The organism is Mycobacterium sp. ITM-2016-00318 (assembly GCF_002968285.2).
Lineage (GTDB): Bacteria > Actinomycetota > Actinomycetes > Mycobacteriales > Mycobacteriaceae > Mycobacterium.
Map to the genome: position 1 here is coordinate 2,788,790 of NZ_CP134400.1, position 56,342 is coordinate 2,845,131.

Genomic DNA, 56,342 nt, shown 5'->3' on the forward strand with positions numbered 1-56,342 from the left:
CCGAAGCCGCGGCAGCCGCAAGGCTGGGTAGGGGAGCGTCCTGCATCCGGTGAAGCCACCGAGTGATCGAGTGGTGGAGGGTGTGGGAGTGAGAATGCAGGCATGAGTAGCGATAAGGCAAGTGAGAACCTTGCCCGCCGAAAGACCAAGGGTTCCTGGGCCAGGCCAGTCCGCCCAGGGTGAGTCGGGACCTAAGGCGAGGCCGACAGGCGTAGTCGATGGACAACGGGTTGATATTCCCGTACCCGTGTGTGCGCGTCCCTGACGAATCAGAGGTACTAACCACCCAAAAGGTAGGCCACCAAACCCTTTCGAGGGGGCGGGACCTACCGGCTGCGTGGAACCTTCTCTGGTAGTAGTCAAGCGATGGGGTGACGCAGGAAGGTAGCCGTACCAGTCAGTGGTAATACTGGGGTAAACCTGTAGGGAGAACGATAGGCAAATCCGTCGTTCACTAATCCTGAGAGGTGATGCATAGCCGAGTGAGGCGAATTCGGTGATCCTATGCTGCCAAGAAAAGCCTCTAGTGAGTACACACACGGCCCGTACCCCAAACCGACACAGGTGGTCAGGTAGAGAATACCGAGGCGTACGAGTGAACTATGGTTAAGGAACTCGGCAAAATGCCCCCGTAACTTCGGGAGAAGGGGGACCCACACACCGTCAACCGGCTTGCCCGGGGCAGCGGGAGTGGGTGGCACAAACCAGTGAGAAGCGACTGTTTACTAAAAACACAGGTCCGTGCGAAGTCGCAAGACGATGTATACGGACTGACGCCTGCCCGGTGCTGGAAGGTTAAGAGGACCCGTTAACCCCCTCGGGGTGAAGCGGAGAATTTAAGCCCCAGTAAACGGCGGTGGTAACTATAACCATCCTAAGGTAGCGAAATTCCTTGTCGGGTAAGTTCCGACCTGCACGAATGGCGTAACGACTTCTCAGCTGTCTCAACCATAGACTCGGCGAAATTGCACTACGAGTAAAGATGCTCGTTACGCGCGGCAGGACGAAAAGACCCCGGGACCTTCACTACAACTTGGTATTGGTGCTCGATACGGTTTGTGTAGGATAGGTGGGAGACTATGAAGCCATCACGCCAGTGATGGTGGAGTCGCTGTTGAAATACCACTCTGACCGTATTGGGCCTCTAACCTCGAACCGTCTATCCGGTTCAGGAACAGTGCCTGGTGGGTAGTTTAACTGGGGCGGTTGCCTCCTAAAATGTAACGGAGGCGCCCAAAGGTTCCCTCAACCTGGACGGCAATCAGGTGTTGAGTGTAAGTGCACAAGGGAGCTTGACTGCGAGACTGACACGTCAAGCAGGGACGAAAGTCGGGACTAGTGATCCGGCACCCCCGAGTGGAAGGGGTGTCGCTCAACGGATAAAAGGTACCCCGGGGATAACAGGCTGATCTTCCCCAAGAGTCCATATCGACGGGATGGTTTGGCACCTCGATGTCGGCTCGTCGCATCCTGGGGCTGGAGCAGGTCCCAAGGGTTGGGCTGTTCGCCCATTAAAGCGGCACGCGAGCTGGGTTTAGAACGTCGTGAGACAGTTCGGTCTCTATCCGCCGCGCGCGTCAGAAGCTTGAGGAAACCTGTCCCTAGTACGAGAGGACCGGGACGGACGAACCTCTGGTCTACCAGTTGTCCCACCAGGGGCACCGCTGGATCGCCACGTTCGGACAGGATAACCGCTGAAAGCATCTAAGCGGGAAACCCCCTCCAAGACCAGGCTTCTCACCCATCAAGTGGGATAAGGCCCCCCGCAGACCACGGGATCAATAGACCAGACCTGCACACCCAGCAATGGACAAAGGGAACTGGCACTAACCGGCCGAAAACTTACACACAACCAAAAACCCGCAACCACACACCACACCAGCTCAAACAACCCCACCCCACCACCAAACACAACTTCACCCACAAGTGAACAAAGTTACGGCGGAAATAGCGACAGGGAAACGCCCGGACCCATCCCGAACCCGGAAGCTAAGCCTGCCAGCGCCGATGATACTACCCAACCCGGGTGGAAAAGTAGGACACCGCCGAACACACCTTGAAGACCTCTGCCCCCCAATTCTGTTGGGGGGCAGAGGCATTTCTACTACTCGATGATGGGCGCCTCAGCCCACCTTGGTCAGTGATCCCATGCCACCACCTCCGCTCACGCCCCGTGGGAGAGTGCGGTCGGACGTTGTCACACAAGGCATCCCGTCGGATGCTGCCACCGTCTGTGTTCGAGGTGTTGACTGATCCGTGTTCCGAGGCGGTGTGCATTCAGAGCCCGACCCCAATGGGCCGTATCCTTGCACGAGGTTCCACGGCGAAAGGTTTCAGTGGTCGACAACAGAGCAGGTGGCGAACGTCGTCAACCTCGCGGAGGAAACGGTCCACGCGGTCCGCAGAGACGGGATAGTCGTCAACAGGCGCCACGATCGTCGGGGCCGAACCGTGCCAGGATCACGCAACCGAAGTCGGATGCGTCCGCCGACCAAAGCGGACCTGCGCTGTCACCCGACATCGAGGCACGCCAGCTTGCGCCCGAAGTTCGTCGAGAACTGACGACGTTGGACCGCAACACATCTGATTTCGTCGCCCGCCATCTGGTGGCCGCCGGTGAGCTGCTCGACGAGGACCCCGAGGCCGCACTGGAGCATGCCCGCGCCGCGCGGGAGCGTTCGGGCCGGATCGCCGCGGTCCGCGAAGCCGTCGGCATCGCCGCGTATCGCTGCGGCGACTGGGCGCAGGCGCTCGCCGAACTGCGCGCCGCTCGCCGGCTGGGCAGCAAATCGCCGCTGCTTCCGCTGATCGCCGACTGTGAGCGGGGCCTCGGCCGTCCCGAGCGGGCGGTCGAGTTGGCCCGCAGCCCCGAGGCCGCTGCACTGACCGACGACGACGCCGATGAACTGCGCATCGTTGTGGCCGGCGCCAGGTCGGATCTCGGACAGATCGATCAGGCCCTCGCGATCCTGTCCACCCCGCAACTCGACCCGACGCGCACCGGGCAGACCGCCGCCCGCCTCTTCTATGCCTACGCCGAGACACTGCTCGCTCTCGACCGTCGACAAGAAGCCCTGCAGTGGTTCATCAACGCCGCAGCCGCCGACGTCGAGGGTGTGACCGATGCAGAAGATCGAATCACGGAGCTCACCTGACGTGACAACCCTTGTCCAGGAACATGATTGCCTCCTTCTTGACCTCGACGGCACCGTGTTCCGCGGTCATCAGGCAACGGTGGGCGCTGTCGACACGCTCGCGGCCGTAACGTCTCGCAAGCTGTATGTCACCAACAACGCCTCACGGGCGTCGGAGGAGGTCGCAGCCCATCTGCGTGTGATGGGTTTCACCGCTGATGCCGACGATGTCGTCACCAGCGCGCAGAGCGCGGCCAGCCTCCTTGCGGAGCGTCTGCCCGCCGGCGCCGCGGTGCTCGTCGTCGGCACCGAGTCGCTGGCAGCCGAGGTCACCAACGTCGGACTCAAGCCCGTTCGCCAATGGTCCGACGATCCCGTCGCCGTCGTGCAGGGACATTCGCCCGAGACGGCATGGCCCGACCTTGCCGAGGCGGCACTGGCCATCAGGGGAGGCGCGCTGTGGGTCGCGGCCAACGTCGACAAGACGCTGCCTTCCGAACGCGGCCTACTTCCCGGAAACGGCTCGATGGTTGCCGCGCTGCAGGCCGCGACCGATCGAGAGCCGCAGGTTGCAGGCAAGCCGCGGCCGAGACTGCTCACAGACGCATTGTCGCGCGGCGACTTTCGCTCCCCGCTGGTGGTCGGCGACCGGCTGGACACCGATATCGCCGGTGCTCACGCCGCCGGACTGCCCAGCCTGATGGTCCTCACCGGGGTCAGCACGGCCGCCGAGGCGGTTCGTGCTATTCCAGGCGAGCGGCCCAACTACATCGCCACCGATCTTCGCTCGCTCTATGACCGCGCGGACCTACTCCGAGTCGGGCCGCACAAAGCCTGGCGCGTCGAGATCGGCGAATCCGCGGTGACGGTTCACAACACCGGCACCGAGCCGAGGGATTCGGTGACGGTCGTGCGCGCCACCGCCAACGCGGTATGGAATTCGAACCTCAGTTGGCAGCCGTTCGCAATCGTTGCGGGCGACTACATCGCCCGCAAGGCGCTGGAGCGGTGGTCCCTGCTCACATCGCCTGATCGACTAGCGTGATCCTCGATATGAGTACCGAACCTGACGAGATCCGGGCCAGGATCGCGGCGCTGATGGCCGAACTGCCCGACATCGAGGGGCCCGGATCCGCCGAGGTGGATATCGACGGTGTCGCCGCCCGACTCGAGGAGGCGCACGACCTCCTTGTTCAGGCTCTGGAGTCGGTCGAGAAGGCACCGGCGCCGCTGGAAAACCCGGACGGGTGAGGCCACATGGCGCGGCGCGCTCGTGTTGACGCCGAGCTGGTGCGGCGCGGGTTGGCGCGCTCGCGGCAGCAGGCGGCCGAACTGATCGGCGCCGGCCGGGTCAGCATCAACGGAATGCCCGCCGCCAAGCCGGCGACGGCGGTCTCCCTGGACGCGGCGCTGACGGTCGACGCGGCGGAACGCACCTGGGTCTCCCGAGGAGCTCACAAGCTCATCGGCGCTTTGAACGCCTTCGACATCTCGGTGGCGAATGCGCGCTGTCTGGATGCAGGCGCCTCCACCGGCGGGTTCACCGAGGTACTGCTTGATCGCGGTGCCCGCGAAGTGGTCGCCGTGGACGTCGGGTACGGGCAGCTGGCATGGGCGCTGCGGTCGGACGACCGCGTGACGGTGCTGGAGCGCACCAACGTCCGTGCACTGACACGCGATGCAATCGGCGGTGCCGTCGACAGGGTGGTGGCCGATCTGTCCTTTATCTCGCTGTCGACGGTGCTGCCTGCGCTGGTTGCATGCGCGTCGGGCGCCGCCGATATCGTTCCCATGGTGAAGCCACAGTTCGAGGTCGGCAAGGACCGGGTGGGCGCAGGTGGGGTGGTGTCGGACCCCGAACTGCGCGCAGGTGCCGTGCTCGCGGTCGCACACCGCGCCGCCGAGCTCAACTGGCATACCGTCGGCGTCACGGCCAGTCCACTGCCGGGTCCGTCCGGAAACGTTGAATACTTCCTGCATCTGCGCGCCGAATCCGAGCGCCCGCTCGCCGGCGTCGAGCTGGAGCAGGCTGTCGAACGCGCTGTCGCCGAGGGGCCTCAATGACATCTGACCGCACCATCCTCATGGTGGTCCACACCGGCCGCGACGAAGTCACCGAAACCGCGCGCAGAGTAGAGAAAGTGCTCGGCGAGAACGGCATTGGCCTGCGGGTGCTGTCGGCCGAGGCGGTTGACCGCGCCGCGGTGCACCCGGCTCCCGAGGACGCGCGCGGTATCGGCGTCGACGTCGAAGTCGTCGACGCCGACGAACGTGCCGCCGAGGGCTGCGAACTGGTCATCGTCCTCGGCGGCGACGGAACGTTCCTGCGCGCAGCCGAACTCGCCCGCAACGTCGAAATCCCGGTGCTGGGCGTTAATCTCGGTCGCATCGGATTCCTCGCCGAGGCGGAGGCCGACAACATCGACACGGTCCTCGAGCACGTCGTCAGCCGCGATTTCCGCGTCGAGGAGCGTATGACGCTCGACGTCGTGGTGCGTGTCGAGGGCCGAATCGTCAACCGCGGCTGGGCCCTCAACGAAGCCAGCCTCGAGAAGGGTCCGCGCCTCGGCGTTCTCGGTGCCGTGCTGGAGGTCGACGGCCGTCCGGTGTCCGCCTTCGGGTGCGACGGTGTGCTCGTGGCGACCCCGACCGGCTCCACCGCGTGGGCGTTCTCCGCGGGCGGCCCGATCGTCTGGCCGGATCTCGAAGCCATTCTGGTGGTGCCCAACAACGCCCATGCGCTCTTCGCCCGGCCGATGGTCACCAGCCCTGACGCCGCCATCGCGGTCGAGGTCGAGGCCACCGGCCACGACGCGCTGGTGTTCTGCGACGGCCGACGCGAGATGGTGGTGCCGGCGGGCGGGCGGGTCGAGGTCACTCGCTGCGGCACACCGCTGAAGTGGGTGCGCCTGGACAGCGCGCCGTTCACCGACCGACTGGTGCGCAAATTCCGGCTGCCGGTCACAGGCTGGCGCGGGCAGTAGTGCTCTCCGAGATCCGCATCGAGTCGCTGGGCGCGATCAGCACGGCGACGGCCGAATTCGACCGTGGACTGACCGTCTTGACCGGCGAAACCGGTACCGGCAAGACGATGGTGGTCACCGGGCTGCACCTTCTCGGCGGCGCACGGGCAGATGCGACACGGATCCGGTCCGGTGCGGCGCGCGCCGTGATCGAAGGCAGGTTCAGCACCCGTGAACTCGGTGACGGCGTGGCCGCCCTTGTCGACGAGATACTCGACGCCTCCGGCGCGGACCGCGACGAAGACGGCAGCGTCATCGCCGCGCGATCGGTCAGTCGCGACGGACCCTCGCGAGCCTACCTCGGCGGCCGCAGTGTGCCGGCCAAGTCGCTGAGCACGTTCACCACCGAACTGCTCACCTTGCATGGGCAGAACGACCAGTTGCGCCTCATGCGTGGAGACGAACAGCGCGCGGCGCTGGATCGCTTCGCCGATGTCGGTGCGCTCCTCGGGCGGTACCGCAAGGTGCGCGAGTCGTGGCTTGCGGCTCGACGTGATCTCGCCGAAAGAACCCAGCGCGCAAGGGAGATGGCTCAAGAGGCCGACCGGTTGAAGTTCGGGCTCGGCGAGATCGATGCGGTCGACCCGCGACCGGGCGAAGACGACACACTCGTCGACGACATCAGGCGGCTGTCCGAACTCGACGCGCTCCGCGAGGCCGCCCAGACTGCACGCAACGCGCTGTCCGGGGCGCTCGACGACGCCGCCGACGCCGATCCTGTGTCAGGAGCACACGAAGTCGGACGGGCGAAATCGGCGCTGGACGGCACGGATGACACGACGCTCTTGGCACTGGGGGAGCGGCTGGCGGAGGCGTTGGCTGTGATCGCTGACGTGTCGACCGAGCTCAGCCACTACCTCAGCGAACTGCCCAATGATGCAAGCACATTGGAGACCAAGCTGGCCAGACAGGGCGAGCTGAGGGTGTTGACCCGAAAGTATGCCGCCGACATCGATGGTGTGTTGGCGTGGGCCCGCGAGTCGCGCGATCGTCTTGATCAGCTCGACGTGTCCGAGGAGGCCCTCGCCGTCCTGGAGCGCAGAGTCTCGGAGTTGGAAGCCGAATTGGTCAACGCCGCGGCGGAACTGAGCAAGGCGCGGACCAAGGCGGCGAAGGGCCTCGCCAAGGCGGTCACCGCCGAGTTGTCCGGGCTGGCGATGGCCGACGCCGAATTCACCGTCGCTGTATCGCCATTGACCGTGCGCGGAGACGATTCGGCACCGTTGGCGCTGCCGTCGGGGACGACGGTGCATGCCGGGGCCGACGGCGCCGATGCCGTCAGCTTCGGGTTCTCCGCCCACAAGGGCACCGACGTGCTGCCGTTGAACAAGAGCGCCTCCGGTGGCGAACTGTCCCGGGTCATGCTCGCGCTCGAAGTGGTCCTCGCCGCATCGGTCGAGGGCACGACGATGGTTTTCGACGAAGTCGACGCCGGAGTCGGTGGGCGCGCAGCTGTCCAGATCGGCAGGCGCCTGGCGCGGCTGGCACGCACCCACCAGGTCATCGTCGTCACCCACCTTCCTCAGGTCGCCGCCTACGCCGACATCCATATCGTCGTCGACAGCGCAGGACGTGACAAAGCCAGCGGCGTCCATCGGCTCGATGACGAGGATCGGGTCGCCGAACTCGCCCGCATGCTCGCTGGGCTTGGCGACTCCGACAGCGGCCGGGCACACGCGCGCGAACTGCTGAAAGCCGCGCAGGAGGACCGCGCGGAGGCCTTATAATGTGTGGCTGGTGTGACGAAATATAACTTGTGGGGCTGATGTTACGGCGCGCCTCCACCTCAAGTTGAGGGTTGGCCGACAGAATCGCGGATATGAAGATGTCTGCGCTGCTCTCTCGCACTGCCAGCCCACGGCCGGGCATCACCGGCACCGCCCGCGTGGACCGCGACATCGATCGGCTTCTGCGACGCGTCGGCCCCGGAGACATCGTGGTCATCGACGCGTTGGACCTCGACCGCATCACCGCCGACGCACTGGTCGAGGCCGAGATCGCGGCCGTCATCAACGCGTCTCCGTCGATCTCCGGCCGATATCCGAACCTCGGCCCCGAGGTGCTGGTGAACAACGGCGTCACGCTCATCGACGAAACCGGCCCCGAGGTCTTCAAACGGGTGAAGGACGGAGCCAGGGTCCGGTTGTATGACGGCGGCGTCTATGCCGGTGATCGCAGACTCGCCCACGGCACCGAGCGAACCGATCACGAGATCCACGAACTCATGCACGAGGCGAAGAGCGGTTTGGTCGCCCACCTCGAGGCGTTCGCGGGCAACACCATCGAGTTCATCCGCAGCGAGAGCCCGTTGCTGATCGACGGCATCGGGATCCCGGACATCGACGTCGACCTTCATCGGCGTCACGTCGTGGTCGTGGCCGAGGAACCCAGCGCCGCCTATGACCTCAAGGCGCTCAAACCCTTCATCAAGGAGTACCAACCGGTGCTCATCGGCGTCGGCACCGGTGCGGACGTGTTGCGCAAGGGCGGCTATCGGCCCGCGCTGATCGTCGGAGACCCGGAACGCATCAGCGCCGAAGTGCTGTGCAGCGGCGCGCAGGTGGTGCTTCCTGCCGACGCCGACGGACACGCCGCCGGGCTGGAGCGCATTCAGGACCTCGGCGTCGGAGCGATGACCTTTCCGGCCGCAGGCTCGGCGGCCGATCTCGCGCTGCTGCTGGCCGACCACCACGGCGCCTCGCTGATCGTCACCGCAGGCCATACCGCCAGCATCGAGGAGTTCTTCGACCGCTCGCGCCAGCACAGCAATCCGTCGACGTTCCTGACCCGCCTCAAGGTGGGCGAGAAGTTGGTGGACGCGAAGGCCGTGGCGACCCTGTACCGCAGTCGCGTCTCCGGCGGCGCCATCGCGCTTCTGGTGTTGGCGATGTTGGTCGCCGTCATCGTCGCCCTCTGGGTGTCACGCGCGGACGGCGCGGTGATCGACTGGGTCGTGAACTACTGGAACCAGTTCTCGATGTGGGTACAGAGCTGGGTCACCTAGGGAGCTGCTGCAGTGATTTCTCTACGCGCACATACGATTTCGCTGGCCGCAGTCTTTCTCGCCCTCGCTATCGGCGTTGCGCTGGGCTCCGGATTGTTGTCCAATACGGTGCTGTCCGGGCTGCGTGACGACAAGAAGGACCTGCAGACCCAGATCGAGGGGTTGACGGAGCAGAAGAACGCACTCAACGAGAAGCTGAGCGCAGCAGGCGAATTCGACGGGCAGATGGCGCCGCGTATCCTGCGCGACTCGCTGGCAGCCAAAGCAGTGGTGCTGTTCCGCACGCCGGACGCAGCGGACGATGACGTCGAGTCGTTGACCCGAATGGTGGAACAGGCCGGCGGAACGGTGAGCGGAACCGTTGCGCTGACCGACGAGTTCGTCAACGCCAACTCCGCGGAGAAGCTTCTCTCGGTGGTGAACTCGCCGATCGTGCCCGCCGGGGCACAGCTGAGCACCAAATCCGTGGACCAGGGTTCGCAGGCGGGTGATCTGCTGGGTATCGCGCTGCTGACCAACCGGGATCCCAAGGTGGCCGCGGTCGACGACCAGCAGCGCGACACCGTGCTCACCGCCTTGAGGGACACCGGCTTCATCATCTACGGCACCGACCGCGTCGGCGCGGCCGATGCGGCCCTGATCGTCACCGGCGGCGGACTCGGCGACGATGCGGGCAACAGGGGAGCCACCGTCGCGCGCTTCGCCGCAGGGCTGGCACCCCACGGCTCGGGCACCGTCGTGGCCGGCCGTGACGGCACCGCTTCGGGCACCGCGGCGGTGGCCGTGACCCGATCCGACGCCGCCCTCGCGTCGTCGGTCAGCACCGTCGACGACGTCGACGCCGCTTCCGGGCGGATCACCGCGGTTCTGGCGCTGCAGGACCTGATCAACGGCGGACGGCCCGGCCAGTACGGCATCGGGCAGGGCGCGGCATCGGTGACCATCCCGCAATAGCTCGCAGGGATCGCACGAACCCGGCGCGTCAGCGACGCCTTGCCGGGGTCGGTGTTAATGTGGAGTTCCGTGGGTCGGCAGGCCCCAGATCGTCATTGCCTTGTCCTGCCCGTCGTCACGGAGGTTGCTCTTGCCAGCTTTACGCAAGCACCCGCAAACCGCCACCAAGCATCTCTTCGTCACCGGCGGTGTGGTTTCTTCGCTTGGTAAGGGTCTCACCGCGTCGAGTCTGGGTCAGTTGCTGACCGCTCGTGGCCTGCAGGTCACCATGCAGAAGCTCGACCCGTACCTCAACGTCGATCCGGGCACGATGAACCCGTTCCAGCACGGCGAGGTGTTCGTCACAGAGGACGGTGCAGAGACCGACCTCGATGTCGGGCACTACGAGCGGTTTCTCGACCGCAACCTGCCCGGTTGGGCGAATGTGACGACCGGGCAGGTCTATTCGACGGTGATTGCCAAGGAGCGCCGCGGCGAGTATCTCGGCGACACCGTCCAGGTCATCCCGCACATCACCGACGAGATCAAGAGTCGCGTCCTCGCGATGGCCGAACCCGACGCCGACGGTAACCGGGCCGACGTGGTGATCACCGAGATCGGCGGCACCGTCGGCGACATCGAGTCGCTTCCGTTCCTCGAGGCCGCACGCCAGGTGCGCCACGAAGTCGGCCGTGAGAACTGCTTCTTCCTGCACTGCTCGCTGGTGCCCTTCATGGCGCCGTCCGGTGAGCTGAAAACCAAACCCACCCAGCACTCCGTCGCCGCGCTGCGCAGCATCGGTATCACCCCCGATGCGTTGATCCTGCGCTGTGACCGGGATGTTCCCGAGCCGCTCAAGAACAAGATCGCGCTGATGTGCGACGTCGACATCGACGGCGTGATCTCGACCCCGGATGCGCCGTCGATCTACGACATACCCAAGGTGCTACACCGCGAAGAACTCGACGCGTATGTCGTGCGCCGGCTGAACCTGCCGTTCCGCGACGTCGACTGGACGCAGTGGAACGATCTCCTGCAACGGGTGCACGAACCTCGTGAGACCGTGCGAATCGCGTTGGTCGGCAAGTACATCGACCTATCGGACGCCTACCTCTCAGTCGCCGAGGCGCTGCGTGCGGGTGGCTTCAAGCACCGGGCGAAGGTTGAGATGCGGTGGGTGGCCTCCGATGACTGCGAGACCGACCACGGCGCCGCCGCGGAACTCGACGACGTCCACGCGGTGCTGATTCCCGGCGGCTTCGGAATCAGGGGTATCGAGGGCAAGATCGGCGCGATCCACTACGCACGCAAGCGTGGCCTTCCCGTGCTGGGTCTGTGCCTCGGCCTGCAGTGCATCGTCATCGAGGCGGCCCGTTCGGTCGGTATCAGCGGAGCCAACTCGTCTGAGTTCGACCCGGGCACATCCGACCCCGTCATCTCGACGATGGCCGACCAGCGCGACGCTGTCGCTGGAGACGCCGACCTCGGCGGCACGATGCGCCTCGGCGCCTATCCGGCGGTGCTGGAGTCGGATTCCATTGTGGCGCAGGCGTACGGCGCCACCGAGGTGTCGGAACGGCACCGGCATCGCTACGAAGTCAACAACGCCTACCGAGATCGCATCGCCGAGAGCGGGCTGAAGTTCTCCGGCACGTCGCCCGACGGTCATCTGGTGGAGTTCGTCGAGTACGCACCCGACGTGCACCCGTTTCTGGTGGGCACGCAGGCCCATCCCGAGTTGAAGAGCCGGCCGACCCGACCGCATCCACTGTTCGTGGCGCTGATCGGGGCGGCACTGGACTTCAAGGCCGCCGAGCGGCTACCGGTGGAGATCCCGGAGCAGCGAGCCAACGGCGCCGAGCGCCGGGACGCAGTCGAGCAGATGCGCGGAGACGACGCCCGGGAAAAATCAGAAGTCCGTGGCTGAACACGAGTTCGGGACCGTCGACTCCGAAACCCTTTACGTAGGTAAGATTTTCGCGTTACGCGCCGATGAGGTGCGCATGCCCGGCGGCAACACCGCCCGTCGAGAAGTCGTCGAGCACTACGGTGCCGTCGCCATTCTGGCGATGGACGACGACGGCAACATCGTCACGGTCTATCAGTATCTCCACCCCGTTGGCAGACGGCTCTGGGAGCTGCCCGCCGGGCTGTTGGACATGGGCGGCGAGCCGCCTCACCTCACCGCCGCACGTGAGTTGGCGGAAGAGGCGGGGCTGGCTGCGCGAGGCTGGCGTGTCCTGGTCGACCTGGTCAGCTCACCGGGGTTCAGCGACGAAGGCGTCCGGGTGTACCTCGCCACCGGCCTGACCGACGTCGGCAGGCCAGACGCTCACGACGAGGAAGCAGACCTGATGGTGCGGTGGTTTTCGCTCGACGACGCGGTGGCGATGGCGTTGACCGGCGAGATCGTCAACACGATCGCGGTCAGCGGGATCCTCGCTGCGCACGCCGCTAGAGCTGATGTCGAGTCGCTGCGCCCCGTCGACGCCGAATGGATCGACAGGCCGACCGCGTTCACCGGTCGGAAGGACCAGCCATGACGACTTTTCGGCCGGCGCTCGACGACCAGCTCCAGGGCTATCTCGACCACCTGACGATCGAACGCGGCGTGGCCGCGAACACGCTGAGCTCCTACCGGCGGGATCTTCGGCGCTACGCCGAACACCTGGCACTGCGCGGAATCGACGACCTGACCAAGGTCACCGAGACCGACGTCAGCGACTTCCTCGCCGCGTTGCGCCGGGGCGACCCCGACAGCGGGGCGGCTCCGCTGTCGGCAGTGTCGGCGGCGCGAGCATTGATCGCCGTTCGTGGGCTGCATCGATTCGCGGCGTCAGAAGGTGTCACCGAGCTCGACGTGGCCCGCGCCGTGAAACCGCCGACACCGAGCAGGCGGCTGCCCAAAAGCCTGACCGTCGACGAAGTGCTGGCCCTCCTCGAAGGGGCAGGCGGTGACAGCGAGGCCGACGGTCCGCTGTCACTGCGGAACCGGGCGCTGCTCGAGCTGCTGTACTCCACCGGCGCGCGCATCTCCGAAGCCGTCGGGCTGGACCTGGACGACATCGACACACACGCCCGCTCGGTGCTGCTGCGCGGCAAAGGCGGTAAGCAGCGGCTGGTGCCGATCGGCCGCCCCGCCGTCACCGCGCTGGACGCCTACCTGGTGCGAGGCCGTCCCGAGTTGGCCCGACGCGGCAAGGGAACACCGGCGATCTTCCTCAACGCCCGCGGCGGACGGCTGTCGCGCCAGAGCGCTTGGCAGGTGCTGCAGGACGCCGCTGAACGAGCGGGCATCACCGCCGCGGTTTCACCGCACACGCTGCGGCACTCCTTCGCCACTCATCTGCTCGACGGCGGCGCCGACGTGCGCGTCGTCCAGGAACTCCTCGGCCACGCATCGGTCACCACCACGCAGATCTACACCCTGGTCACGGTGCACGCGCTTCGCGAGGTGTGGGCAGGCGCCCATCCACGGGCGCGATAGCCGTCAGTCGCCGAGATACTCCGACTCGAGCACCAGGTCGCCGATCAAGGTCTGGTACTCGACGTGCGTCTTGTGTTCCACGGTGTCCCACAGCTTGCCCTGCTGCTCACGCATGTAGGCGCGATATTTCGGTGCACCCGGAATGCGGACATTGTCGGCGACGACGATCGAGCCGGTGTGCAGCCAGCCCTGGTCGAGGATGCTCTGCAGGTCGGACAGGTAGACGCTCTTCTCGTGGTCGATGAAGAGCAGATCGACCGTTCCCTTGCCGAACCCGTGCCGGCCTGCGAGTGCGCCGAGGGTCTGCCCGCCGTCACCGATCGTGCCGACCACGCAGGTAATCCGGTCGGCGACCCCGGCGTGCGTCCAGATTCGTCGGGCCACTTCGGCGTTGGCCGCCGACAGTTCGACGGTGTATACCTTGGCGTTCGGCGCGGCCTTCGCGATGCGCAGCGCGCTGTAACCGCAGTATGTGCCGAGTTCGAGCGCGACGTCCGGGTTGGCCCGCCGGGCCGCGGCGTCCAGCAGTTGACCCTTCTCGTCGCCGACATTGACCAGCATCGACTTCTCGACGGCGAACTCGTCGATCGTGTTCAGCACGTCGTCGATGTCTCCGCGGCGCGCATTGGCCTCCACGTAGGCCGCACACGCCGACTCCCGGCCGTCGCCGAACTGACCGGTCTTGACGAACCGGGGGAGCCGCAACGCAAGGGTGAGGAAAGACGGGCGGAGAAACGCCAATCGCCGCTTCACGTTCATGATCATCAGCCTAGGTGTGGGCGAGCCGGATCGTTTCCATCATGCGCGTGACGCCGTCGGCTTGCGCGGGTCTGCCCGGATGAGGGCATTCTCCCCGTTAAACTTGCCCGGATGTTCGCTGGAGTCGAGGTATGAGCGAGGGCGGCGGCGGAGCCGACCCGCCCGCACTGGCCGGTCTGACTGGTCGCACCCCGCGAACGATTCCCGACCCCAAACCCAAGAGCGTGCACGGGCCCGCGAAGGTCATCGCGATGTGCAACCAGAAGGGTGGCGTCGGAAAGACGACCTCGACGATCAACCTGGGCGCCAGCCTGGCCGAATACGGCAGGCGGGTGCTGCTCGTCGACCTCGATCCGCAGGGCGCGCTTTCGGCGGGACTAGGCGTGCCGCATTACGAGCTCGACCACACCGTTCACAGCCTGCTGGTGGAGCCGAGGGTGTCCATCGAGAACGTCCTCATCCACACCCGGGTGAAGAACATGGACCTTGTGCCGAGCAACATCGACCTGTCGGCCGCCGAAATCCAACTGGTCAACGAGGTCGGCCGCGAGCAGTCGCTGGCAAGGGCTCTGCACCCGGTCCTCGACCGCTACGACTACGTGCTGATCGACTGCCAGCCGTCGCTCGGTCTGCTGACCGTGAACGGGTTGGCCTGTTCGGACGGCGTCATCATCCCGACCGAATGCGAGTACTTCTCGCTGCGCGGGCTGGCCCTGCTGACCGACACCGTCGAGAAGGTGCATGACCGGTTGAACCCCAGACTGGGCATCAGTGGCATCCTGATCACCCGGTACGACCCGCGCACCGTCAACGCCCGTGAGGTGATGGCCAGGGTCCTGGAAAGGTTCGGTGATCTGGTGTTCGACACTGTGATCACCCGCACGGTGCGCTTTCCCGAAACCAGCGTCGCAGGCGAACCGATCACCACCTGGGCGCCGAAATCCGGTGGTGCGCAGTCATATCGCTCGTTGGCCCGCGAGGTCATCGACCGGTTCGGTTCGTGAACACCCGGACCCAGCCGGCGGAGTCGCAACAGACGGGCTTTCAGGTTCGGCTGAGCAACTTCGAGGGCCCGTTCGACCTGCTGCTGCAGCTGATCTTCGCCCACCGTCTCGATGTCACCGAGGTGGCGTTGCACCAGGTGACCGATGAATTCATCGCCTACACCAAGGCGATCGGTCCTCAGCTCGAACTCGATGAGACCACTGCGTTTCTGGTGATCGCGGCGACGCTGCTGGATCTCAAGGCCGCGCGCCTGCTGCCTGCAGGCGAGATCCACGACGAAGAGGACCTAGCGCTTCTGGAGGTTCGCGACCTGCTGTTCGCGCGGCTGTTGCAGTACCGGGCGTTCAAGCACGTCGCCGAGATGTTCGCCGAGCTGGAGGCCGCGGCGCTGCGCAGCTATCCCCGTGCGGTATCGCTCGAGCAGCGTTATGAGGATCTGCTGCCCGAGGTGATGCTCGGTGTCGACGCGCAGTTGTTCGCCGAGATCGCGGCCAGCGCGTTCACCCCCCGCCCGGTGCCGACGGTGGCCACCGAACACCTTCACGAGCTGATCGTGTCGGTGCCCGAGCAGGCCGAACGACTGCTCGCCGAACTGCAACGCCGCGGGCCTGGCCATTGGGCGACTTTCTCCGAGCTGGTCGCCGACTGCCGTGAGCCGATCTTGATCGTCGGCCGGTTCCTGGCGCTGCTCGAGCTCTACCGGGCCCGGGCGGTAGCATTTGACCAAACAGAACCGCTTGGTGTGCTACAGATTTCGTGGACGGGAGACGAGCCGTCCAGCGATCAGACCGAAGCCGCTGAGCCGGTGGAAGAGCCCAATCATGAGTGACGAATTTTCCCAGCCGGCCGACGGCGGGCGCGCGCAACCGGTGAACGGTGACGAGGCCATGGGCGTCAACGGCGACATCACCGATCTCGACCTCGACCTCGGCATCGACGTCGCTGAGTCGCCGGAACTCGAGGACGCCGAACTTGGTGCCGTGCTCGAGGCGTTGCTTTTGGTGGTCGACACACCCGTTACCGTCGACGCACTTGCCGCGGCCATCCAGCAGCCGGCCTACCGGGTATCGGCCAAGCTGGCGCTGCTGGCCGAGGAACTCACCGCAAGGCAGAGCGGTATCGATCTGCGCGAGGCGGGCGGCGGCTGGCGCATGTACACCAGGTCGCTCTACGCCCCTTACGTCGAGCGGCTGCTTCTGGACGGTTCGCGTTCCAAGCTGACCCGCGCGGCCCTGGAGACGTTGGCGGTTGTGGCGTATCGCCAGCCCGTCACGCGTGCCAGGGTCAGCGCGGTACGTGGTGTGAACGTCGATGCGGTGATGCGGACGCTGCTGGCCCGCGGGTTGATCACCGAGGCCGGCACCGACAGCGACACCGGCGCCATCACCTTCTCGACGACTGACCTGTTCCTTGAACGGCTCGGGTTGAGTTCGTTGAGCGACCTTCCCGATATCGCGCCGCTGCTGCCCGACGTCGATGTCATCGACGATCTGAGCGAAACGCTCAGCGAGGAACCGCGTTTCGTGAAGCTCGGCGGCACATCGGCCTCGAGCGGTGCGCAGCCGATGTCCTTCGACGTGGACAAAGACTGACATGGCAGACCGGGAAGGCGTGCGACTGCAGAAAGTCTTGTCGCAAGCCGGAATAGCCTCACGCCGCGTGGCCGAGAGGATGATCGTCGACGGCCGCGTCGACGTCGACGGCAAGGTGGTCACTGAATTGGGCACCAGGGTGGACCCCGACGCGTCGGTGATCCGTGTCGACGGGGCGCGGGTGATGCTCGACGACACCCTGGTCCATCTGGCATTGAACAAGCCTCGCGGCATGCACTCGACGATGTCCGACGACCGCGGCAGGCCATGCATCGGCGATCTGGTCGAACACCGGGTGCGTGGTAACAAGAAGCTCTTTCACGTCGGACGACTCGACGCCGACACCGAGGGCCTGATGCTGCTGACCAACGACGGCGAGTTGGCCCACCGGCTGATGCATCCCTCGTTCGAGGTGCCCAAGACCTATCTCGCGACGGTGGTGGGCGCCGTGCCGCGCGGACTCGGGCGCACACTTCGCGACGGTGTCGAACTGGACGACGGGCCCGCGCGCGTCGACGACTTCGCCGTGGTGGACGCGGTGCCGGGCAAGACGCTGGTGCGCGTGACGCTGCATGAAGGACGCAAGCGCATCGTTCGCCGCATGCTCAAGGAGGTCGGCTATCCGGTTCAGGAACTTGTGCGCACTGACATCGGAGCGGTCGCGCTGGGGGACCAGCGGCCCGGCAGTATCCGGGTGCTGACCCGAAGCGAGATCGGGTCCCTTTACAAGGCGGTCGGGCTGTGAGCGAGTCGGTGGTCATCGCGGTCGACGGCCCGGCTGGAACCGGAAAGTCCTCGGTGTCACGGGGTTTGGCGCGCGCATTGCATGCACGATACCTCGACACGGGGGCGATGTACCGGATCGTGACGTTGGCTGTGCTGCGTGCGGGCGTCGAGCTGGGCGACACTCCCGCCGTCGAGTCCGCCGCGGCAGGCGTACCGCTTTCGGTCGGCTACAACCCGGACGAAGACCGCGCTTACCTCGACGCTGAAGATGTTTCGGCCGAAATCCGCGGCGACGCGGTGACCAGGGCAGTGTCCGCCGTTTCGGCGGTACCCGCCGTGCGTGCGCGCCTTGTGGGTCTGCAGCGCGAACTGGCAGCCGGTCCCGACAGCGTCGTGGTCGAAGGGCGCGACATCGGCACTGTCGTACTGCCCGGTGCCGACGTCAAGATCTTCCTGACCGCCTCGGCGGAGGAACGGGCGCGGCGGCGCAACGAGCAGAACGTCGCCAGCGGCCTACGTGACGACTACGACGCCGTGCTGGCCGACGTGAAACGGCGCGATCACTTGGACTCCACCCGCGCGGTCTCTCCGCTGCGTGCAGCCGACGACGCGCTGGTGGTCGACACCAGCGATATGTCGGAGTCCGAGGTCGTCGAGCACCTCGTCGAGCTCGTCCGGCAGCACGCGGGAGCCGCGCGATGACCGAATCGGACGGCACGTGGGCCGACGAAAGCGACTGGGAGATAGGCCATTCTGAAGTTGGGGACGTTGAGGGCGCGGACGACCTTTCCGGTCCGCCGCCGGTGGTTGCCGTGGTCGGGCGGCCGAACGTCGGAAAGTCCACGTTGGTGAACCGAATCCTCGGACGCCGCGAAGCGGTGGTGCAGGACATCCCCGGCGTCACCCGCGACCGGGTCTCCTACGACGCGAACTGGGTCGGCCGCCGGTTCTTCGTCCAGGACACCGGCGGCTGGGAACCCGATGCGAAAGGCCTACAGCAACTAGTCGCAGAGCAGGCTTCGGTGGCGATGCGCACCGCCGACGCGATCATCCTCGTCGTCGACGCCCTCGTGGGCGCCACCGCGGGCGACGAGGCGGCGGCGCGGATCTTGCAGCGCTCCGGCAAGCCGGTTTTCCTCGCGGCGAACAAGGTCGACACTGAGCGCGGCGAGGCCGACGCCGCCGCGCTGTGGTCACTCGGGCTGGGGGAGCCGCATTCGATCAGTGCCATGCACGGCCGCGGGGTGGCCGATCTTCTCGATCAGGTCGTCGAGTCGTTGCCTGCGGTGTCGGAGGTCGGGGCGCGTGGTGGCGGACCGCGACGGGTCGCGCTGGTCGGAAAGCCGAACGTCGGGAAGAGCTCGCTGCTGAACCAGCTGGCCGGAGACGAGCGTGCGGTCGTGCACGACCAGGCCGGGACAACCGTCGACCCGGTCGACTCACTGATTCAATTGGGCGACAGGACATGGCGTTTCGTCGATACCGCAGGGCTGCGACGTAAGGTCGGCCAGGCCAGCGGACACGAGTTCTATGCGTCGGTGCGCACCCGTGGCGCGATTGACGCCGCCGAGGTGGTCATCGTGTTGATCGACGCCTCACAGCCGCTGACGGAGCAGGATCAGCGGGTGCTGTCGATGGTCATCGAAGCGGGCCGGGCGCTGGTGCTCGCGTTCAACAAATGGGACCTCGTCGACGAGGACCGGCGCTACGACCTGAGCCGCGAGATCGATCGCGAACTCGCACAGGTTCAGTGGGCGCCGAGGGTCAACATTTCGGCGAAGACGGGACGGGCGGTGCAGAAGCTGGTTCCCGCCCTGGAGACGGCGCTGGCATCCTGGGACGCCCGGATCCCGACCGGCAGGCTGAACTCGTTCCTCAAGGAGGTGGTTGCGGCCACGCCACCTCCGGTGCGCGGCGGCAAGCAGCCCAGGATCCTGTTCGCCACGCAGGCCACCACGCGGCCGCCGACGTTTGTGTTGTTCACCACAGGTTTCCTGGAAGCCGGCTATCGCCGGTTTCTCGAGCGGCGGCTACGTGAGACATTCGGGTTCGAGGGCAGCCCCGTGCGCATCAACGTACGGGTGCGCGAGAAGCGCGGAGCGAGATCTCGGTGAGCGACTGTCGGCCCTGCGCGCGCTCTCGCTAGGTTGGTCCGGTGCCCGCCATCGACATGATCCTGATCGCGTTGGCGGGCGTCGCGGCAGGAGCCATCAACAGCCTGGTCGGGTCGGGCACGCTCGTCACCTTTCCCACCCTGGTGACGCTGGGATATCCGCCGGTGGTCTCGACGATGTCCAATGCGATCGGGTTGGTCGCCGGCGGGATTTCGGGCACCTGGGGGTACCGCCGTGAGCTGCGCGGCCAGTGGAACCGGCTGAAATGGCAGATGCCTGCGTCGTTCGTCGGCGCCCTTGCCGGCGCCTGGCTGCTTCTGCATCTGCCCGAGAAGGTCTTCACCGAAGTCGTTCCCGTGCTGTTGATCCTGGCATTGATTCTCGTCGTGATCGGGCCGCGTATTCAGAACTGGGCCCGGAAGCGGGCCGAGGCGGCGGGCCAATCGGCCGAGCACGTGTCGCGGGGCAAGATGGTGGCGTTGGTGCTCGGCACGTTCGCGGTCGGAGTCTACGGCGGCTACTTCACCGCCGCGCAGGGCATTCTGCTGATGGGCGTGATGGGCGCGTTGCTGCCCGAAGACATGCAGCGGATGAACGCCGCGAAGAACCTGCTGTCGCTGATCGTGAATGTTGTTGCCGCCATTGCCTATATCGCGGTCGCCTTCGACCGCATAAGTTGGGCCGCGGCGGGCCTGATCGCGCTCGGGTCGTTGATCGGCGGGTGGATCGGTGCGCACTACGGACGCCGGCTGTCGCCGAATGCGTTGCGCGCGTTCATCGTCGTCGTCGGCCTCATCGGCCTGTGGCGCTTGCTGACCGTCTAGAAGCTCCGACGTGACGACTCCTGCTCGAGCACGGCGTCGAGATCCTTCAGCCGCTCCATCGACGCCACGGAGCGCTGCGTGCGGTTGTTTTTGGCCAGCCGATCCTTGTGGCGGTGCACGAACTGCCAATACCCCGCGGTGAACGGGCACGCGTCCCCGCCGAGGCGCTTCTTCGGGTCGTAGGCGCAGTCGCCGCAGTGGTCGCTCATCTTGTTGATGTACGCCCCGCCCGCGGCGTAGGGCTTGGTGGCCAACTTCCCTCCGTCGGCGTGCTGACTCATCCCCACGACGTTGGTCGGCATCACCCAGCGGAAGCCGTCGACGTAGGCCGTCGCGAACCACTCGGTGAGCTCGGCGGGCCGATAGCCGCGCTGCAACGCGTGGTTGCCGAGCACCATGAGTCGCTGAATGTGGTGCGTCCAGCCGCGGTCCCGGACGCCCATCAACGCGTGGCGCAGACACTCGGCGGTGACGGCGTCGGCGTCGAGTTCGCGCCACCACCTTGGCAGGGCGGTGCGGGCTTGGAGCTCGTTGTTGCGGGTATAGCCGGGACCGATGTGCCAGTACAGATGGCACATGTATTCACGCAAGCCGAGGATCTGCCGGATGAAGCCTTCGACGGCGGCCAAGGGGGCGCCGTTTTCCCGATAGGCCTGCTCGGCGGCCTCGACGGCATCGAGCGGGTGCAGAACCCCGAGATTGAGCGGGACCGACAGCAGTGAATGCGACATCGCCCAGTCCTGGCTCATGATCGCGTCCTCGTAGCGGCCGAAGGTGGCGAGGCGCTGTTCGATGAAGCGGCCCAGTGCGCGCTGGGCCTCGGTCGGGGTTACGGCGAAAAGGCGCGGGCCGTCCTTGCCGACCGCGTGCGGCAGGTCCATTGCGTCGAGGTCGTGGCGCACCTGCTCGTCGATGTCGTCTTCGCGCGGCTGATAGGGCTTAGGCACCGCGAGCGTCGCTTGCTTCTTCGGGGGAGACTCGCGGTTCTCCTCGTCGTAGTTCCACCGATTGCCGACGGGATCGGCGCCGTTCATCAGGACGTCGAAGCGGCGCCGTTGGTCGCGGTAGAAATCCTCCATGCGGAAGCGGGTGCGGTCGCCTGCCCACTCGGCGAAGTCCTTGCGGGGTAGCGCGAACGTCGGTGTCGGCAACACGTCGGCAACCAGGCCCCGATCGCGCACGCGGTACACGAACCGCTCGGCGGCATGCGAGGTCGGCTCGTAGACGAGAACTTTCCGGCCGTAGCGCTCGAGCGCGTCGGTGTAGGTGTCGGACTGCAACAGGTGGCTCGGTCGCCGAGGTCGCGGTCGGCGTGGCGCAGGGCAGAGAGCACGATGTGCAGCTTTTGCCGGTGATACGGCCTCTTGCGCAGCGCCGAGGCGGCCTCGACCAGCAGTATCTCCCGGTGCGAATGTTCGCCACCGTGGGTGGCCGGGCCGAGCTGGTCGGCAAAAAGCCACAGGGGAGTGTCGTCATCCGTGCTCACGAGCCGGGTGTACCCGCTGGAAGCGGCTGGGATTGTGACGGCGCGCTACGGTAGGCTCACGTGCTGCTGCCGATGCGATATGGCAGCACCGGGCTGTGGCGCAGTTTGGTAGCGCACTTGACTGGGGGTCAAGTGGTCGCAGGTTCAAATCCTGTCAGCCCGACAAGAGAACCAGCAGGTCAGAGCCGTATCGGCGAGATCCACAGATGCGAAAAGCCATACCCGCCAGGGGTAAGTAGCGCAACAGGTAGCGCAACGCGCTTCTCGCAAGTCGTCATTGGTTGGCGCGCCGTGCGCGAAAAGTCGGCTAGTGCTTGTATTTCTCGGGAGTCTTGTCGGCGGCGACGTTCATCGACTCCGACAATTCGAGAAGTTCGTGCTCTGCCATCCCGTTGGGCACGGTGTAGGCCAGCTTCCGTAACTCGGCAGCGTAATTGTGGATCTCTCGGCGGAGGTGTGCCTCGATTGTGGGCATAATTTTTCCTGACTAGATGAACAGAGTGTAGTCCCAGCCAAGGGCTACGCCGGGGCGTGAGTCTGGCGCTCACAGCCCGAGCACGCCGCTCCACCCATCGACCGCAGCCCGCGCCGTGTCATCGGACGTGTGGCCGTAGATGTCGCCGGTAATCGAGATGGACGAGTGCCCGAGCATGTCGGCCACCGCTTTTATGTGCACCCCGGCCTCAAGCCACCCGACCGCCGCCGAGTGGCGAAGGGTGTGCACGCCGACACCCTCGACGCCCGCTGTTTTGGCGGCGTCCTCGATGACGCGCAGGAAGTTGCGCGGGTCAACTGGTCGGCCGAGCTCGGCGGGGCGGCGGCCAGAGGGGGCCAACGCTAGCGTCTTAGCAGAAGCGATGATCCCCGTCGGCCGCCTAGGAGGCCCTGGAGCATCCCTCGCCAGTCGCCTCCCACACGACCACGCGCGTGCCCTTCCTCGTTATCCCCAACCTCATGCTGAGAGGCAATCAACGATTTGTGTTGCGAGTCACAAGCACCACTGAACTGCGGAAACCGGCGCTGGTGACTCAATTAGAACAGCGAAGTGGTTTCGATAAAAGCCTTCGCGTCAATTAATGGCCTGCTGCTGAGGTTAGCCGGAGGATCACCGGCCCTCTCGGCTGTGACTAGAGACAGCTGGTCCGCACAATTCCACCCGTTGACCCGATTCGTACATCGGTCGGTCACAACTGAAGGAGAACAAATGCACAAGCCACTTGTTGTTGGAGTCACTACCTTGACGTTGCTGTTCGGCGGCGCAGGTGTCGCGAACGCCGCAACCCTCGAAGCGCCAGCTACCACGACCACCACCGTCGCGCAGGAGCAAGAAGACGACGGCGGCGACAACGGGCTGTGGGGCTTGGCGGGCCTGCTGGGTCTGCTCGGTCTGGTTGGCCTGAAGCGGCGCAAGGACGCCGACTACCCGTCCAACCGCGGCGGCGGCACCATCACCAATAATCCCCGCGCGTAACACAACCACTCGCGCGAGCTGCCCCCCCGTCAGTGCCGACGCCTGGCGGGGGGTTTCGCTGTCTGGGAACGCAATGCCGAAGCGATGGGGAGCCCCGAGCCGCTACCGCTCACGGGCTCGGGACTCCCACTGACCGCTGCAAGATGTCGGTCTCGAAAGGCAAGCTCGATGACAGCTGTATCCGCTGCCCTCGCAAGTCATTCACGAACTACCGAAGTACATCGGGTCTGCATGGATAACCGGTGAGCAACCGGTTAATCTACCGCCGTGAGTGGGCGACCCGGCTCCTTCGATGACCGCTCCGTGCCGATGTTCGAACTGAGTCAAGCGGTGAAGGAGCCATCGCGCGAGCTTTGTCAGGTGTCCGCCGAAGTCTGCGCGAGAAGTGAGGCGCTCCGGCGAGCATCAGAAGAGGTGCGAAATTCGCGCCGGAAAGAGGCTTCGGCCCGCCACGCCACCCCGGAGTGAAGATGGCGCCGGGTTGCTACTCTCGTGACGCCCTCGTGGTGCCCGCGCGTAGCGTCAAAGTGACCATGGACTCAACATCGCGCCGCCGGAAGCGAGTTGAAGAGATCGCCCGTAGGCGCGAACAACTCGCCGCAGGACAGCGCCCGACACAAGGTGATGTCCGTCGAGCGGCCGAGCATAACGCGGAAGCATACGACAGCGCGGCAGCAGCGCACGATAGAGCCGCACGCAACCACGACGCTAGGGCCGCCGCTCTCGAAGGCGGCGACGCGGCGAATCACGAAGCTGCGGCAGCTTGGCACCGCGCCGGCCGAGATGCCGACGCAGAGGCCGGGGACGCAGCGCGGCACAAATTCTCGGGAACCAACGAACGAAGCGACTAGGAGACCCCGAGGCGACCACAAGACGAGAGGGGCGGTCCCGCCGGCACGTGGGGCAGAACCGGCAAGACCTTGGATGCGCGAGCGGCCGACCACCCGCGCTCTCCCCCCGAAAACTAGATATCACCTCCACCAGGCGGTGTTCAAGATGTTCGGGCCCCCGGTCGAGCTTTGCCAAATTGGCGTCCAACTCTCGAAGGGCTTCGGCGAGTGCCGACAGTCCTTCTACGAGGAGGTTTGTCGCCGGCTTCACGGAACTTATTATTTCCTGCGGTGGCGGCCCAGGGCGCTGCATTGCTGGTGCTTATGGGCCAGCGACTTTAGGCGGCGGCACGACAAGCAGGACGACGCCTCCGAAGGAGGAAGCTAGGACTTCTCTTGCATTCGGATGAGCATTTCCCGGGCAACGTCGCGCAGTTTGATGTTGCGCCGTTGAGAGTCGTCCTTGAGTTCGTGGAAGGCCGCATGCGGATCACAGCCATGCAACGCAATAAGTGCGCCCTTGGCCATGTCATTGTCGGAGCGAGAGAGCAGCGCTGTTTCAAGTTGGCTGACGGTCTCTCGGGCTTTCTGCCACCGGCGGGAGTTGCTGATCGCTTGGCCGGCGGCAATGCTGTACAGACGCATCAGTTCAGCGTCGAACGAATCGAATGCGGTTGAAGTCCGGCTGTATACGTTGAGCGAGCCGACGTTTTCCTGCTCGCTATCCGAACCGTCGATCAGCAGCGGAACCGACAAACTTGCGCGGATCCCTGCTCGCTGGGCGGCCTCAACAAATTCGGGCCACCGTGGTTCTTCATCGCCGATGATCGAGCGCAGCGGCGTCCGTTGCAATGCGGCCTCTAAACACGGCCCCCGGCCCGAGGCGTATTGCTCGGTATCGAGTTCCTGTTCATCGGTACAGGCCGCGGTGCGCGACTCGGGCCACGACAGCACTGTGATGCTGATGATGTCCGCATGCGGGATCGCGGCGAGCGCAGTTTCGGCGACCCGGCGGGCGACATCGTCTAGGGGTTCTTCGGCGGCAAAGAGCTCTCGTAAACCCTCGACCGCTTCTGCTGTAGTTAGGAGCCGCGCCAGTGGGTCCGAGAGGTCCGCCGACTTTTGGGTGGGGGACAGGGTGTCGTCGTCTGGCATTGAGGGTCGGCTTTCGGGTCGTCGGTTGCCCACGCTTCGCTACCAGAAATGCATGGAGCCCAGCGGCGGCAACGTCTCACGGCTGTGTGATCCGCTGACAGCGCGAGAACCGAAGCGTTGACGGCGAACCGGTGAGTCCAGGCCGACGCTGTGTGTGTGCAACGCTGAGGGAAGGCACCCTGGGTCATCTAACAACGGAAATGTTCGACGCCACCCGGCTAGACCCGGTGATGCACTGATACTACTCACCGCAGCTAGTTGTATGCCCAACAACGAGTTCTCCGGACTTCATAGACGCTCCCGCTGGCTCATGTTGCTGAACTAGCGGAACCTGAGTCATCGCGGAAGCCGGCTTTCTCACAACCGACCTAGGCGCCGGGCTACCCGACCTGAGCTGCGGCAAAACGAGATTCGGCCCGCCATCAGGGGAGCGGATGACGGGCCGAGGTGGAGAGAGTACGTCAGACGGCAGACATGTCGGTCTGGTTCCCTCCGAGGAATAATTCGCGCACTAGATCGGATCGCGTCTTCGCCTCCTCGACGAGCAGAATCGCGAGCTGTCCGCACACCGCAGCGAGTTCACGTAGGGAGCTGGGCATGGTCATGTGATGGGGTTCCTTTCGATTGTTTGAGGTAGCGCAACGGGTAGCGCAACGACTCAGATTTCGTCGGTGTTTGTGACTGTTTGCGGGGGTGCGGTCAGTGTGATCTACCTGCGGCAACGGAACATTCGCGTATGTGTGCGAACGTCGTTATTGAGCCTGGGGGTCAAGTGGTCGCAGGTCCAAATCCTGTCAGCCCGACGAGAGTTAGAGCAGATAGAAGCGGTTTCCGGAGCGATCAGCGTCGCCTCATCTTCGTGAGAGTGGCGCTGGACAGCAACGCCCCGGTCCACGAGTTCGTTAGACCGAAGTGGTCAACCAGGCCGTCCACTGCCGCCCCCGCCCCAATGTTCGAGGTGCACCCGTAGGCGGTCCAAGGAATTGCATCGAGAACGTCGTAGGTTGCCCCGCGCCTACAGGTCGGCCACAGGCATGGCGTCGATCTGATTCAGGTCGCGCCCGAGCGCCTGAAGACGATTAGCTGTACCGAAGCCAGTTAACGGCAACGTCGTCAATTAATTGTTTGATGAGGGTTTGTTCTGCTGAGATTACGGATACCTAAAGATCATGAACAGCGCCGGGCTACTTGGCGGACGCTACGAAGTTCGCGACGTGCTGGGTTTCGGTGCTACGGCCGAAGTGTGTGACGGCTGGGACACCCACTTGAGCCGCCCCGTGGCCATCAAACTCCTTCGCCGGGGTCTAAGCTCGCAAGCCGCCGTCCGGCAACGGTTCCAAATCGAGGCGCGCGCGGCGGCGGCTCTCAACCACCCCAACATTGTCCGGGTGTATGACATCGGCAACCACCACGAGACTCCGTACATCGTGATGGAGCGGCTGCCGGGCACCACGCTCGGCGACCAGATAGCGCTCGGACCGCTTCCTCAGGCGCAGGCTCGTGCGGCGCTGCTCAGCGTGCTCGCCGCTCTCGCCGTCGCGCACGATGCGGGAATGCTGCATCGTGACATCAAGCCCGGTAACTTGCTGCTCACGCAGTCCGGCACCGTCAAAGTTGCCGATTTCGGGATTGTGAAGACCGCTGCGTCTGTCCATACGACGACTGGGCACATCGTTGGCACGCTGGCGTACATGAGTCCCGACAGGGTTAGCGGCAAGCCGGCATCCGTTGATGACGATCTCTATGCCGTCGGCGTCGTTGGATATGAGGCGCTGACGGGTCGAAAGCCGTTCCCGCAAGAGGACATCATGCCACTGGCGCTTGCGATCATCGAGGGCCGTCCACCGCCGGTGAAGGAACTGCGCCCAGACATCGATCCGTCACTTGCTGACGTGATCGAGCGTGCCATGTCACCAGATCCGCTCCGGCGATTCGGTAGCGCCGATGCTATGCGGAGGGCTTTAAACGGAGAAAAGATTGCGCTCGTCAGTCCCGTTCCGGCCCTTGCTCATTCGCAATCGCCGAGGATGTTGAGGATTTCACGCCTCCAGAGCCCACCGGCGGTGACCGCGGTGTCGCCGGCCTCGGTCAAGCGATCACCAAGGCGGGCGCTCGAAGTTGTCGGGTCCGCAGTCCTTTTGGGAGCGATGGCACTGGCGGTGCTTGCCTTCACGTCGAATTCGTCGTCGACGACACCCGCGACGGCGCCTGGAACCTTCAGCGTCAGCACGCCCGGGCCTTCCCCGATTGGGCTGACAGAAGTTCCTCGGTCGACGGCGCCGACTGTTCCTGCCGCGCCTGTGCCCGTCGTGGTGCTTGCCGAGGTGGAACAGGCTTCGCCGACACGGACGGTCGAGAAAGCGATGCCACGAGAACTACGGGACACCATTAACAACTTTATCGGTGCAGGCTCAGGCAACAGCGACAATGGGAATGGTTTCGGCAATGTCAGGCGCGGCAACGACAACGGCAACATCGACGGCGCCAGGCGCGTAGGCGATACAAAGGGCGGCACCGGAAACGCAAACGGAAACAACGGGCACGTTAACGGAAATAGGGGAAACGGCAACCCTAAATAGACGGCTGCTCAGGCTGTTTCATCCGCGTCGGGCCCACTGCATGCGCTCGCTCTCCACTACTGGTACACGTCGGTCTCCGCCGACGATCCATCCTCGCGGCTTTTGTTGCCTGCGTCGCGGGCCAGGGCGCTGCGTTGCTTATGAGTGGTGACCGTATCGGCCAGCACTGACAGAAACTCCGGGCCTCCGCCTGTGTGGGGGAGCCTAAGAGTCATTCGGTCGGCCACGTCTTGGCGGTCAACAACTCCTCAACTTCAGTAACGACGGCACGTATCTGCTGCGGGGTACCAACGAAGGCGGCGAAGAATCCCACGCCCGCCAGCATCGCGGCGAGGGTGTCAACCAACGGATTTACTCGAGCGGCCGAGGAGGAAAGCTCACCGCGGTCCACCGCGTCATTCACAGCCCAGATTAAGAACCGCCGGGTGATGGTCACGGGGCAATGGTCAGGATCGCGTAGTTCGGGGCGGCGCTGGCACTCAGCAGCCGAGGTCCACAAAAACGCCGCGACAGACCTGTCCTGAGCTATCGCGTCGCCGGCCGTTCTTATGAGAACCGACACCTGGCGTGCAAGACCGGTCTCCTGCGCCGCGCGGTCGATCGCGGGCACCACGACCTCGGTGTAGGTGGCCTTGATTGCCTCGTGATACATCGCGCGTTTGTCTTCGAAGTGATAATTCACCGTCGGGCGCGAGAGGCCCGCCCGCTGGGCCACCTCCCGCAAAGTGGTGCCGTCGTAGCCTCGTTTGCTGAAGACCTCCCGCGCAACCTTCACCAGACGCTCATGCGTCAGCGCCCCGATAGCCGCCGGCGGCCTGCCGGGGCGCCTCGTTAACCCGTCATCGGCTCGGGCCACCATCGTCCCGTTCCCCCTGACCCATGCCGCCCCCATAGATCGCGCTGACTGCCGCGCGCCAACAATTGACGATCGCGTAACCAGCCCTTGCCTAACCTACGCTTCTGCAGCACCGACATGAAGACCAACACGAGTTCAGTTTTGAAGCATGGGACTTCCGAGAAAGTCCCGTCCACGCATCGTGTGACGCGGTGTTCGAGAGCCGAGCCGTGAAGTCTGAACGTCGGGGAAGGCGATCGCACGGGCGACGTTTGGCCGTTTCGGATGCGGGTAGGCGATTCGGATGCCTGGGGAGCCTTCATCAATCCTGCTAGTCGCGGATCCCGGTGCCCCGGCGGTGATCGCCGAACGTCTGTCTGATTCGCTACCGGACGCGCTAACGGGCGGTCCCGCAGATGACAGGTGGGACGTGTCGGTGCGGCGTCACGCCTACCCCATCGACGAGCACACCGAGGTTTCAGAGGTGGTCGGCACAGTCGAACCGGGGGGCGAGACAGAAGACATCGTCATCTATCTCACCGATCTGCCCCGTCGTCAGGGGACGACACCGGTGATAGCCGACATCAGCGTGCCCAACCGCTTCGGAGTGATCTCCATCCCAGGGTTGGGTGGTGCGTTCATCGATCGCCGGGTGAGAAATTTGGCGCGAACCGTGGTCGCCGAGGTGACGGACCAGTCGAGGAAGCAAGACGTGCCGGTGAAGCGGCTGACGCGGATACAGGACGACGACGTCGTTCACTACGTCGCGCCGTCAGCACTGTCACGTCTGCGCCTCCTGGCCGGCATGGTTTACGCCAATCGACCGTGGCGATTGGTTACCGGTATGTCGAAGGTGATGATGGCAGCGTTCGCCACTGGGGCTGTAAGCCTTGCATATCCGACGATTTGGCAGTTGTCCGCCACTATGGGCCCCTGGCGATTGAGCGCGGCAACGATCTTGGCGAGCGCAGCCCTGATCGCGTGGCTCATCGTTGAACACAAACTATGGGAACGCCCGCAGTCGGCCGATGAACGTGAACGCTCGGTGTTGTACAACGCATCGACTGTCGTCACGCTGACGATCGGTGTCGTTATCTTCCACGCCGGACTATTCATCCTGCTTCTAGTGACCGCGTGGTGGACACTTCCGCCGCACATGGTCGCTCAAAACATCGGCAAACCGTTCGGACTTACCTCCTTGTTGTTGATGGCGTGGTTGGTGGCTGCAGTCGCCACGTTGGGCGGTGCGCTCGGCTCGGGGATGGAGGATGACGACGCCGTGAAGGCGGCGGCATATGGGGCGCGACAACGCCAGCGATTCGATCAAGCGAACTGACGCCGTCTCCATTTGGGTCGGGTTGCAGCCCAGAGTCCTTAAGGGCCGTTCGGGTGCCCACCATTCCAGGCTCGCGCCAGTCACTGGGTGACGCTCTCTATCGCAACGTCCACCGCTAGTCCTGTCGTCGAACTCGAGGGGTACGGTGTCATCCGTCGCCGGTATGAGCGTAGAAGCCATCGGAGCCGTGTTCCGTTGCGGCAGGGAGGTGGGCGACAACCAGCGCGAACAGCGCTATGACGGCACTGCGAAATGCGGCTTCGGACCCATTCCAATCCGACGAACGCCACATTTGAAACCATTCGCCGCCGATGGCGAGAAAGCCGCCTACGAACTGCACGACAATCATCGTCAGTCCGATTGTCGCCAGCGCGCGTGCCCGGGTCCGACTGCGCACGGAACGGACGAACCACAAGATGGTCGCTGCCCCTAGAGCCAAGCCGGCAAGCAGTTCCCACGCAATGATCCCGATGTATGCGGCATTCTGAAGCGGACGGGACTCGACCGCGTGCCACATCACCTCCGGATCGAGTCCCTGGCCCACCGGCGCACCGAAGTTCGCCGTGTCCATCGAGAGAACGTGTTGGACGAATGACTGATTCGTCGCAAAATCGGTGATGTTTCCGAACGCGACCAACAGGATGAAGAGCGCGTTCAGCCCGACGAGAACCCCACCGACAGTGAACAAGCTACCGATGGCTAGCCAACGCGGCTGCGAGCGCCCAGCGCCGTCGATTCTCTTCGAAGAGTTCATGCCCGACTTCTCCAATCAACGTGCTATCGATGTGCGTGACAGGAACCTGAAGCCGCGCATGTGTCACAGTGCCCATTGTGCGCAGGAGCCACCGTCAGATCGATCAGTTCGAGCGACGGCGGACCTCGCCGCCGTCCCGCTGGACCCCCACACGTTAGGTGCAAGCCGGTCGCCTCCTCGGGATCCACACTGCGCAACGACGGGCGCTTGCATCGGCGCTGGCGGTCCACCAACCGAAGCTCGTGCAGGTCAAGGGGGGAGAATCGGACCGCCTCTGGCGTCTGATGTGGAGGTACGCGTCCGACGATGCCACGGGGGCTGCAGGGTCATCCTGGTGCTGAACCGGCCGCGCATCCCTGATGCGGCCCGTGCACAGCGCGCCGCATCGGGCGCATTATCGAGGGGTGACCGATGAGCACGGCAAGGTTGATCGCGACGGCATCACCGCAGACTTGGAGCGGGCACGTATCGAGTTCCACCGACTAGTGGAGGCAGCTGGAGCCGAGGATTGGGGCAGACGAACTTGCGGAACACGATGGACCAATGAGCAACTGCTGTTCCACATGGTGTTTGGCTACATGGTCGTACAACGTCTACTAATCCTTGTGCGGATCTTCAGTCGCTTGCCTGATCCAGTGAGCCGCTGTTTTGCCAACATCCTCGACGCCGCCACAAAGCCGTTCCACATCATCAACTACTACGGCTCATGTGCCGCGGCACTGGTCTACAACCGGCGCAGAATGGACGCAAAACTGGACCGTGTCATCGCCTCACTGCAACGCAAGCTCGCCCGAGAGAATGATGCCGACTTCGCTCGAGGTATGCGCTACCCGCTCGGTTGGGACCCGTTCTTCGACGACTTCATGACTTTGGAAGACGTGTATCGCTACCCCGGACGGCACTTCGACTTCCATGCTCACCAGCTGACGCTCACCGCCCTTCGGTGACACGTTCACCACCTGTTCGCTTGTGGCCTGATTCGATGTTTGTCAATATCGATGGATGTCGAAGTCAGATATGCAGCTCATCGAAGAGCGCGGCGGCGACCGGCTCAACAAACTCGGCATCACGCCCGTCGTGTAATGCCCGAACCCACACGCGCGCCGTCTGTGCTGTTCGTCTGCGTCAACGATGGCGGTAAGTCGCAGATGGCCGCCGGACTGACGCGCAAGATCGCCGGAGACTCCGTCCGCGTCTACTCCGCCGGAACCCGACCGGGCAAGGTGATCAACTCCCTTTCCGCCGAGTCGCTGATGTAGGTCGGCGCTGACATCACCGATCAAGTGCCTAAGGCCATCGATCTAACACTGGTTCGCGACGTCGACATCGTCATCACGCTCGGGCGCGAGGCTCACGTCGACCCGGTTCCTGGGACGCAATTCGAGAACTGGGATACCGACGAACCCTCCGAGCGCGGTATCGACGGCATCGAACGGATGCGTCTGGCCCGTGACGACATAGCGCGGCGCGTCGAGGACCTCTGGACCGCTTGGAGGTTCGATCGTCCTAGCTCTAACAGCCAGCTCGGTATGGCGGAGGCATTTCCGTGGCTCCTTGCGTCGTTTCGGGACTACGGTCGTCAGTACTGTGGGGTACCCGTACGGGTGCGGGAAGGACGGCAGTTGTGAACGCCGACTCGGCCAAGACGGACCATGGTGCGGTGCTGCAGCCAACTGAGCAGATGTGGCGCGAGATGCTGCCGCAATTGCGGACATTTGTGCGCAGACGGATCGCCGATCCCAACCGGGCTGACGACCTCGTCGGCGAGATCCTGCTAAGAATTCACCAAAATCTAGCGTCGCTCGACGATCATGAACGGCTCCCCAATTGGATGTTCCGGATCGCGCGCAATGCGATCATCGATGAGTACCGGCGGGCGGGGAGAAGCCGCGAACTGCTGACGGACACCCTGCAGGACGAGCCGACTCAGGTATCAGCAGACGAGGATGAATCGGGAGCGGTACGCGAGCTCTCCGCATGCCTACGCCCGATGCTCGACGGGCTACCGGCGGAGCAGCGCGATGCCTTGGCGATGGTTGAGCTGGACGGAATGACTCAGGCCGATGCCGCCGAGCGAATGGGTGTCTCAGTGTCTGGGATGAAGTCGCGCGTGCAGCGCGGCCGCCGGCACCTCGCCGAGGTGTTGGGTCAGTGCTGCGCGCTCACTCTCGACGGCCGCGGTGTCCCGATGGACTACGAACCGCCACCGGGCTGCGGGTGCGGCGAACACTGACCCGCGACGCGGGATGCTTCCGCAATTGATCGGAATCTGCACCAACGTGTGCACACGGCTCACACGGGTCGTTGGTTAGTCATGTTCCGTAAGCGCGCCTCAAGCACATCTAGCCCCGAAATCGAGATCTGCGCCGCGTCCCTTCGGCTGCATCTAGCGTCAATCCTTTTGAGCCTGAACAACAACCGCCGACGGCGGGGCCGGGATGGCGGCATTGCCCGAGCCCGCAGAGACGTCCAGGACACGGTCTCCCACCCGAATCTCACAGGCGCGCACCAGCTCCGGACCGAGCTCCCCGATAAGCTCCGCGGCGACGGCGGGATAGTCGCCGGACGCCCATAACGCCCGATGCTTCGCCTTGAGTCGGCGGTCAATTTCTGGTTCGACGATGCTGGTCATGCTTCTCTCCCAGCGATGGTTTTGATCTCGGGCCGGAATGGGCCCGGCGATCTGAACGGCGACGATGAATCGCGCACGCGGGTCTCACGAGCCTGGAACCAGGCGGGAGGTAGACAACCCGCCTGGTTCAACGGCTTCTACAGGCAGTGCCTGTTGTAGTTCGCCTTTGCGTTGCCGGCATCCGTCATGTACTCCCTATAAGCCTTCATGTCGCCCTGCTTCCGTGCCGCCCTGGCCACGATCAAGCTGCTTTCAAACGAATCCAACATGGCCTGGCAATTGGGGCTCTCAATCGGCTTGGCGCTGGCAGTGGCTGCGGTGAGTCCGACGACTGCCGGTGCCGCGAGTGTCGCCGACAGCAGTGCGGCAGCGGTCGCTCGTTTGAGCAGAGTTTGTTTCTTCATGATGGTTCTCCTTCTGGTTGGTCGCTCGTCGGCCCGCTTCGGCGAGCTCACATGTACTGACGCCGGACCCGCCGAAGGACGCACGTTCACCTCCGCTTGCGTCTCTGCGGCTCGTCGTACGTCAGAACAGGCGTCAAACAATGACGCTGAAAGGAGTCACCATGTTTTCCACATCATCAAACGACCTTCCTGTCGCGGTGCTCGGAGCCGGCCCCGTCGGACTGGCCGCGGCCGCGCACCTGTCCGAGCGAGGGCTTCCCTTCGTGATCTTCGAAGCAGGCGACTCCGTTGGTGCCAGCATCAAGCGCTGGGGCCATGTGCGCCTGTTCTCGCCGTGGCGCACCAACTTGGACCGCGCCGCGCAACGCCTCCTGAAAGCCCACGGGTGGAGTTCGCCGGCCCCGGGCGGCTACCCGACCGGAGCCGACATCGTCGAGCAGTATCTGACGCCACTAGTGCAAGCGGATGCGATCGCCCCGCATGTGCGTCTCAACCACAATGTCATCGGCGTCACACGCCAGGGTGTCGACAAGCTACGCGACGACGACCGCGAAGACCGTCCGTTCATCGTCACCACGAGTGATCCGGCCGGCATCACGCGGACTCCAGTGCGTGCGGTCATCGACGCGACCGGAACCTGGTTGTCCCCGAATCCCATTGGCGCCGAGGGCATACCGGCGATTGGCGAGGAAGAGGCACACCATTGGATCAGCTACGGTATCCCGGATGTGCTCGGCGCCGAACGCGACCGCTACGCGGGCCGGCGGGTGGCAGTCGTCGGAAGCGGGCATTCAGCCAAGCACGCGGTTCGCGAGCTGGCGCTGCTGGCCGAGCAGGATCCCGCCACCACGGTCACGTGGATCGTGCGCAGAGGCGAGGATCAACGGGTCTACGGAAACGAGGTCGACGCCCGACTGCCCGAGCGGGGCAAGCTCGGCGCGGACGCGCACAACTTGGTTTCCTCGGGGCGGGTCCGGCTCGAAACCGGGTTCCGCACCGAACGAATCCACGTCGACGAGTTGGGCATCACGCTGGTGTCTCCGGAGGGACAGGCGAGTGGACCGTTCGACGAGATCATCGCAGCGACAGGACTCCGTCCCGACTTCAGTTTCCTGCGCGAGGTGCGCGTCGACCTCGACCCGTGGGTGGAGAGCACTCGGGCGTTGGCCCCATTGATCGACCCCAACGTCCACTCATGTGGTTCAGTGCCTCCCCACGGCGCTGCGGAGCTCGCCCATCCCGAGCAAGGGTTCTACGCGATCGGCGCCAAGAGTTACGGCCGCGCACCCAACCTGCTCTTGGCAACCGGCTACGAGCAGGCCCGCTCGGTCGTCGCCCAGCTCGCCGGGGATCACGAGGCGGCCGCCCGCGTGGAGCTCGTCCTTCCGGCGTCCGGATCGTCATCCGGATCAAGCTGCGGTCTCAAGCCCCCACCGGAACCGGCGGCACCCCAACCAGAGCCGGTGACCAGTGCGTGCTGCGGCTGAAACCCTACGGTCGGGCCCGCCGGAACTTCGGCGGGCAACGGCCGCGCTGACGATCACTGAGCTGGCGTCTTGGGGAGTGCTCTACTACAGCTTCCCCGTGGTGGCACCAGCCATGGTCCGCCAGTCAGGGTGGAGCCTCACTCAAGTCAGCGGCGCCTTTTCGGCTGGTCTTCTCGTTTCTGGGCTGTCTGCACCGACTGTGGCGGCGATGTTAGCTCGGTTCGGACCCCGGGCGGTGATGACTGCGGGCTCCATCCTGACCGTAATCTCCACGATACTGTGGGCATGGGCACCTTCAATCGCGGTGCTTTATGGGGCGTGGATGCTGATCGGTGTCGCGATGGCCGCTACCCTCTACGAACCAGCGATTGTCGTTCTCACCCTGCTGGATTCACGGCACATGCGTCGCACCATCAGCATCATCACCGTGGCCGGCGGGCTCGCGAGCACCGTCTTCGTGCCGCTAACCGAACACCTTGTCGCAACCTTTGGCTGGCGCGTCGCCATCACGGTGCTCGGCTGCAGCGCCGGAACACTCACAGCGGCGCTACATAGGCGATACCTACCGCGAAACAACGGAGCTCACCACGACTCGGCACCTCCGCCGCACGAGGGTTCGGGGCCAAGTATGGCGACCAGCCGCCCGATGCGTCGCTTGCACATTGCGTACATGCTCGAACAGGGAAGCGCAGTCGCCGCAACAGCTTTGGTCGTCACCATGCTGATCGACCGAGGCGTCGATCCAAGAGTCGCCGCATTAGTGCTCGCCGTGACCGGTGCCGGAAAGGTTGGCGGACGGCTCCTCCTAGCAGGCCGGATCGGCCAAGCACAACCGCACCTACTCGCAGGGGGCGCAGCAGGTCTGCAGGCGATCGCCGTGATCAGCACCCTCGCGTCCACCTCGACAGCGTGGCTATTCGCTGCCGCACTGGCGTCCGGTATCGCGGCCGGAACCAGCAGCGTCCTTCGACCACTCATGATCGCCCACCACGTTCCGCTGTACAGATTCGCGTCGGCCAGTGCCAGACTGCAGACCTCGACAACCCTGACCCGCGCCGCGGGCCCAGTGATCGTGGCCAGCGCCGCACCGTATGCCGGATGGACCGGAGCCTGGGCGCTTGTGGCCAGTGGCCTGACCGCCGCCGCAGGCACATTCGCGGCGCTCGAAAAACGGCGCCGAGGCGGGTCAGTGTTACGGGAAGCGATCCGCTAATCGCCGGTAAACCGCCTCGGTTCGAGCCATCAACAGCGAGCGATCGGCCTGTAGTGGGCTGTTCCGATGCAAGCCGTAGTCGTCGGAGCGGCTGCCATCGGGATCCTCGCGAACCCCTCGCCCCATAGATGCAGCAATAGCCGGACGCGGAGAGGCCGCCACCTCTCGGAGGGGGCCTATCCGTTGGGCGTGACTCCGGGCCGCTAGCTCAAGCGACTCCAAATTATGTCAGTTTTCGCCACCGGATTTCTCGGGCGTACTGGTTTGCTTCTTCTTTCCCAGGCCATTGACGGCATTCTTGACGCCGTTACTCAGCTTCTTGAGCGAGGAACTGAATTGCTTGCTGCTCTTCGCGGATGACGCGCTCAGCTGATTGCCGGACTTGTTGGAGCTCCCACCGGCCAACGTCGTGGGCGCGAACTTGTTGGCCGAAGCCAGAGTAGTAGCCGTGCTGCCGCCGGTGTTGGGATCGAACGGGGTCCTGAGGGTGATGCCTGGGCCCGCTTGGACGACTATTTGTTGGACGACGTTAATCGCGCCAGCGATTGCGCCGGGGCCGACTGCCGTCACGAAGTTCCCGCAATCAACAGCGCAATCTCCCGCGGTGAAGATGCCCTGATAATTGAATGCCGTACTCAGGTTGCCAATCGAAGTCAGTACGCTGTCACTGGCATTCGGAAACCCGAATGGGAGGCCCACGTTGGTGGTGTTATTTAGAATGCCAGCTGACGTAAGGGTGTTCCGGTTGCCAATAACGTTGATTGCGGAGCTCCCGAGGCCTGTTGCCACAATTGTCATGGGTGTGCCATCGCCGGTGCCGCCGTTGCCGCCAAGATTGGTCGCGAGGTTGAAAGAACCCGCCGAACCAGGGGGCCCGTCAGGGAATACACCTGCCGCAACGACGTTATCCCGGGGATCTACGCCGCTACCCAGGTTCAAGGCGAGGTTGCCCAAACTGAAGCCCGTCGGATCGCCTGCAAGCGCCGTGACGTTTGTACCGGCAGCGATGGCGAAGTTCAGGAAGGAACCGTTGGCGGTCGCGACAGTGCCTTCGCCGAGTCCCAGTGCGAAGTTGCCGAAGGTGCTCGTGCAGCCCGAACCGATGTTGATGCCGCTGATGCCGATGCACGTCCCGTTGGCCGGTCCGACTCCACTCAGTGAGCCCACCGCCACTGCCGAGGCCACCCCTGCTACCAAAGCGGCCCGCACCAGGCCGTTGTTGACGGCCTTCTCCTTCGCGCTAACCCGACGCATGAGCATATGTTCTTCCTCCCTAGTCACAACACGCTGATCGATTGAACGTATTGCTCCGTAATGAGTGGCGTGAATGGAATCGGCCAAAATTTACGAGGGAGACAGTTTTTGCCCGTCGGACTGGCAGCGTGCGCATCCCAGCGCATCAACCGCAAACGGTCGTGCATTTCGGCGAGCGTCGTGATCGGCGATAAGCGCAGGTGCGCAGACTCACAGCGATGGGATGGACGCTGAGACGACGCTTCGAGATTAGTTGCTTATGCAAAGGCATTCGATTTCGAGCTTCATTGCTGCTCGGTCAAACGGATCACCGGAAGGATGCGGGCGCCGCCGCGGGTTCCCGATGCCGATGTGGGGAGTGGACTACTTCGGTCCGCCGGGTACGACGCGGCCTTGACTGGAGATGCGCGTGTAGGTCGCGGTGGACCGAATGAGGACTCGGTTTGCGGCGTCGAGCACCGAGCATTCGGCGCTGAGAAGGGTACGCCCGTTGTGGACCATCGCTGCTTCTGCGCGGAGGGGGCCTCCGCGCGGCTGTCGGTAGTAGCGGACGTGCATGTCCGTCGTCACGGTGAACTCAGAATCCAGGTGGTAGCAGCCGACCAGGCAAGAGGCGCATGCAGCGTCGGCGAAGGTCGCGAGTATCCCCCCGTGAATAGTGCCTTCGTAGCCTCCTCGAACTTCCTCAGAGAGCGGCATGGACAATATTGCGAAGCCGGGCTTGTACTCGACGACGCTCATCCCCAATCCCTTGTGGACGGGAGACCGGTGCAGTCGTTCAGTATCGAGCTCGGCCATATGTTTTCGCCTTCAAATAGATTCGTAGCTAATCGATTTGGGGATGATCGCATAACGCTGGACCCCACGGGCCAGTTGATCCAAGTTCGTTGCCGACGCTCTCAACATCTACCAGCCGGGCCGCGTTCTCGATGTCTTGGTAAGCGTTGAGTCAGCTTGCGGACGGGCGCACGTCCCTTGTCGCCGTTGCGTTTTCGGATCCCAGGGCAAAGCCCTGCCCAGAAAGTTTGCGTAGTGGAGTGAATAATGTCGAACGCTGGTTCCGTAGTGCACGTCAATCGTCGGCCCTCGTGCTGACCCGGACTGTTGTCAGGAACCGTATTGCTGCCTCAGGGGATTGACCACGGCGGATGGCGGGAGAATGCTGAGGTTATCGCTGGGGCCGATCACCCTACGGTTCGGAGGGGTTAATGAGCTCAGAGCATGTAACAGAGCAGGTGCCGCTGTCCGAAATCCAGGAAGGCGACACGATTCAAGATCCCGCCTCCGGTCAATGGTTCACCGTCACCCGAACGGCGGACGGCACAGAGAGCGTCGCCGACGTCCACTCGCCCGGCGGCGCGACGGTCCTTGAGGGTTACCGGGTCTACTACGGCGACGAACGACAAGGTGAACGGGTCGATTCGCGGTGCGTCATCGATTCGCGGTCCACTAAGGGTCTCGTTACGCGACAGGTGCGGGAGTAGTTCAGAAGGGGCTGTGCGGCGACGTCCGGTCGCAACTGCGAGTTCCCCGCGCCGCCAGGATTCCTTCTGCTCGGCTCTTGGTTGCCTGGCGGATAGCCAATTCTTACCTCCTCGAGGCCAACTCTGGCTTCTGGGCGATTACAGACGCAGTGCACGCGAAGGACCATTTTGCTTACCAGATCCCGAGAGGAACCCACGATGGTCGCACCGCCCAATACCAACTCGAGCCGCAACTAGGCGTCGTGATGACTTTCGGTGAGGCCACCTACTGGCACAACCACCCTGACTTGCCGCGCCTCGCGCAGAACATGCGCGAGCAGATGGAACAACAATCGACGGCATCCAACTGACACGAGGTCGCCGGCCTCAAAGCGCTCTGAGGCCGACCAGGGTCCTCCTTATCAATTCACGTCGTTCGTCGATCGACATCGATTCAGCGCGGGGGGTATGCACCCGCAGATAGCCCTTTGTCAGCAGGTCGTCGACCAGGAACCGCGTCGCACCGAGCGGTAGGGATAGACGCGCGGCCAGCTCTCCGACCGTCGGGCTCTGCACGCAATACGTCAGAACTTGGCCTCGCACATCGTTTTTCGACCAGCGCGGTGGCTTCGACGTGGTGGTGGCCGTCTCGACAGCGGCATCGAGAGGTATTTCGACACCGGAGTCGGTACGGCCTGCCCCAGGCGTGTTCGGCCCGACCAAGCTCGGCTCGGCCGCGACGTCCGGTTCTGTGAACCAGTCGCCTATGTCCTCCGACTGCTGACGGTCATCGCTGTGCTTTCCCCGGATGTGTGGCGAGCTCTGCGGCGAGTTGTAGTTCTCCAAGAACCGCAGGGCCTGGTCGGCATGCACCGATGCCCGTAGCTCGTTGGACACGACCTTGAGCACGGTGCGGTCGGTGTCGATGACGAAGGTGGTCCGGCTGACCGGCAGCAGCCGGGCCAGCAGGCCGCGGCGCCGGGAGTGCCGGCGACGCCCGGCCGCCTCCCGCGTCACGACGAATTTCCGGAGCTTGGCGAGCCTGCCTCGGCGCACTCCGAACAGCTCGGACACCACGCCGTCGGCGTCGGAGAGCAGCGGGTAGTCGAACGAGCGCTGTTGAGCGAAGTGGGCCTGTTTGTCCACGGTGTCGGTGCTGATGCCGACGCGGTGGGCACCGACCGCGGCGAATTCGTTGCTCAGGTCGCGGAAGTGGCAAGCCTGGGCTGTACAGATCGGTGAGGACGCCAACGGGAAGAAGAACAGGACCACCGGTCCCTCGGACAGGAGCGCAGACAAGGTCCGAGGCCGACCGGAGTGGTCGAACAGCGTGAAGTCAGGCGCCTTCTCGCCCGCAATCATCGCCAAAGACTATCGCCGGGAAGCTCTGCGCGACGAATGGGCCGGAGAATTCGGCCACCGCCGAACGGCGGTCGTTAGAGGTTCTGACAGTCGACCAGCGAGCGTGCAGTTAATGGCACGCCCACTCGGCTTTTCCGTCGCCAAATGCACGCTCGCGACCCTGAGGCTGAATCAGCCAGCTGTGAAATGCCGAGTACGGCCCTGGCGTTATGACTCACATGTCCCCGCAGACACCTGCCGCGACGGCTGCATTGTCGGTCGCCACGCGCTTCTACACGCCAGCATTGCTCAACCACTGCATCCGCTCATATCTATGGGGAGTCGAGTACGCCGCAGCGCACGGCATCGACTTCGACGACGAGCTCTATTACGTGTCGGCGATGCTGCACGACATCGCGTTGACCGAGCCGTTCGACAGTCACCGCCTCCCCTTCGAGGAGGCGGGCGGCGACCTGGCCTGGGTGTTCGGCGTCGCCGCCGGGTGGCCGGAGGAGCGGGCGGCACGCGCTACAGAGATCATCGTCCTGCACATGCGCCCTGACGTGCCCGCCACCGCCGACCCCGAGTCGCATCTCCTGCAAGTCGCCACGAGCTGGGACGTCGCCGGGCTGCGGCCAGAGGAGTTCCCGCCCGAGAGGCGGGCGAAGATTGTCACTGCCTACCCGCGGCTCGGCTTCGGCGCCGAGTTCACCGCCTGCTTCACCGATCAGGCCCAACGCAAGCCCGGCGGCGCGGCGGCTGAATCGGTAGCCAACAACGGCGCCGCGAGAATCGCGGCCAACCCCCTTGAGAACTAGCTGATCACGACGTTTTCAAGCCAGTTCTCCTTACCTCACGGATAGGAAACCTTGCCCTCGCACGCGTCGAACTCTGGCTTGTGGGCGATTACGGACGCTGCACGTTACCCGGAGTATTTAGTTCAACAACTCCACACCCGCAGCGCCCCACACCCCACCCGAGAGGAACTCCAATGACCACTTCGAGCACCCGCAACCTGCCCCGCTTCCGGTACGCCGCGACGCTCCTCGGCGCCTTCGCGATCCTCGCCCTCGCCCCCGCGACCGCACAGGCCGTTCCCGTTGACGGGACTGGCGGTGCAGGCTGCACCTACACCGACAAGGACGGCTATCCGATCCCGATCGACGACGGTCAGTCCGTGATCGTCGACGGAAAGACCGTCACCTGCAGCGGCGGAACAATCACCACCACATCCGCGCCGAAGAAGAACGTCGGCAACATCCGAGTACCAGCCATCCAGAATGCGCCGGTGCTCAAACTGCAACCCTGAGCACCGCTCCCAATCGTCGGCCCGCCACCCCCCTCCCCCCGGGGTGGCGGGCCGACTCAGGTTTGGGCTAGACGCGCGGGGTGCCGGGAGCTGCGGTTCCCGCTGTGTTCGCAACGCGCCGGTCGTCGCGCCGCTTCAGACCGATCAGGCCGAGCAGGCCGAGCAGACCGGCGAGCCCCCACAGACCGGTGTTGTCACCGTCGTCCTCGGTCTCGGCGGCCAACACCGTCGTCGTCGAGGCAGGCGCAGGGCTCTCGTAGGTGGTGGCGTGGGCGAGGCCCGCGCCTCCGAAGGTGAGAGCACCGGTCATACCGAGAACAGCAATCGTTTTACGCATGAATTTTCTCCATTGTCTCGATCCGGGCACTAACCCGGGTTTGGCCGCAGACCTAGGGCTGAAGTCCACGTTTGAGCGCGACGAAATGAGACGGTTTCCCCCCGCCGCTCGCCGTTTGTTACCCGCCGTCCTGCCACCCAAACATGGCGGCGCTAGCCGGCTACGGGCTCATCGAGCCGATGAAATAGGTCTCCTGGCCACCGGGGAAGCCGCCGCCGTCGGTGGCGATGTGCACGTGGTCGTAGTGGTTCGCAGTCTCGTTGCCGTAGTCGGCCGTCCAGCTCGGCGCCCCGATGCCGGGGTAGAAGCCCTGCCGCCATATGACATGAATCACACCCCAGCGCTTCGCATTCGCCAACGCGAGGCCTGCGATCTGATTGCCGAGTTCGATGCCCTCGTCCGAATTGTGATTGGGAATCATCACGTCGATGGCCAACCCGTTGGGATGCCAGGGCAGCGGATCCTGCCGCGCCCCGCCGATGGTGGTGATTTCCGGGAACATCACGCTGATGGCCCGCGCCACCCAGATCGTGTGGATCTGCAGTCCCTGCTCCGGTGCGATGCCGACCGGCAGCGCGAACCCGGCCGCCTGGTTGGCGACCGGAGCGCTGGCGGCGATCAGGTCCGGAGCCGCGGCGGGTTTGTCGGGCTGTGCCGCGCTCGACGTCGGGCTCGCGGGGCCTGCCACCGGCTTCTCATCGGTTGTCGCAGGCTCATACAGCAGGGCGGCGGAGACCGCTACCGAGGCCACGACGGCCAGCAGGCGGCCCCGGCCGTTGGCGAGCAGGTCCTTGCGCACGCAACGCAGGATACTTTCGTGTCGGATCCCACGCGGCAAACTCACTCCCGAGTTCGTGAATTGTCATCATCTTGACGTTGTTCGGATCGGTAGCCACCGGCTCACCGCGCACTGGTACCGCAACCGCTGATCCGACTCCACGACCGATTCGGGCTGCGTGAGACCGACACGTAGTCCTACTCAGCCACCGCAGGCGGATACCCGGCATCCTGGACGCATGCCGTTGAGTTCCTCTGTGCCCGACGCCCGCGCCGTAGCCGAGAGCACCAAACCCGACCGGGACCGTGCGGTCGACGTCGCCCGGCTCACCGCCCTGGTCGTCGTGATGTTCGGCCACTGCGCACTGCTGCTGGCCACAATCGACTCGAGCGGTCTGTGGATCGGCAACCTGCTCGGCGAAATCCCTGCGCTCACCCCTCTCACCTGGCTCGTTCAGGTGATGCCGCTGTTCTTCCTCGCGGGTGGCGCGGCGGGTGCCTACGGCTGGCACGCGGGCACGCAGTGGGGGACGTGGCTGGTCGCCAGGACACAGCGACTCTGCCGTCCGGTGTTCTGGTATCTGGCCTTCTGGACTGTCGGCCTTGCGGTGGCATCGGCGGTTCTTGGCGCGGAGTCCGCGGTGCGCCTAGGCCGGGAGTCCGTTGCCCTTCTGTGGTTTCTCGGGGTCTATATGGTGACGCTGGCATTCGTTCCGGCGCTGACGAAGATGCGCACGGCGCGGACCGTGACGGTCCTCGTCGCCTCACTTCTGGTGTTGACGAGCGCGGTGGATGCCGTTCGGATCGCCACCGGCGAGCTGTTGTCGGGCCTGCCCAACTTCTTGATCGTCTGGCTGATCCCGGTCGTGATCGGTGTCGCTTACGCACACAGGTTGATCGGCGTTCGAGCGGCCTTGTCGGTCGCGGTGTGTGCGTTCTTGGCGCAGATCCTGTTGGCGACGTTCGGCCCGTACGCGGTCTCGCTGGTCGTGACGGGCACCGAACACATGTCGAACGTCACGCCACCGACACTTCTGCTTGCGCTGCAATGCCTTTGGATGTCGTGCGCGTTCGTCGCCGCGGCGGGACCGATTCAGCGGTGGGCGCAGCGGCCGCGGGTGTGGCATCTCGTGGCGGTCGGCAACGGGGGAGCGATGACGCTCTACCTGTGGCACATCCCCGCGATAGCCGTCGCCACATTCGCGCTGCATGCCGTCGGCCTCGACGCGTATGACGTTGATGCACCCGGGTTCTGGGGCCTGCTCGCGTTACGGGCGGTGGTATTCGCGATCGTGATGGCGGCGACGTTCCTCCTGTTGTCGCCGCTGGAACATCGCCGGATCCCGTGGTGGGACAGTGCGGTCGGCGCAACCGGAACGCGGTCGACCGCGGCAGGAATCCTGATCTGCGGCGCCGGAGTGGCCGTGGTCATGCTCGCCAAGAACGGCTTGGGCGATGCCACCGGCTACACACTGCTGGCCTGCTTTCTCGCTGCCGCGGTGACGGCGCGTGCCTGCGCCGGTGGTCACAGCCTCGTCGCAGATCGGTAACCGATCGAAAGTTCCCGCCGCCGCACCCGATCAGCCGCTCTATGCTGCGGACTGATCGCTGTCACACCGAGACGCGGCCATGTCGACAAGGGCGGGACCCGGCGAGTGCGAACAATATTGGGGCTGTCGAAGACGTCGACCAGTATTGGATGGGTTCTGGTCGACGGACGAGACGCCGCAGCAGAGCCGCTGGACTTCGACGCCTTCGACATCATCGATGGGAGTACCGCCGCGCCCGCCGCGACGGCGCGCCGGGTCCGCGATATCGCCACCGCAAGTGGTTTCACCGTCGACTCCGTGCACGTCACCTCCAGCGGCAACGTGTCGTCGCTGTGTGACGCGTTGACCGAGTGCGGATTCAACGACGTCGTGTCCGTTCCGCTGGTCGAGGCGACCCGGTCGTGGGGCAGGGACACCGGCTACGCCAACGCGATGGAGAAGACCGCCATCTGCGTGTTCGGGCAGGATTCGGCGGCACTCTCGACGATCGACACCCGCAGCGGGGCAGTCCAGTGCGTGACCACCACGGTGACGAACGACCTCGCCACCTTCATCTCATGGCTGAACTTCGCCATCGTTGCAGACGGTACGCGGGCGGACGCGCTGTACCTGATCGGGTCTCGACAACAACTCGACAACCTCGCGGGGCCTCTCGACAAGGCCCTGCACGTACCCGTCGTCGCGACCGGCGACGCGCAGATCGCGCTGGCCCGCGGGGCGGCATCCTCGACCGGACTATGCACTCATTTCGCGACCGTCGAATGCGGCGGACCCGCCATGCGCACACGAGCGCTCACCATGGTGTCGGCCGTCGCGGTGGTCTCCGTATTCACGTTGTCTTCGGCAGCCAGCTCGATTCCGCTGCCGCAGGGCAGGGCTGCGCAGCCGGCCGTGCCGTCGACGGCCGAGAGCGTGCAGCGTCCTGCAGTCGACGTGCCCGTCGTGCCCATGGTTTTGCCGCCGCCCCCGCCCGCGGCGGCGGTCACACCCGATTTTGTTGTGCCGGAAGCGGTTCCGGCTGCCGCGCCGGAGTTTGTGCCACCGGTCGAGCACCTTGCCGATCCGCTACCCGTCGAGCACCTGCCGGACGCACATGGCGTGGCCGCGCCCGGCCCCGTTGCTCCCGTGCCTGCACCACCGGATCCTGCTGTAGGCGCGCCGGACCCTCTGTTCGGCGCACTGCCGTGACCTAGAGGCGACCCGCCGCGAATGTCGCAGCGTCGCCGACCATTCCGTTCACCGGATACAGCGCGTGCGCGAACGACGGATCTCCACCCGGCGTGCCGTCGCAGATGGTGTCGCCCTGCGCGCACAGTTCCGTGGTCTTCGCGACGTACGTGGGGCCGACCGTGATCGCCGGTGCGCCGTAGCGGCCGGTCCAGGCATTCGACGGCTTGCCGAAGAGTGCGACGGCGGCCACGTGGTCGGCCACGTCGGGCGGTAGCGGCGGTGGGACAGCGGCGGCGGGAACACCCTGCGGCACCTCGGCCGACGTCACGAAGCCCGCCACCGCGGCCCCCTGCGAGTATCCGCCGAGGACGATCCGAGTGTTGGGGCAGTTCGCGGCGGTGGCCTGCACGTGTGAACCGGCGTCCCTGACCCCGTCGATGACGGTCTGCGCGAACGCCGTCGGGTTGGAGAAGTCGCTGCTGGCGGCGTAGTTGACGGGATAGACGGAGACTGACTTTCCTGCGGCCTGTGACCGGACCGCATCGACGAACGCCTGCCCCACACCTCCGACACCCGGTGGTTCACCGGTGCCGCGCGCGAACACCACCTCGACGTCCGGACACGGCTCGGCCGACGCGACGGGCACCGGCGCACCCAGCAGCGATCCCGCTACGGCTGCACCGGCGACCCCCAACAACGAGCTTGCTCTCATGTTTCCTCCCCACTTCGTCGCCTGGGGGTACCCCGTCTCCGCGGCCTATACCCGGCCGGCGGCAAAGGCGGCGGCATCATTGACCATCCCGGTCTGAACATAGGCGCCGTGCGCCCGCCAATCCCGGCCGCCCTGCGAGCAGATTGGGTCGTTGGGCACGCACATCTGAATAGTCTTCGCGGTGTAAAGCGGGCCCACTGACGGTAGCGGCCCTGCGGACAGGCTGTCGGCGAACGCGCTCCTGGCGGCGCCGAACTCGGCCGCCGCCGCAACGTGGTCGGACACGTCGGCGGGCATTTGCGTGGTGGCCAGGTCGACGACGGCCGCGCCTTGCGAATACCCGCCAAGCACCAGCCTGGTGCCGGGACAGTTGGCGGCCATCGACTGGACGTGTGCACTCATATCGTCACCGCCCGCGGGGGTGCTGCTGCCGAAATCGTTGCTGGCGGGGTAGTTGACCGCGTAGACGCCGACCGACCGGCCGCCCACTTGGGAGCGGAGGGAGTCGACGAAGGCCTGCCCGATACCGCCCACACCGGGTGGCTCGGTGGTGCCACGGGCGAAGACGACCTCGACGTCCGGGCACGGCGCGGCGCCGGCAACCGGTGGGGCGATCACTAGGGCGGGTGAGAAAGCGGTCACTGCCGCGACGGCACCGCTCATGCGGGCCGCCACACATAGGGGCTTGATCTTCATGCTCATATGTCGTGCATGCGCATCCACATGTGACATCGGCTGCCGTGGGCGGGGCGGCGACAATACCGTCCGACGTGAATATGGCTTTGCCGTGGGTGTCATAAGTCCCTGAACACGCGCATGACGCATGTTGCTGACCTGAGGTGAAGGTTGACAGCTACACCGTCATACCGTGGTTCGCTCCTGGACGTGACGGCCGTCAGCTACGCACCATGGCGCGACGGACCGCCCAAAGGCACGAGAAGGCCGTAAGCGCCGGCGACGTCCCGGTACGCTAACCGTCGAAGCCGGTTGACAGCGGAGGGGACGAACATGAAATTTATGGCAATACTCGCACTGACCTGCGGGATCACCGCCGCCCCGCTGATGGCGGCGGGCACCGCCTCCGCGGCGCCGGGAACCTGCGACGGCGTGGACTGCGTCCCCTTCGTGAAACGCAACATCGTCCCGACCGACCACTGCCAGTTCAAGTCCCGCTACCCGTTCGGCATCGACGCGGCAGGCGGCACGTTCGTCTGCGCCGCGAGGAACCAGTGGGTGGCGGTGGCCCCGCTGCTCGGCGTGCGCACCATGCGGGCACCCTGTGACGAGAACGTGCCCGGCACCGCCCAGACACCCGCGGGCCAGCTGCTGACCTGCGAGGCGCAGGCCTGGACCGCCTATAACGACGTGCTCTATTACGACTAGGCCACGCCGCCACCACCGACCGCTGAACCGGTCAGCCGCCGTTGGTGACTGGATTCGACGAGAGCGTGATGATCTGTCCGTTCTTCCAGATGCACCACCGTCCACCCCATCCGGTGGTCCACACCACGGGTTCCCCCAGCCAACGTTCCGCGGGCTTGCGCGGTGCCCAGTCCGGAACCGGATCGCCGACGGCCGCCCACGGCGGATTGGGCGGCGGGGGCGGGTCGGCGCTCGCCACGCCGATCCCGAAAGCGCCCGCGACGAGGCCGCCCGCGAGCGCGGCGGCAGGCAGGGCCCGGCGCAGGATCATGTCCAGTCCCAGACCGTCGGATCGTTCGGCGGGTAGTTCATGCAGACGTCGGTGCCATGCGCTGCGACGCCCTTGTTGTTGAAGAACAGCTTCGCCCAGTTGCCCCACCGGGTCGCCATCTGCTCGTAGTAGACGTTGGTCGCGGTGTCCTCCGAGTACTGCCGCCTGCCCGCGTAGTCCAGCGAGAAGAACCAGTAGATGCGGTCGCGGGCACCGTTCTGCACATCGACCGGCCTGTTGTGATAGTCGATCATGTAGCGCTCGTAATAGATCGGGTCGGTGTCCCGCGTCGCCGCCATGTACTGGTCCACGGTGCAGGTCGTCTTCAGTATCCGATTGGGAATCGGATAGTCGTCGGTCGCATCCGCCGACGCGTTGGCCGGAATCACCAGCGCGGCCGCGCTCATCGCGGCTGCCGCAAAGCTCGCTCTACGCAACATCTCTGTCTCCTTCACTGCTCTGCCGGTAACGGCGGTCCCGCTGGGGCTTCGGGTGGCGGCGCGTCCGCACCGGACATCTGTGTGAGAATCGGCAGCTTCTCGGGGCAGTAAGTCCGGTACGCGGCACCGAGGAACTGATAGGTCTGTTCGGTGGTGGTGTTCTTGTTCAACTGTCGTTTGACGAACGTGGCGGACGCATTGGCGTCGTGATCCAGGTTGTTCCACAACCGCTTGCACGCGATCTTGCCGATCCAGGCGTTGTAATCCTTCTCGCCGTAGATGCCGTAGATGTGCAGCTCGTTGTAGAAATCGGTATCCGGATCCGCGTTGGCGGGTGCGGCCGCCGCGAGCGCGGGCACCACCAGGGCGATCGCCGTCAAGACGGTCGATGCGAGCCGTTTCGTTTTCATCATCACCTAATCTACTCTGATCTCTATATGGGTCGTATTGGGCCCGTTGGGTTTTCGTCACCGGGCCGCCGGCCGGACACCGCACCGACAGTTTCCCCGCTCGGCTCCGGCCACGGTGCGGGGACCGGCCGCTGCCGCACTCGCTGAGGCCACCAGAACCATCGACCGAGCAGCGCGGCGATCGACGGTGTCATGAACGACCGGATGACCAAGGTGTCGAACAGCAGGCCAAGGCCGATGGTGGTGCCCACCTGACCGACCACCCGCAGATCGCTCACCACCATCGACATCATCGTGAAGGCGAACACCAGGCCCGCGGACGTCACCACCGAACCCGTTCCGCCCATCGACCGGATTATGCCCGTCTTGATGCCCGCGTGGATTTCTTCCTTGAACCGTGACACCAGCAGCAGGTTGTAGTCCGAACCGACGGCCAACAGCACGATGACCGACATCGCGATGATCATCCAGTGCAGGTGCAGTCCGAGAATGTACTGCCATATCAGCACCGAGAGACCGAACGACGTGCCCAACGACAGCAGCACCGTCCCGACGATCACCGCCGCCGCGACAACGGATCTGGTGAGCAACAGCATGATGATGAAAATCAGACACAACGCCGATATTCCGGCGATCAACAGGTCGAAGTTCGAGCCCTCTCGCATGTCTTTGTAGGTGGATGCGGTTCCGGCCAGGTAGATCTTCGAGCCCTCCAGCGGCGTGCCCTTGATGGCCTCGAACGCCGCGTCTTTGATCTTGTTGATGTGCGAAATACCCTCCGGCGTGGCCGGATCGCCCTCGTGGGAGATGATGAAGCGGACCGCTTTGCCGTCGGGGGAGACGAACATCTTCATGCCGCGCTTGAAGTCGGGGTTGTCGAAGACCTCAGGAGGCAGATAGAACGAGTCGTCGTTCTTGGACGCATCGAACGCCTGACCCATCGCAGTCGAATTCTCCTGCAGCGCGGCCATCTGGTCCTGCATGCCCTTCTGACTCTGATACATCGTCAGCATCATCGTCTTCATGGTCCGCATGGTGGAGATCATCTCGGGCATCAACGCCGTCAGCTGCGGCAGCAGCAAGTCGAGGTGTTCCAACTCCGGGACGAGCTGCTGGACGTCGTCAGTCAGCACGTCGATGCCATCGAGCGTGTCGAAGATGGCGCGCAGTGAATGGCAGAGGGGGATGTTGTAGCAGTGCGGTTCCCAGTAGAAGTAGTTGCGGATCGGACGGAAGAAGTCATCGAAATCGGCGATGTTGTCCCGCACTTCGCCGATGTCGACCGCCATGTTCTTGGTCTTCTCGACCATGTTGTGCGTGGTGTCCGACATCTCCTTGGTCAGAGCCTGCATCTTCTCCATCGTGGCGATGGTCTTGTCCATCTCGGCGGCCTGGGTGAGCATGTCGGCCATCCGGGCCTGCATGTAGTCCTGGTTCATCTGCTGGGTGGTGCCCTGCATGCTGATCTGGAAGGGGATCGACGTGTGCTCGATCGGCGTGCCCAGTGGTCGGGTGATGGTCTGTACGCGGCCGATACCGGGAAGGTGGAAGACACTCTTGGCAATTCGGTCGACGACGAGCATGTCGGCCGAGTTGCGCACATCGTGGTTCGTCTCGACCAGCAACATCTCCGGGTTCATCCGCGCCTGCGGGAAATGCCGGTCCGCGGCCGCGTAGCCGACGTTGGCGGGAATGTCGTCCGGCAGGAACTCGCGGTCGTTGTAGCTCGGCACGTACCCGGGTAGGGCGAGCAGTCCGACGAGGGAGAGTGCAATGGTGGACACCAGGATCGGGCCCGGCCACCGCACCACGGCGGCGCCGATCCTGCGCCAACCGCGGGTTCGCAACTCGCGCTTGGGATCGAAAAACCCGAACCAGCTGCAGATGGTGAGCAGGGCCGGCGCCATCGTGAGCGCTGCGAAGGTCGCGACCATCAGGCCGACGGCCAACGGTATACCCAAGGTCTGGAAATACGGCAGCCTCGTGAAGTGCAGACAGAAGGTGGCACCGGCAATCGTCAGGCCCGAGCCGAGGATCACGTGCGCGGTGCCGTGATACATGGTGTAGAAGGCGGTTTCGCGGTCCTCGCCGTTCTGTCGCGCTTCCTGATACCGGCCGACGAGGAAGATGGCGTAGTCCGTGCCTGCGGCGATCGCCAGCGTGGTGAGCAGGTTGACGGCGAACGTCGACAGCCCGATGAGCTCGTAATAGCCGAGGGTGGCGACGATTCCGCGGGCGACCGCCAGCTCGACGAACATCATCACGAGCACGAGCAGCACCGTCATGATGGACCGGTAGACGAATAGCAGCATCACGAATATCACCGCGATGGTGATCATCGTGATCAGCTGAACGCTCTTGTCGCCGGCGTGGTGCTGGTCGTTGGTCAGTGCGGCCGGCCCGGTGACATAGGCCTTTATCCCGGCTGGCGGCGTGCTGCTCGCAACGATGTCGCGGACGGCGGCGACCGACTCGTTGGCGATGCTCTCGCCCTGGTTACCTCTCAGGTAGAGCTGCACGTAGGCGGCCTTGCCGTCGGCGCTCTGCGATCCGGCGGCGGTGAGCGGGTCGCCCCAGAAGTCCTGGATGTGCTCGACGTGCAGCTGGTCGGATTCGAGTTCGTCGATCAGGCTGTCGTAGTACTTGTGGGCATCGTCGCCGAGCGGCTGATCGCCCTCCAGCACGATCATCACCGAGCTGTTCGAGTCGAATTCCTGGAACGTCTTGCCGACCTGCTGCATGGCCTGCATGGACGGTGCGTCGATGGGCGCCAAGGACACCGCGTGCGCCTCGCCGACCTTCTCCAGCTGCGGCGCGATGACGTTGACCAAGACCGTCAGCGCCAGCCACCCCAGCAGGATCGGCACCGAGAAGAGCCGGATGAACCGGGGGATGCGCGGGTGAGCGCCGACATGGGTGTTCGTCATGCGGTTACCTCGCAGGCTCGGTTCCCGCATTCTGCGCGTTCGATTCGCTCGCAAGCTTCGCTCATGCCGACTTCACCAGGCAGAAGGTCTGGGCGTTGAGGCCTTCGGTGGTCTTCTCGTCCTTCACCTCACCGTCGACCGTGATCCGGCAGCTGATGCTGTCACCGTCGCCCTGCGCGACGATATTGGGGCTGGCGGCAGGCGCCGTGGTCGTCAACGTCAGCGACCAGGGCAGCGTCACGTTCTGGGCCTTCTGCGGCTGAGCGTCCAGATCCAGATAATTGATAGTGGCCGTCGCCCCGGGCTGGCCGAAGATCTCGTAGCGCACTTCCTTCGGATTGAACGGCGCGGGGTCGTTGACCAGGCCTGCGCCCGGCCGGGTGAGCTCGGTCTTGCCGAAGACACCGCGGAGCCGGTCGACCATGAAGGTGCCGAGCAGAACCACCGCAACGATGAGGACGGGCACCCAGAAGCGCCGCAGCACTTTCAGCACCGCACACCTCGCGGCCCGTTCACCGGGGCAGCGACGTCCGCCCAACCCATCGATCTCTCCTGAGTAGACTTGGCCTCTGCTTAACTTAGTCCATATAACTTATGTTGGTGCACGGGCTGACCAAATGTTTGGCGGAATTCTTTGCCGCGAAGTCCCGCCCGACGGTGACTGGCAATGGCCGACCTGGCGAATCCGCCCAAATCCGCCGCTCATGGCCGTAATCTGCCGCTAGGCCGGGGTTGGCTAGCGGGAGGCAGCATGGCCTTCGTTCAGAACGGGCGGGGTGGCTCGGTGCGCTGGGTTACCGTGGCGGCGATCCTCGCCGTGCTCACGTGTTTCCTTCCCGCGCCGACGGCGGTGGCGTTCTCCAGCGTTCCGGTCGAACAGCTTTCCGTGCCGTCGTCGTCGATGGGCCGCGACATTCGCGTCGAGTTCCTCTCCGGCGGCGAGGGCGCGCCCGCCCTGTATCTGCTGGACAGCATGGAAGCCGGCGACGACTTCAACGGCTGGGACATCAACACCGCGGCGTTCGACTGGTACAAGGGCTCGGGGATATCCGTCGTCATGCCCGTCGGGGGCAAGTCGAGCTTCTACAGCGACTGGTACGGTCCCGCCGCCGGCAACGGCGGCTCTCATACCTACAAGTGGGAGACATTCCTGACCCAGGAGCTGCCCGCATATCTGGCCACGAGCAGAAGCGTGCCCACGACGAAAAACGCCGTCGTCGGCTTCTCGATGGGCGGATCGTCAGCGCTGGTGCTCGCCGCCCACCATCCGCAGCAGTTCGTCTACGCCGGGTCGCTGTCCGGTTTCCTCAATCTCTCGGCGGATCCCGGGCAGGTCGGTATCGCCATGATGTGGAACGGCGGCTTCAGTCGCGAGGCGATGTGGGGACCGCAGGGCGACCCGGCCTGGGCGCGCAACGATCCGACCGTGCAGGCAGGCAGGCTGGCCGCCAACGGCACCCGTCTCTGGGTCTACTGCGGCAACGGCACACCGACCGACCCCGCGCTGGCGAGCCCGGACGCGCCGATCGGCGGACTGGGCTTCCTGGAGGGGATGGCGATCGACTCCAACCGTGCCTTCGCCGACGCCTATGTCGCCGCGGGCGGCAACAACGCGACGTTCAACTTCCCCGACGGTATTCACAGTTGGGGCTACTCAGGCCAGCAGCTGCAGCAGATGAAGCCCGACATGCAGCGAGTTCTCGGGGCAACGCCGGCCGCGTGACTACGACAGCCGTTCCCGCAGTTCGCGTTTGAGCACCTTGCCGTAGCTGTTCTTCGGCAGCTCGTCGATGAACTCGTACCGCTTTGGTCGCTTGAAGCGCGCGATGCGGTCGAGCAGATGCGCATCCAACTCCGCCGGTTCGACCTCGCCGACGACGAACGCGACGACGACTTCGCCCCACTCCTCGTCCTTGGCGCCGACGACGCCGGCCTCCGCCACCCCGGGGTGTTGAAGTAGCGCCTCCTCCACCTCACGCGGATAGATGTTGCTGCCGCCGCTGATCACCACATCCTTCGAGCGGTCGCGCAGGGTGAGGAAGCCGCGCTCGTCGAACGAACCCATGTCGCCGGTGTGCAGCCAGCCGTTCTGCAGCGTCGCGGCGGTCGCCTCCGCATTCTTCCAATAGCCGGACATCACCACGTCCCCGCGGCAGACGATCTCCCCGATCTCACCTGTTGACGCGCGGCTGCCGTCGTCGCGCAGCACCGCAACGTCGACGCCCGACCTGGCGTACCCGACCGATCCGAGCACGGCATCGTCGGCATCCATGTGGTCGGCGCGGCGCAGGCCGGTGATCGTCATCGGCGCCTCGCCCTGACCGTAGAGCTGAACGAAGACCTGGCCGAACGCGGCCATCGCCCTTTTGAGGCTGTCCACGTACATCGGGCCGCCGCCGTACACCACTGTCCGCAGGTTGCGCGGACACGACCGTCCGGTCTGCACCAGCCGCGACACCATCGTCGGCGCGAGGAAGGCGCTGCACCCCGGATGGTGCTCGCAGAGATCGAGGAATTCGTCGGGCTCGAACGCCGCCGACGCCGGTATCACCTGGCGGGCCGCGCGTAGTACGTACGGCGGAATGTACAGGCCCGATCCGTGCGACATCGGTGCGCCGTGCACCAGGCTGCAGTTCTCGTCGGGCGAGTCGAAGTCGGCGAGGTGCGACACCGTCATCGCCATCAGATTGCGGTGCGACAGCATTGCGCCCTTGGATCTACCGGTGGTGCCGCTGGTGTAGAAGAGCCACGCCAGCTCTGCCGGGTCGGTGCTCGGGGCCGTCGCCTGCGCGTTACCGAATCTCGCGTCGTAGGCCTCGCCGGCGATGGCCTCGACGGGCGCCGGGGAGACGGGAGCAAGCTCGGCGGCGATCTTCGGCGACGCGAAAACCTGTGCGGCGCCGGAATCGTCGAGTATCTGGCGCATCTCCCGAGGATGCAGCTTGTAGTTGACCGGCACATAGACGCACCCGGCCGCCCACACACCGAACATCAGCTCGAGGATCTCGGGGCGATTCTCGCTGGCGACGGCGATGCGCGCGCCCCGCCCGAGATCGCGAAAAGAGCTGGCCAGTCGCAGCGCCCGATCGCGCAGCTCGGCCCAGGAGAGCAGTTGCCGCTCACCGAGATACACAGCACCCCGGTCGCCGAAGCGCGCGGCGGCCTGGTCGAGCAGGGCGAAGACGTTCACTGCCGCGCGACCCACTCCGCGTTGAGCGCGAAGTCCGAGAGGTACTTCGTCGAGCTCCACCCGCCGTCGACGACGATCGTCTGCCCGTTGATGAAGCTCGCGCCGTCGGAGCACAGGAACGCCACGGTGCTGGCTATGTCGTTCACTTCGCCGAGTCGCGGGTACGGCGTCATCTCGGTGTTGATCTTCTTGAACCTGTCGTCCTCCAACCGCTGGGCCACCATCGGCGTCAGCGTCACCCCCGGCGCCACTGCGTTACAACGGATTCCCTGCGGTCCGTACTGGCAGGCGATGTGCAGAGTCAGGGATGTCAGACCGCCCTTCGCCGCCGAATACGCACCGCCACGCAGGCCGCCGACGACCGCAAAGGTCGAGGTGATGTTGACGATTCCCGAGCCGGGCGCCATGTGCGGGATCACGTCACGCGCCAGCCGGAACGGCGCGCGCAACATCAACCCCAGAAAATAGTCCAGCGAGTCGTCATCGGTTTCGTGCAGCGGCTTCGGGCTGCCGACGCCCGCATTGTTGATCAGGAAGTCGATGCGACCCCAACGCTGCACAGCGAGGTCGACGATGCGAGCAGGTGCGTCGTCCGCGGTCAGGTCGACGGCTATGGTCGCCACCCGGTCGGGATCGCCGATCTCCTTCTCCAGGCCGGCGAGCCTGTCTTCGTCGCGGCCCGCGCCGACGACGGCCATTCCCGCCGCGGCGAGTTTGGTCGCACAGGCGAACCCGATGCCGCTGCTCGCGCCGGTCACTATCGCTACCTGCATGTCAATCCACCTTCGCCAGTTCCGCCCGGATCTGATGCTTGAGTACCTTGCCCGCGTCGTTCTTCGGCAGGCTTTCGGCGATGACGACGTGTTCGGGCGCCTTGAACCTGGCGACTCCGTAGTCGGCAAGGAAGTCCCGAATGCTCTCGACGTCGGGCGCGGGGGACACCGTGGGCACGATGACGGCGCACGCCCGTTCACCGGTTCTGGAGT

General features: G+C 64.8%; 55 protein-coding genes, 1 tRNA gene, 2 rRNA genes and 4 pseudogenes (2 of these 62 running past the window's edge). 36 read left to right on the top strand and 26 right to left on the bottom strand.

Annotated elements, in window-relative coordinates; all coding sequences use genetic code 11:
• The 13 genes from C6A82_RS13630 to xerD form a co-directional block, all read left to right on the top strand.
• Positions 1-1,850, top strand: a 23S ribosomal RNA gene (locus C6A82_RS13630); it begins 1,268 nt to the left of the window's first position.
• An 87-nt stretch (positions 1,851-1,937) separates the two neighbouring features.
• Positions 1,938-2,051 (top strand): 5S ribosomal RNA (gene rrf / locus C6A82_RS13635).
• 285 nt (positions 2,052-2,336) lie between these two features.
• Positions 2,337-3,155: a tetratricopeptide repeat protein gene (locus C6A82_RS13640; RefSeq protein ID WP_396836021.1), complete on the top strand. Its 819-nt coding sequence runs from the start codon at positions 2,337-2,339 to the stop codon at positions 3,153-3,155.
• 1 nt (position 3,156) lies between these two features.
• The gene (locus C6A82_RS13645) at positions 3,157-4,179 is read left to right on the top strand and encodes an HAD-IIA family hydrolase (RefSeq protein ID WP_105345917.1); all 1,023 of its coding nucleotides are present in this window, start codon (positions 3,157-3,159) and stop codon (positions 4,177-4,179) included.
• A gap of 8 nt (positions 4,180-4,187) precedes the next feature.
• Positions 4,188-4,385: a hypothetical protein gene (locus C6A82_RS13650; protein ID WP_105345922.1), complete on the top strand. Its 198-nt coding sequence runs from the start codon at positions 4,188-4,190 to the stop codon at positions 4,383-4,385.
• Between the two features lie 6 nt (positions 4,386-4,391).
• Positions 4,392-5,198, top strand: a complete 807-nt coding sequence (locus C6A82_RS13655) for a TlyA family RNA methyltransferase (protein WP_105345916.1) — start codon at positions 4,392-4,394, stop codon at positions 5,196-5,198.
• The gene (locus C6A82_RS13660; protein ID WP_105345915.1) at positions 5,195-6,118 is read left to right on the top strand and encodes an NAD kinase; all 924 of its coding nucleotides are present in this window, start codon (positions 5,195-5,197) and stop codon (positions 6,116-6,118) included. The genes C6A82_RS13655 and C6A82_RS13660 overlap by 4 nt, the downstream gene beginning before the upstream one ends.
• Positions 6,118-7,884 carry a DNA repair protein RecN gene (gene recN / locus C6A82_RS13665; protein ID WP_105345914.1) on the top strand — a complete coding sequence of 589 codons (1,767 nt, stop codon included), beginning with the start codon at positions 6,118-6,120 and terminating at the stop codon, positions 7,882-7,884. The genes C6A82_RS13660 and recN overlap by 1 nt, the downstream gene beginning before the upstream one ends.
• 92 nt (positions 7,885-7,976) lie before the next feature.
• On the top strand, positions 7,977-9,161 hold the full coding sequence (steA, locus tag C6A82_RS13670) for a putative cytokinetic ring protein SteA (protein ID WP_105345911.1): 1,185 nt from the start codon (positions 7,977-7,979) through the stop codon (positions 9,159-9,161).
• Between the two features lie 12 nt (positions 9,162-9,173).
• Positions 9,174-10,115 carry a copper transporter gene (locus C6A82_RS13675; protein WP_105345910.1) on the top strand — a complete coding sequence of 314 codons (942 nt, stop codon included), beginning with the start codon at positions 9,174-9,176 and terminating at the stop codon, positions 10,113-10,115.
• Positions 10,116-10,245: 130 nt separating this feature from the next.
• Positions 10,246-12,021 carry a CTP synthase gene (locus C6A82_RS13680; protein ID WP_199193803.1) on the top strand — a complete coding sequence of 592 codons (1,776 nt, stop codon included), beginning with the start codon at positions 10,246-10,248 and terminating at the stop codon, positions 12,019-12,021.
• On the top strand, positions 12,014-12,637 hold the full coding sequence (locus C6A82_RS13685) for an NUDIX hydrolase (RefSeq protein WP_105345908.1): 624 nt from the start codon (positions 12,014-12,016) through the stop codon (positions 12,635-12,637). Before C6A82_RS13680 ends, C6A82_RS13685 begins: the two co-directional genes overlap by 8 nt.
• The gene (xerD, locus tag C6A82_RS13690; RefSeq protein ID WP_105345907.1) at positions 12,634-13,581 is read left to right on the top strand and encodes a site-specific tyrosine recombinase XerD; all 948 of its coding nucleotides are present in this window, start codon (positions 12,634-12,636) and stop codon (positions 13,579-13,581) included. Before C6A82_RS13685 ends, xerD begins: the two co-directional genes overlap by 4 nt.
• Before the next feature lie 3 nt (positions 13,582-13,584).
• Here xerD and C6A82_RS13695 read toward each other — a convergent pair whose 3' ends face one another.
• Positions 13,585-14,340, bottom strand: a complete 756-nt coding sequence (locus C6A82_RS13695; protein WP_105345920.1) for an O-methyltransferase — start codon at positions 14,338-14,340, stop codon at positions 13,585-13,587.
• 131 nt (positions 14,341-14,471) lie between these two features.
• Here C6A82_RS13695 and C6A82_RS13700 point away from each other — a divergent pair, with 131 nt between their 5' ends.
• Genes C6A82_RS13700 through C6A82_RS13730 form a run of 7 tightly spaced genes read left to right on the top strand, consistent with a single transcriptional unit; the run spans position 14,472 to position 20,601 of the window.
• Positions 14,472-15,344 (top strand): ParA family protein, encoded by an 873-nt coding sequence (locus C6A82_RS13700; protein WP_105345904.1) that lies wholly within the window; start codon positions 14,472-14,474, stop codon positions 15,342-15,344.
• Positions 15,341-16,174: a segregation/condensation protein A gene (locus C6A82_RS13705; protein WP_105345902.1), complete on the top strand. Its 834-nt coding sequence runs from the start codon at positions 15,341-15,343 to the stop codon at positions 16,172-16,174. Before C6A82_RS13700 ends, C6A82_RS13705 begins: the two co-directional genes overlap by 4 nt.
• Before the next feature lie 58 nt (positions 16,175-16,232).
• On the top strand, positions 16,233-16,937 hold the full coding sequence (gene scpB / locus C6A82_RS13710) for an SMC-Scp complex subunit ScpB (protein ID WP_199193804.1): 705 nt from the start codon (positions 16,233-16,235) through the stop codon (positions 16,935-16,937).
• 1 nt (position 16,938) lies between these two features.
• Positions 16,939-17,682: a pseudouridine synthase gene (locus C6A82_RS13715; RefSeq protein ID WP_105345899.1), complete on the top strand. Its 744-nt coding sequence runs from the start codon at positions 16,939-16,941 to the stop codon at positions 17,680-17,682.
• Positions 17,679-18,365 carry a (d)CMP kinase gene (cmk, locus tag C6A82_RS13720; protein ID WP_105345898.1) on the top strand — a complete coding sequence of 229 codons (687 nt, stop codon included), beginning with the start codon at positions 17,679-17,681 and terminating at the stop codon, positions 18,363-18,365. Before C6A82_RS13715 ends, cmk begins: the two co-directional genes overlap by 4 nt.
• Positions 18,362-19,777 (top strand): ribosome biogenesis GTPase Der, encoded by a 1,416-nt coding sequence (der, locus tag C6A82_RS13725; RefSeq protein WP_105345897.1) that lies wholly within the window; start codon positions 18,362-18,364, stop codon positions 19,775-19,777. The genes cmk and der overlap by 4 nt, the downstream gene beginning before the upstream one ends.
• A 56-nt stretch (positions 19,778-19,833) precedes the next feature.
• The gene (locus C6A82_RS13730) at positions 19,834-20,601 is read left to right on the top strand and encodes a sulfite exporter TauE/SafE family protein (protein WP_105345919.1); all 768 of its coding nucleotides are present in this window, start codon (positions 19,834-19,836) and stop codon (positions 20,599-20,601) included.
• Here the strand turns inward: C6A82_RS13730 and C6A82_RS13735 are convergent.
• Positions 20,598-22,120, bottom strand: a pseudogene (locus C6A82_RS13735) (cryptochrome/photolyase family protein). The gene C6A82_RS13730 and the pseudogene C6A82_RS13735 sit on opposite strands and share 4 nt — an antisense overlap.
• A 56-nt stretch (positions 22,121-22,176) precedes the next feature.
• On the opposite strand from C6A82_RS13735, the gene C6A82_RS13740 reads away from it, so the two are divergent.
• Positions 22,177-22,250 (top strand) — tRNA-Pro (locus C6A82_RS13740).
• Positions 22,251-22,394: 144 nt separating this feature from the next.
• Here C6A82_RS13740 and C6A82_RS13745 read toward each other — a convergent pair.
• Both C6A82_RS13745 and C6A82_RS13750 read right to left on the bottom strand, forming a co-directional pair.
• A complete protein-coding gene (locus tag C6A82_RS13745; RefSeq protein WP_199193802.1) occupies positions 22,395-22,562 on the bottom strand; it encodes a hypothetical protein in 168 nt (55 codons plus the stop codon).
• A gap of 69 nt (positions 22,563-22,631) precedes the next feature.
• Positions 22,632-22,922, bottom strand: coding sequence for a tyrosine-type recombinase/integrase (locus C6A82_RS13750; RefSeq protein WP_233216972.1), 291 nt, complete (start codon positions 22,920-22,922; stop codon positions 22,632-22,634).
• Between the two features lie 369 nt (positions 22,923-23,291).
• Here C6A82_RS13750 and C6A82_RS13755 point away from each other — a divergent pair, with 369 nt between their 5' ends.
• Positions 23,292-23,558 carry a WGxxGxxG family protein gene (locus tag C6A82_RS13755; protein WP_105345895.1) on the top strand — a complete coding sequence of 89 codons (267 nt, stop codon included), beginning with the start codon at positions 23,292-23,294 and terminating at the stop codon, positions 23,556-23,558.
• Between the two features lie 1,214 nt (positions 23,559-24,772).
• Here the strand turns inward: C6A82_RS13755 and C6A82_RS13760 are convergent.
• Entirely contained in the window at positions 24,773-25,543 is a 771-nt protein-coding gene (locus tag C6A82_RS13760) for an ANTAR domain-containing protein (RefSeq protein WP_105346685.1), read from the bottom strand.
• Between the two features lie 461 nt (positions 25,544-26,004).
• Entirely contained in the window at positions 26,005-26,148 is a 144-nt protein-coding gene (locus C6A82_RS13765) for a hypothetical protein (protein ID WP_158261652.1), read from the bottom strand.
• A 564-nt stretch (positions 26,149-26,712) separates the two neighbouring features.
• On the opposite strand from C6A82_RS13765, the gene C6A82_RS13770 reads away from it, so the two are divergent.
• Positions 26,713-28,122, top strand: a complete 1,410-nt coding sequence (locus C6A82_RS13770; RefSeq protein WP_105346683.1) for a serine/threonine-protein kinase — start codon at positions 26,713-26,715, stop codon at positions 28,120-28,122.
• Between the two features lie 211 nt (positions 28,123-28,333).
• Here C6A82_RS13770 and C6A82_RS13775 read toward each other — a convergent pair whose 3' ends face one another.
• Entirely contained in the window at positions 28,334-28,897 is a 564-nt protein-coding gene (locus C6A82_RS13775; protein ID WP_311101339.1) for a helix-turn-helix domain-containing protein, read from the bottom strand.
• 364 nt (positions 28,898-29,261) lie between these two features.
• Here C6A82_RS13775 and C6A82_RS13780 point away from each other — a divergent pair, with 364 nt between their 5' ends.
• Positions 29,262-30,293: a hypothetical protein gene (locus C6A82_RS13780; protein ID WP_105346680.1), complete on the top strand. Its 1,032-nt coding sequence runs from the start codon at positions 29,262-29,264 to the stop codon at positions 30,291-30,293.
• A 148-nt stretch (positions 30,294-30,441) separates the two neighbouring features.
• On the opposite strand, the gene C6A82_RS13785 is transcribed toward C6A82_RS13780, so the two are convergent.
• Positions 30,442-31,047, bottom strand: coding sequence for a DUF2165 domain-containing protein (locus tag C6A82_RS13785; RefSeq protein WP_105346679.1), 606 nt, complete (start codon positions 31,045-31,047; stop codon positions 30,442-30,444).
• 404 nt (positions 31,048-31,451) lie between these two features.
• Between C6A82_RS13785 and C6A82_RS13790 the strand changes: the two genes are divergently transcribed.
• The 3 genes and pseudogenes from C6A82_RS13790 (at position 31,452) to sigZ (ending at position 33,280) form a co-directional block, all read left to right on the top strand.
• Positions 31,452-31,994, top strand: coding sequence for a DinB family protein (locus tag C6A82_RS13790; RefSeq protein WP_105346677.1), 543 nt, complete (start codon positions 31,452-31,454; stop codon positions 31,992-31,994).
• A 135-nt stretch (positions 31,995-32,129) separates the two neighbouring features.
• A pseudogene (locus C6A82_RS13795) lies at positions 32,130-32,528 on the top strand (low molecular weight phosphatase family protein); the annotation flags it as partial.
• 143 nt (positions 32,529-32,671) lie between these two features.
• Positions 32,672-33,280, top strand: a complete 609-nt coding sequence (gene sigZ, locus C6A82_RS13800) for an RNA polymerase sigma factor SigZ (RefSeq protein WP_233217018.1) — start codon at positions 32,672-32,674, stop codon at positions 33,278-33,280.
• Between the two features lie 171 nt (positions 33,281-33,451).
• Here sigZ and C6A82_RS13805 read toward each other — a convergent pair.
• Both C6A82_RS13805 and C6A82_RS13810 read right to left on the bottom strand, forming a co-directional pair.
• A pseudogene (locus C6A82_RS13805) lies at positions 33,452-33,679 on the bottom strand (SAM-dependent methyltransferase); the annotation flags it as partial.
• Between the two features lie 137 nt (positions 33,680-33,816).
• Complete coding sequence (locus tag C6A82_RS13810; RefSeq protein ID WP_105346676.1) at positions 33,817-34,083, bottom strand: hypothetical protein; 267 nt, start codon at positions 34,081-34,083, stop codon at positions 33,817-33,819.
• Positions 34,084-34,244: 161 nt separating this feature from the next.
• Here C6A82_RS13810 and C6A82_RS13815 point away from each other — a divergent pair, with 161 nt between their 5' ends.
• Positions 34,245-35,570 (top strand): NAD(P)-binding domain-containing protein, encoded by a 1,326-nt coding sequence (locus C6A82_RS13815; RefSeq protein WP_105346696.1) that lies wholly within the window; start codon positions 34,245-34,247, stop codon positions 35,568-35,570.
• Between the two features lie 76 nt (positions 35,571-35,646).
• Positions 35,647-36,783 carry an MFS transporter gene (locus C6A82_RS13820; RefSeq protein ID WP_105346674.1) on the top strand — a complete coding sequence of 379 codons (1,137 nt, stop codon included), beginning with the start codon at positions 35,647-35,649 and terminating at the stop codon, positions 36,781-36,783.
• 228 nt (positions 36,784-37,011) lie between these two features.
• On the opposite strand, the gene C6A82_RS13825 is transcribed toward C6A82_RS13820, so the two are convergent.
• Positions 37,012-38,043 carry a hypothetical protein gene (locus C6A82_RS13825; RefSeq protein ID WP_105346673.1) on the bottom strand — a complete coding sequence of 344 codons (1,032 nt, stop codon included), beginning with the start codon at positions 38,041-38,043 and terminating at the stop codon, positions 37,012-37,014.
• A 357-nt stretch (positions 38,044-38,400) separates the two neighbouring features.
• Positions 38,401-38,835: a PaaI family thioesterase gene (locus C6A82_RS13830; protein WP_105346671.1), complete on the bottom strand. Its 435-nt coding sequence runs from the start codon at positions 38,833-38,835 to the stop codon at positions 38,401-38,403.
• A 410-nt stretch (positions 38,836-39,245) separates the two neighbouring features.
• Here C6A82_RS13830 and C6A82_RS13835 point away from each other — a divergent pair, with 410 nt between their 5' ends.
• Positions 39,246-39,521 (top strand): hypothetical protein, encoded by a 276-nt coding sequence (locus C6A82_RS13835; RefSeq protein WP_142405996.1) that lies wholly within the window; start codon positions 39,246-39,248, stop codon positions 39,519-39,521.
• A 366-nt stretch (positions 39,522-39,887) separates the two neighbouring features.
• Here the strand turns inward: C6A82_RS13835 and C6A82_RS13840 are convergent, their stop codons facing one another.
• Positions 39,888-40,346: a DUF742 domain-containing protein gene (locus tag C6A82_RS13840; protein ID WP_311101890.1), complete on the bottom strand. Its 459-nt coding sequence runs from the start codon at positions 40,344-40,346 to the stop codon at positions 39,888-39,890.
• Positions 40,329-40,862: pseudogene (locus tag C6A82_RS13845) on the bottom strand (peroxiredoxin); the annotation flags it as partial. The gene C6A82_RS13840 and the pseudogene C6A82_RS13845, both read right to left, overlap by 18 nt.
• A gap of 209 nt (positions 40,863-41,071) precedes the next feature.
• On the opposite strand from C6A82_RS13845, the gene C6A82_RS13850 reads away from it, so the two are divergent.
• The gene (locus tag C6A82_RS13850) at positions 41,072-41,659 is read left to right on the top strand and encodes a cyanamide hydratase (protein ID WP_233217017.1); all 588 of its coding nucleotides are present in this window, start codon (positions 41,072-41,074) and stop codon (positions 41,657-41,659) included.
• A 173-nt stretch (positions 41,660-41,832) separates the two neighbouring features.
• A complete protein-coding gene (locus C6A82_RS13855) occupies positions 41,833-42,150 on the top strand; it encodes a hypothetical protein (protein WP_105346664.1) in 318 nt (105 codons plus the stop codon).
• A 67-nt stretch (positions 42,151-42,217) separates the two neighbouring features.
• On the opposite strand, the gene C6A82_RS13860 is transcribed toward C6A82_RS13855, so the two are convergent.
• Both C6A82_RS13860 and C6A82_RS13865 read right to left on the bottom strand, forming a co-directional pair.
• A complete protein-coding gene (locus C6A82_RS13860) occupies positions 42,218-42,487 on the bottom strand; it encodes a WGxxGxxG family protein (RefSeq protein ID WP_105346663.1) in 270 nt (89 codons plus the stop codon).
• A gap of 160 nt (positions 42,488-42,647) precedes the next feature.
• Positions 42,648-43,295 carry a glycoside hydrolase gene (locus C6A82_RS13865; protein ID WP_199193849.1) on the bottom strand — a complete coding sequence of 216 codons (648 nt, stop codon included), beginning with the start codon at positions 43,293-43,295 and terminating at the stop codon, positions 42,648-42,650.
• Positions 43,296-43,503: 208 nt separating this feature from the next.
• Between C6A82_RS13865 and C6A82_RS13870 the strand changes: the two genes are divergently transcribed.
• Together C6A82_RS13870 and C6A82_RS13875 are read left to right on the top strand one after the other, a co-directional pair.
• Entirely contained in the window at positions 43,504-44,814 is a 1,311-nt protein-coding gene (locus tag C6A82_RS13870) for an acyltransferase (RefSeq protein ID WP_105346661.1), read from the top strand.
• Positions 44,815-44,919: 105 nt separating this feature from the next.
• The gene (locus C6A82_RS13875) at positions 44,920-46,002 is read left to right on the top strand and encodes a hypothetical protein (RefSeq protein ID WP_142405995.1); all 1,083 of its coding nucleotides are present in this window, start codon (positions 44,920-44,922) and stop codon (positions 46,000-46,002) included.
• Between the two features lies 1 nt (position 46,003).
• On the opposite strand, the gene C6A82_RS13880 is transcribed toward C6A82_RS13875, so the two are convergent.
• Positions 46,004-46,696 carry a cutinase family protein gene (locus tag C6A82_RS13880; RefSeq protein ID WP_105346658.1) on the bottom strand — a complete coding sequence of 231 codons (693 nt, stop codon included), beginning with the start codon at positions 46,694-46,696 and terminating at the stop codon, positions 46,004-46,006.
• A 45-nt stretch (positions 46,697-46,741) separates the two neighbouring features.
• Positions 46,742-47,359 carry a cutinase family protein gene (locus tag C6A82_RS13885; protein WP_311101341.1) on the bottom strand — a complete coding sequence of 206 codons (618 nt, stop codon included), beginning with the start codon at positions 47,357-47,359 and terminating at the stop codon, positions 46,742-46,744.
• A 354-nt stretch (positions 47,360-47,713) separates the two neighbouring features.
• Here C6A82_RS13885 and C6A82_RS13890 point away from each other — a divergent pair, with 354 nt between their 5' ends.
• Positions 47,714-48,079, top strand: coding sequence for a hypothetical protein (locus C6A82_RS13890; protein ID WP_233217015.1), 366 nt, complete (start codon positions 47,714-47,716; stop codon positions 48,077-48,079).
• A gap of 31 nt (positions 48,080-48,110) precedes the next feature.
• Here the strand turns inward: C6A82_RS13890 and C6A82_RS13895 are convergent, their stop codons facing one another.
• The 5 genes from C6A82_RS13895 to C6A82_RS13915 form a co-directional block, all read right to left on the bottom strand.
• The gene (locus C6A82_RS13895) at positions 48,111-48,389 is read right to left on the bottom strand and encodes a hypothetical protein (protein ID WP_199193848.1); all 279 of its coding nucleotides are present in this window, start codon (positions 48,387-48,389) and stop codon (positions 48,111-48,113) included.
• A complete protein-coding gene (locus C6A82_RS13900) occupies positions 48,386-48,829 on the bottom strand; it encodes a DUF5078 domain-containing protein (protein ID WP_105346688.1) in 444 nt (147 codons plus the stop codon). The genes C6A82_RS13895 and C6A82_RS13900 overlap by 4 nt, the downstream gene beginning before the upstream one ends.
• A gap of 11 nt (positions 48,830-48,840) precedes the next feature.
• Positions 48,841-49,239: a DUF732 domain-containing protein gene (locus tag C6A82_RS13905; protein WP_105346687.1), complete on the bottom strand. Its 399-nt coding sequence runs from the start codon at positions 49,237-49,239 to the stop codon at positions 48,841-48,843.
• A 23-nt stretch (positions 49,240-49,262) separates the two neighbouring features.
• A complete protein-coding gene (locus tag C6A82_RS13910) occupies positions 49,263-52,166 on the bottom strand; it encodes an MMPL family transporter (protein WP_311101342.1) in 2,904 nt (967 codons plus the stop codon).
• Between the two features lie 61 nt (positions 52,167-52,227).
• Entirely contained in the window at positions 52,228-52,659 is a 432-nt protein-coding gene (locus C6A82_RS13915; protein WP_105342084.1) for an MmpS family transport accessory protein, read from the bottom strand.
• A gap of 258 nt (positions 52,660-52,917) precedes the next feature.
• On the opposite strand from C6A82_RS13915, the gene C6A82_RS13920 reads away from it, so the two are divergent.
• Positions 52,918-53,889: an esterase family protein gene (locus C6A82_RS13920; protein ID WP_105342082.1), complete on the top strand. Its 972-nt coding sequence runs from the start codon at positions 52,918-52,920 to the stop codon at positions 53,887-53,889.
• On the opposite strand, the gene C6A82_RS13925 is transcribed toward C6A82_RS13920, so the two are convergent.
• The 3 genes in view from C6A82_RS13925 to C6A82_RS13935 are tightly spaced (at most 1 nt apart) and all read right to left on the bottom strand, a layout consistent with a single transcriptional unit that may run on beyond the window.
• On the bottom strand, positions 53,890-55,356 hold the full coding sequence (locus tag C6A82_RS13925) for an AMP-binding protein (RefSeq protein ID WP_105342086.1): 1,467 nt from the start codon (positions 55,354-55,356) through the stop codon (positions 53,890-53,892). It abuts the gene before it with no gap.
• Positions 55,353-56,129 carry an SDR family NAD(P)-dependent oxidoreductase gene (locus C6A82_RS13930; RefSeq protein WP_105342080.1) on the bottom strand — a complete coding sequence of 259 codons (777 nt, stop codon included), beginning with the start codon at positions 56,127-56,129 and terminating at the stop codon, positions 55,353-55,355. The genes C6A82_RS13925 and C6A82_RS13930 overlap by 4 nt, the downstream gene beginning before the upstream one ends.
• A gap of 1 nt (position 56,130) precedes the next feature.
• Positions 56,131-56,342, bottom strand: the end of a protein-coding gene (locus tag C6A82_RS13935; protein WP_311101343.1) for an AMP-binding protein. Its footprint extends 1,312 nt past the window's final position; 212 of the gene's 1,524 nt are visible here — the last part of the coding sequence; its start codon lies off the right edge, out of view; it ends in the stop codon at positions 56,131-56,133.

What these genes read in the sequence shown, in the direction of transcription:
- C6A82_RS13650 (WP_105345922.1), top strand. Translation starts at nt 4,188, where the DNA reads ATGAGTACCGAACCTGACGAGATCCGGGCCAGGATCGCGGCGCTGATG.
- C6A82_RS13855 (WP_105346664.1), top strand. Translation starts at nt 41,833, where the DNA reads ATGACCACTTCGAGCACCCGCAACCTGCCCCGCTTCCGGTACGCCGCG.
- C6A82_RS13910 (WP_311101342.1), bottom strand. Translation starts at nt 52,166, where the DNA reads ATGACGAACACCCATGTCGGCGCTCACCCGCGCATCCCCCGGTTCATC.
- C6A82_RS13885 (WP_311101341.1), bottom strand. Translation starts at nt 47,359, where the DNA reads ATGAGCGGTGCCGTCGCGGCAGTGACCGCTTTCTCACCCGCCCTAGTG.
- C6A82_RS13660 (WP_105345915.1), top strand. Translation starts at nt 5,195, where the DNA reads ATGACATCTGACCGCACCATCCTCATGGTGGTCCACACCGGCCGCGAC.
- C6A82_RS13830 (WP_105346671.1), bottom strand. Translation starts at nt 38,835, where the DNA reads ATGGCCGAGCTCGATACTGAACGACTGCACCGGTCTCCCGTCCACAAG.
- C6A82_RS13920 (WP_105342082.1), top strand. Translation starts at nt 52,918, where the DNA reads ATGGCCTTCGTTCAGAACGGGCGGGGTGGCTCGGTGCGCTGGGTTACC.
- C6A82_RS13715 (WP_105345899.1), top strand. Translation starts at nt 16,939, where the DNA reads ATGGCAGACCGGGAAGGCGTGCGACTGCAGAAAGTCTTGTCGCAAGCC.
- C6A82_RS13700 (WP_105345904.1), top strand. Translation starts at nt 14,472, where the DNA reads ATGAGCGAGGGCGGCGGCGGAGCCGACCCGCCCGCACTGGCCGGTCTG.
- C6A82_RS13825 (WP_105346673.1), bottom strand. Translation starts at nt 38,043, where the DNA reads ATGCTCATGCGTCGGGTTAGCGCGAAGGAGAAGGCCGTCAACAACGGC.
- C6A82_RS13870 (WP_105346661.1), top strand. Translation starts at nt 43,504, where the DNA reads ATGCCGTTGAGTTCCTCTGTGCCCGACGCCCGCGCCGTAGCCGAGAGC.
- C6A82_RS13895 (WP_199193848.1), bottom strand. Translation starts at nt 48,389, where the DNA reads ATGATCCTGCGCCGGGCCCTGCCTGCCGCCGCGCTCGCGGGCGGCCTC.
- scpB (WP_199193804.1), top strand. Translation starts at nt 16,233, where the DNA reads ATGGGCGTCAACGGCGACATCACCGATCTCGACCTCGACCTCGGCATC.
- C6A82_RS13810 (WP_105346676.1), bottom strand. Translation starts at nt 34,083, where the DNA reads ATGAAGAAACAAACTCTGCTCAAACGAGCGACCGCTGCCGCACTGCTG.
- C6A82_RS13900 (WP_105346688.1), bottom strand. Translation starts at nt 48,829, where the DNA reads ATGTTGCGTAGAGCGAGCTTTGCGGCAGCCGCGATGAGCGCGGCCGCG.
- C6A82_RS13880 (WP_105346658.1), bottom strand. Translation starts at nt 46,696, where the DNA reads ATGAGAGCAAGCTCGTTGTTGGGGGTCGCCGGTGCAGCCGTAGCGGGA.
- C6A82_RS13850 (WP_233217017.1), top strand. Translation starts at nt 41,072, where the DNA reads ATGACTCACATGTCCCCGCAGACACCTGCCGCGACGGCTGCATTGTCG.
- C6A82_RS13835 (WP_142405996.1), top strand. Translation starts at nt 39,246, where the DNA reads ATGAGCTCAGAGCATGTAACAGAGCAGGTGCCGCTGTCCGAAATCCAG.
- C6A82_RS13930 (WP_105342080.1), bottom strand. Translation starts at nt 56,129, where the DNA reads ATGCAGGTAGCGATAGTGACCGGCGCGAGCAGCGGCATCGGGTTCGCC.
- C6A82_RS13815 (WP_105346696.1), top strand. Translation starts at nt 34,245, where the DNA reads ATGTTTTCCACATCATCAAACGACCTTCCTGTCGCGGTGCTCGGAGCC.
- C6A82_RS13760 (WP_105346685.1), bottom strand. Translation starts at nt 25,543, where the DNA reads ATGCCAGACGACGACACCCTGTCCCCCACCCAAAAGTCGGCGGACCTC.
- C6A82_RS13785 (WP_105346679.1), bottom strand. Translation starts at nt 31,047, where the DNA reads ATGAACTCTTCGAAGAGAATCGACGGCGCTGGGCGCTCGCAGCCGCGT.
- C6A82_RS13770 (WP_105346683.1), top strand. Translation starts at nt 26,713, where the DNA reads ATGAACAGCGCCGGGCTACTTGGCGGACGCTACGAAGTTCGCGACGTG.
- steA (WP_105345911.1), top strand. Translation starts at nt 7,977, where the DNA reads ATGAAGATGTCTGCGCTGCTCTCTCGCACTGCCAGCCCACGGCCGGGC.
- xerD (WP_105345907.1), top strand. Translation starts at nt 12,634, where the DNA reads ATGACGACTTTTCGGCCGGCGCTCGACGACCAGCTCCAGGGCTATCTC.
- der (WP_105345897.1), top strand. Translation starts at nt 18,362, where the DNA reads ATGACCGAATCGGACGGCACGTGGGCCGACGAAAGCGACTGGGAGATA.
- C6A82_RS13745 (WP_199193802.1), bottom strand. Translation starts at nt 22,562, where the DNA reads ATGCCCACAATCGAGGCACACCTCCGCCGAGAGATCCACAATTACGCT.
- C6A82_RS13765 (WP_158261652.1), bottom strand. Translation starts at nt 26,148, where the DNA reads ATGACCATGCCCAGCTCCCTACGTGAACTCGCTGCGGTGTGCGGACAG.
- C6A82_RS13755 (WP_105345895.1), top strand. Translation starts at nt 23,292, where the DNA reads ATGCACAAGCCACTTGTTGTTGGAGTCACTACCTTGACGTTGCTGTTC.
- C6A82_RS13860 (WP_105346663.1), bottom strand. Translation starts at nt 42,487, where the DNA reads ATGCGTAAAACGATTGCTGTTCTCGGTATGACCGGTGCTCTCACCTTC.
- C6A82_RS13655 (WP_105345916.1), top strand. Translation starts at nt 4,392, where the DNA reads ATGGCGCGGCGCGCTCGTGTTGACGCCGAGCTGGTGCGGCGCGGGTTG.
- C6A82_RS13890 (WP_233217015.1), top strand. Translation starts at nt 47,714, where the DNA reads ATGGCAATACTCGCACTGACCTGCGGGATCACCGCCGCCCCGCTGATG.
- C6A82_RS13905 (WP_105346687.1), bottom strand. Translation starts at nt 49,239, where the DNA reads ATGAAAACGAAACGGCTCGCATCGACCGTCTTGACGGCGATCGCCCTG.
- C6A82_RS13695 (WP_105345920.1), bottom strand. Translation starts at nt 14,340, where the DNA reads ATGAACGTGAAGCGGCGATTGGCGTTTCTCCGCCCGTCTTTCCTCACC.
- C6A82_RS13730 (WP_105345919.1), top strand. Translation starts at nt 19,834, where the DNA reads ATGATCCTGATCGCGTTGGCGGGCGTCGCGGCAGGAGCCATCAACAGC.
- C6A82_RS13780 (WP_105346680.1), top strand. Translation starts at nt 29,262, where the DNA reads ATGCCTGGGGAGCCTTCATCAATCCTGCTAGTCGCGGATCCCGGTGCC.